The 57671-nt window shown below is 46.3% G+C and carries 48 protein-coding genes, 1 tRNA gene and 1 pseudogene (2 of these 50 cut by a window edge); 25 read left to right on the plus strand and 25 right to left on the minus strand.

Translation table 11 applies throughout. The features are described from left to right. A protein-coding gene (gene dsdC / locus QJR74_RS09020; protein WP_304374008.1) for a DNA-binding transcriptional regulator DsdC crosses the window boundary here: on the minus strand, positions 1–330 show its 5' end (the start). Its footprint begins 531 nt before the window's first position; 330 of the gene's 861 nt are visible here — the first part of the coding sequence; its start codon is at positions 328–330; its stop codon lies off the left edge, out of view. Between the two features lie 265 nt (positions 331–595). On the opposite strand from dsdC, the gene QJR74_RS09025 reads away from it, so the two are divergent. Both QJR74_RS09025 and idnO read left to right on the plus strand, forming a co-directional pair. After that, positions 596–1894 carry a D-serine ammonia-lyase gene (locus QJR74_RS09025; RefSeq protein WP_441007658.1) on the plus strand — a complete coding sequence of 433 codons (1299 nt, stop codon included), beginning with the start codon at positions 596–598 and terminating at the stop codon, positions 1892–1894. 165 nt (positions 1895–2059) lie between these two features. After that, positions 2060–2824 carry a gluconate 5-dehydrogenase gene (gene idnO / locus QJR74_RS09030; RefSeq protein ID WP_304371528.1) on the plus strand — a complete coding sequence of 255 codons (765 nt, stop codon included), beginning with the start codon at positions 2060–2062 and terminating at the stop codon, positions 2822–2824. Between the two features lie 4 nt (positions 2825–2828). Here the strand turns inward: idnO and QJR74_RS09035 are convergent, their stop codons facing one another. The 4 genes from QJR74_RS09035 to apbC form a co-directional block, all read right to left on the minus strand. Beyond that, positions 2829–3974, minus strand: a complete 1146-nt coding sequence (locus QJR74_RS09035; protein ID WP_304371529.1) for a DUF4056 domain-containing protein — start codon at positions 3972–3974, stop codon at positions 2829–2831. 115 nt (positions 3975–4089) lie between these two features. Continuing rightward, positions 4090–5655, minus strand: coding sequence for an alkyl hydroperoxide reductase subunit F (ahpF, locus tag QJR74_RS09040; protein WP_304371530.1), 1566 nt, complete (start codon positions 5653–5655; stop codon positions 4090–4092). Between the two features lie 64 nt (positions 5656–5719). Continuing rightward, a complete protein-coding gene (gene ahpC, locus QJR74_RS09045) occupies positions 5720–6283 on the minus strand; it encodes an alkyl hydroperoxide reductase subunit C (protein WP_304371531.1) in 564 nt (187 codons plus the stop codon). A 93-nt stretch (positions 6284–6376) separates the two neighbouring features. Next, positions 6377–7486 (minus strand): iron-sulfur cluster carrier protein ApbC, encoded by a 1110-nt coding sequence (gene apbC / locus QJR74_RS09050; RefSeq protein ID WP_304371532.1) that lies wholly within the window; start codon positions 7484–7486, stop codon positions 6377–6379. 171 nt (positions 7487–7657) lie between these two features. Between apbC and metG the strand changes: the two genes are divergently transcribed. After that, positions 7658–9730, plus strand: a complete 2073-nt coding sequence (metG, locus tag QJR74_RS09055; RefSeq protein ID WP_304374009.1) for a methionine--tRNA ligase — start codon at positions 7658–7660, stop codon at positions 9728–9730. An 89-nt stretch (positions 9731–9819) separates the two neighbouring features. Here metG and QJR74_RS09060 read toward each other — a convergent pair whose 3' ends face one another. Continuing rightward, positions 9820–10773, minus strand: coding sequence for a YncE family protein (locus QJR74_RS09060; protein WP_304371533.1), 954 nt, complete (start codon positions 10771–10773; stop codon positions 9820–9822). A gap of 311 nt (positions 10774–11084) precedes the next feature. On the opposite strand from QJR74_RS09060, the gene cdd reads away from it, so the two are divergent. The 3 genes from cdd (at position 11085) to sanA (ending at position 14755) form a co-directional block, all read left to right on the plus strand. Further along, a complete protein-coding gene (cdd, locus tag QJR74_RS09065; RefSeq protein ID WP_304371534.1) occupies positions 11085–11975 on the plus strand; it encodes a cytidine deaminase in 891 nt (296 codons plus the stop codon). A gap of 113 nt (positions 11976–12088) precedes the next feature. Next, complete coding sequence (locus QJR74_RS09070; protein ID WP_304371535.1) at positions 12089–13786, plus strand: NAD-dependent malic enzyme; 1698 nt, start codon at positions 12089–12091, stop codon at positions 13784–13786. Positions 13787–13891: 105 nt separating this feature from the next. Then, positions 13892–14755: an outer membrane permeability protein SanA gene (sanA, locus tag QJR74_RS09075; protein WP_441007605.1), complete on the plus strand. Its 864-nt coding sequence runs from the start codon at positions 13892–13894 to the stop codon at positions 14753–14755. Here sanA and yeiB read toward each other — a convergent pair. Both yeiB and folE read right to left on the minus strand, forming a co-directional pair. Further along, positions 14679–15740 (minus strand): annotated as a pseudogene (yeiB, locus tag QJR74_RS09080) (DUF418 domain-containing protein YeiB); the annotation flags it as partial. The gene sanA and the pseudogene yeiB sit on opposite strands and share 77 nt — an antisense overlap. Before the next feature lie 48 nt (positions 15741–15788). Beyond that, a complete protein-coding gene (gene folE, locus QJR74_RS09085; RefSeq protein WP_304371537.1) occupies positions 15789–16454 on the minus strand; it encodes a GTP cyclohydrolase I FolE in 666 nt (221 codons plus the stop codon). 183 nt (positions 16455–16637) lie between these two features. Here folE and ptrR point away from each other — a divergent pair, with 183 nt between their 5' ends. Further along, positions 16638–17513, plus strand: a complete 876-nt coding sequence (ptrR, locus tag QJR74_RS09090) for a putrescine utilization regulator PtrR (RefSeq protein ID WP_304371538.1) — start codon at positions 16638–16640, stop codon at positions 17511–17513. 29 nt (positions 17514–17542) lie between these two features. Here the strand turns inward: ptrR and QJR74_RS09095 are convergent, their stop codons facing one another. Together QJR74_RS09095 and yieE are read right to left on the minus strand one after the other, a co-directional pair. Then, positions 17543–19027 (minus strand): amino acid permease, encoded by a 1485-nt coding sequence (locus QJR74_RS09095; protein WP_304371539.1) that lies wholly within the window; start codon positions 19025–19027, stop codon positions 17543–17545. A 120-nt stretch (positions 19028–19147) separates the two neighbouring features. Then, entirely contained in the window at positions 19148–20023 is an 876-nt protein-coding gene (gene yieE / locus QJR74_RS09100; RefSeq protein WP_304371540.1) for a DNA-binding transcriptional regulator YeiE, read from the minus strand. Positions 20024–20173: 150 nt separating this feature from the next. On the opposite strand from yieE, the gene nfo reads away from it, so the two are divergent. Further along, entirely contained in the window at positions 20174–21013 is an 840-nt protein-coding gene (gene nfo, locus QJR74_RS09105; protein ID WP_304371541.1) for a deoxyribonuclease IV, read from the plus strand. A gap of 65 nt (positions 21014–21078) precedes the next feature. Here the strand turns inward: nfo and fruA are convergent, their stop codons facing one another. From fruA to QJR74_RS09125, 4 genes are all read right to left on the minus strand, one after another. Continuing rightward, positions 21079–22773, minus strand: coding sequence for a PTS fructose transporter subunit IIBC (fruA, locus tag QJR74_RS09110; RefSeq protein ID WP_304371542.1), 1695 nt, complete (start codon positions 22771–22773; stop codon positions 21079–21081). Positions 22774–22785: 12 nt separating this feature from the next. Then, positions 22786–23733, minus strand: a complete 948-nt coding sequence (gene fruK / locus QJR74_RS09115; protein WP_304371543.1) for a 1-phosphofructokinase — start codon at positions 23731–23733, stop codon at positions 22786–22788. Next, positions 23730–24863, minus strand: coding sequence for a fused PTS fructose transporter subunit IIA/HPr protein (fruB, locus tag QJR74_RS09120; RefSeq protein WP_304371544.1), 1134 nt, complete (start codon positions 24861–24863; stop codon positions 23730–23732). Before fruB ends, fruK begins: the two co-directional genes overlap by 4 nt. A 139-nt stretch (positions 24864–25002) precedes the next feature. Then, positions 25003–25257: a YkgJ family cysteine cluster protein gene (locus tag QJR74_RS09125; protein ID WP_304371545.1), complete on the minus strand. Its 255-nt coding sequence runs from the start codon at positions 25255–25257 to the stop codon at positions 25003–25005. Between the two features lie 196 nt (positions 25258–25453). Here QJR74_RS09125 and yeiP point away from each other — a divergent pair, with 196 nt between their 5' ends. The 3 genes from yeiP to mepS all read left to right on the plus strand — a co-directional run bounded on the left by yeiP (position 25454) and on the right by mepS (position 27636). After that, a complete protein-coding gene (yeiP, locus tag QJR74_RS09130; protein ID WP_304371546.1) occupies positions 25454–26026 on the plus strand; it encodes an elongation factor P-like protein YeiP in 573 nt (190 codons plus the stop codon). Positions 26027–26045: 19 nt separating this feature from the next. Next, positions 26046–26741, plus strand: a complete 696-nt coding sequence (locus QJR74_RS09135; protein WP_304371547.1) for a phosphatase PAP2 family protein — start codon at positions 26046–26048, stop codon at positions 26739–26741. 322 nt (positions 26742–27063) lie between these two features. Continuing rightward, positions 27064–27636, plus strand: coding sequence for a bifunctional murein DD-endopeptidase/murein LD-carboxypeptidase (gene mepS, locus QJR74_RS09140; protein ID WP_241646665.1), 573 nt, complete (start codon positions 27064–27066; stop codon positions 27634–27636). Positions 27637–27707: 71 nt separating this feature from the next. Here mepS and rsuA read toward each other — a convergent pair whose 3' ends face one another. Continuing rightward, positions 27708–28433, minus strand: a complete 726-nt coding sequence (rsuA, locus tag QJR74_RS09145; RefSeq protein ID WP_304371548.1) for a 16S rRNA pseudouridine(516) synthase RsuA — start codon at positions 28431–28433, stop codon at positions 27708–27710. A gap of 107 nt (positions 28434–28540) precedes the next feature. Here rsuA and QJR74_RS09150 point away from each other — a divergent pair, with 107 nt between their 5' ends. Both QJR74_RS09150 and rplY read left to right on the plus strand, forming a co-directional pair. After that, the gene (locus QJR74_RS09150; protein ID WP_304371549.1) at positions 28541–30292 is read left to right on the plus strand and encodes a DEAD/DEAH box helicase; all 1752 of its coding nucleotides are present in this window, start codon (positions 28541–28543) and stop codon (positions 30290–30292) included. A gap of 121 nt (positions 30293–30413) precedes the next feature. Next, positions 30414–30698: a 50S ribosomal protein L25 gene (gene rplY / locus QJR74_RS09155; protein WP_048912283.1), complete on the plus strand. Its 285-nt coding sequence runs from the start codon at positions 30414–30416 to the stop codon at positions 30696–30698. A 45-nt stretch (positions 30699–30743) separates the two neighbouring features. Here rplY and yejK read toward each other — a convergent pair whose 3' ends face one another. Continuing rightward, entirely contained in the window at positions 30744–31748 is a 1005-nt protein-coding gene (gene yejK, locus QJR74_RS09160; protein WP_304371550.1) for a nucleoid-associated protein YejK, read from the minus strand. 224 nt (positions 31749–31972) lie between these two features. On the opposite strand from yejK, the gene QJR74_RS09165 reads away from it, so the two are divergent. The 3 genes from QJR74_RS09165 (at position 31973) to QJR74_RS09175 (ending at position 34121) form a co-directional block, all read left to right on the plus strand. Next, positions 31973–32200, plus strand: coding sequence for a YejL family protein (locus QJR74_RS09165; protein WP_048912285.1), 228 nt, complete (start codon positions 31973–31975; stop codon positions 32198–32200). 17 nt (positions 32201–32217) lie between these two features. Further along, positions 32218–33972 carry an LPS biosynthesis-modulating metalloenzyme YejM gene (gene yejM, locus QJR74_RS09170; protein WP_304371551.1) on the plus strand — a complete coding sequence of 585 codons (1755 nt, stop codon included), beginning with the start codon at positions 32218–32220 and terminating at the stop codon, positions 33970–33972. Between the two features lie 72 nt (positions 33973–34044). Continuing rightward, positions 34045–34121: transfer RNA gene (locus QJR74_RS09175), tRNA-Pro, on the plus strand. 313 nt (positions 34122–34434) lie between these two features. On the opposite strand, the gene QJR74_RS09180 is transcribed toward QJR74_RS09175, so the two are convergent. Further along, on the minus strand, positions 34435–35397 hold the full coding sequence (locus QJR74_RS09180) for a DUF535 family protein (protein WP_304371552.1): 963 nt from the start codon (positions 35395–35397) through the stop codon (positions 34435–34437). 177 nt (positions 35398–35574) lie between these two features. Next, positions 35575–35835 carry a hypothetical protein gene (locus QJR74_RS09185; protein ID WP_048912288.1) on the minus strand — a complete coding sequence of 87 codons (261 nt, stop codon included), beginning with the start codon at positions 35833–35835 and terminating at the stop codon, positions 35575–35577. A 149-nt stretch (positions 35836–35984) separates the two neighbouring features. Between QJR74_RS09185 and QJR74_RS09190 the strand changes: the two genes are divergently transcribed. Then, positions 35985–36734, plus strand: a complete 750-nt coding sequence (locus QJR74_RS09190) for a 4'-phosphopantetheinyl transferase family protein (protein WP_304371553.1) — start codon at positions 35985–35987, stop codon at positions 36732–36734. On the opposite strand, the gene alkB is transcribed toward QJR74_RS09190, so the two are convergent. Both alkB and apbE read right to left on the minus strand, forming a co-directional pair. Beyond that, positions 36729–37349, minus strand: a complete 621-nt coding sequence (gene alkB, locus QJR74_RS09195) for a DNA oxidative demethylase AlkB (protein WP_304371554.1) — start codon at positions 37347–37349, stop codon at positions 36729–36731. The two genes, QJR74_RS09190 and alkB, sit on opposite strands and share 6 nt — an antisense overlap. Positions 37350–37360: 11 nt before the next feature. Beyond that, positions 37361–38401, minus strand: a complete 1041-nt coding sequence (gene apbE / locus QJR74_RS09200; protein ID WP_304371555.1) for an FAD:protein FMN transferase ApbE — start codon at positions 38399–38401, stop codon at positions 37361–37363. Between the two features lie 177 nt (positions 38402–38578). Here apbE and QJR74_RS09205 point away from each other — a divergent pair, with 177 nt between their 5' ends. Continuing rightward, positions 38579–38743, plus strand: coding sequence for a hypothetical protein (locus QJR74_RS09205; protein ID WP_304371556.1), 165 nt, complete (start codon positions 38579–38581; stop codon positions 38741–38743). 56 nt (positions 38744–38799) lie between these two features. Here QJR74_RS09205 and ompC read toward each other — a convergent pair whose 3' ends face one another. Continuing rightward, positions 38800–39915 carry a porin OmpC gene (gene ompC / locus QJR74_RS09210; RefSeq protein WP_304371557.1) on the minus strand — a complete coding sequence of 372 codons (1116 nt, stop codon included), beginning with the start codon at positions 39913–39915 and terminating at the stop codon, positions 38800–38802. 506 nt (positions 39916–40421) lie between these two features. Here ompC and rcsD point away from each other — a divergent pair. Together rcsD and rcsB are read left to right on the plus strand one after the other, a co-directional pair. After that, positions 40422–43076 (plus strand): phosphotransferase RcsD, encoded by a 2655-nt coding sequence (gene rcsD, locus QJR74_RS09215; RefSeq protein WP_304371558.1) that lies wholly within the window; start codon positions 40422–40424, stop codon positions 43074–43076. Next, on the plus strand, positions 43069–43716 hold the full coding sequence (gene rcsB / locus QJR74_RS09220) for a response regulator transcription factor RcsB (protein WP_304371559.1): 648 nt from the start codon (positions 43069–43071) through the stop codon (positions 43714–43716). The genes rcsD and rcsB overlap by 8 nt, the downstream gene beginning before the upstream one ends. Positions 43717–43746: 30 nt before the next feature. Here the strand turns inward: rcsB and rcsC are convergent, their stop codons facing one another. Both rcsC and gyrA read right to left on the minus strand, forming a co-directional pair. Next, a complete protein-coding gene (rcsC, locus tag QJR74_RS09225; RefSeq protein ID WP_304371560.1) occupies positions 43747–46596 on the minus strand; it encodes a two-component system sensor histidine kinase RcsC in 2850 nt (949 codons plus the stop codon). 87 nt (positions 46597–46683) lie between these two features. After that, a complete protein-coding gene (gene gyrA / locus QJR74_RS09230; RefSeq protein ID WP_304371561.1) occupies positions 46684–49317 on the minus strand; it encodes a DNA topoisomerase (ATP-hydrolyzing) subunit A in 2634 nt (877 codons plus the stop codon). 170 nt (positions 49318–49487) lie between these two features. On the opposite strand from gyrA, the gene ubiG reads away from it, so the two are divergent. From ubiG to yfaE, 4 genes are all read left to right on the plus strand, one after another. Then, on the plus strand, positions 49488–50219 hold the full coding sequence (gene ubiG / locus QJR74_RS09235; RefSeq protein WP_304371562.1) for a bifunctional 2-polyprenyl-6-hydroxyphenol methylase/3-demethylubiquinol 3-O-methyltransferase UbiG: 732 nt from the start codon (positions 49488–49490) through the stop codon (positions 50217–50219). A 343-nt stretch (positions 50220–50562) separates the two neighbouring features. Continuing rightward, positions 50563–52848: a class 1a ribonucleoside-diphosphate reductase subunit alpha gene (nrdA, locus tag QJR74_RS09240; protein WP_304371563.1), complete on the plus strand. Its 2286-nt coding sequence runs from the start codon at positions 50563–50565 to the stop codon at positions 52846–52848. Positions 52849–52929: 81 nt separating this feature from the next. Further along, positions 52930–54060 (plus strand): class Ia ribonucleoside-diphosphate reductase subunit beta, encoded by a 1131-nt coding sequence (gene nrdB, locus QJR74_RS09245; protein ID WP_304371564.1) that lies wholly within the window; start codon positions 52930–52932, stop codon positions 54058–54060. Between the two features lie 47 nt (positions 54061–54107). Next, positions 54108–54329: a class I ribonucleotide reductase maintenance protein YfaE gene (gene yfaE, locus QJR74_RS09250; protein WP_304374010.1), complete on the plus strand. Its 222-nt coding sequence runs from the start codon at positions 54108–54110 to the stop codon at positions 54327–54329. Between the two features lie 15 nt (positions 54330–54344). Here the strand turns inward: yfaE and QJR74_RS09255 are convergent, their stop codons facing one another. Together QJR74_RS09255 and QJR74_RS09260 are read right to left on the minus strand one after the other, a co-directional pair. Continuing rightward, positions 54345–55532, minus strand: coding sequence for a CinA family nicotinamide mononucleotide deamidase-related protein (locus QJR74_RS09255; protein ID WP_304371565.1), 1188 nt, complete (start codon positions 55530–55532; stop codon positions 54345–54347). A 19-nt stretch (positions 55533–55551) separates the two neighbouring features. Next, entirely contained in the window at positions 55552–55857 is a 306-nt protein-coding gene (locus tag QJR74_RS09260; RefSeq protein WP_304371566.1) for a hypothetical protein, read from the minus strand. Between the two features lie 252 nt (positions 55858–56109). On the opposite strand from QJR74_RS09260, the gene QJR74_RS09265 reads away from it, so the two are divergent. Further along, positions 56110–57671 carry the 5' portion of a glucan biosynthesis protein D gene (locus QJR74_RS09265; RefSeq protein ID WP_304371567.1) on the plus strand. Its footprint extends 97 nt past the window's final position, so the window shows 1562 of its 1659 coding nt (coding positions 1–1562); the start codon lies at positions 56110–56112; its stop codon lies beyond the right edge, outside the window.

The raw sequence follows: 57671 nt of genomic DNA on the forward strand, positions 1-57671 counted from the left end.
GCAAACTTCGATACCAGGATATCGGTCTAAAAAATCACTCAGCCGGGGAACGAGCCATGCCTGCGCAAAAGAGGGGCGAGTATAGAGACTCAAGCGCCCTTCTACTCCTTGGTGTTTTAGAGAAAGCAGCTCTTTATTCAGTAAATCGAAAGAATGCGTTATTTTCTGGAAAAGGCGAGCCCCCTCAGTTGTTAAGGTAATTTTGCGGTGCGAGCGAGTAAAAAGCGGCAAGTTGAGCTCATGCTCCAAATGACGAATACGGTGACTGACGGCGCTGGGCGTTAAGCAGAGTATTCTTGCGGCTACAGCAATAGAGCCTTTTTCCGCCACCAAGGCGAAGGTTTGTAAGCGGTTAAGCTGACCTGCTTGAAAACTGTTCAGAATAGTAGCCTCATGATCAACGCCTAGGTTTTATGTGACCTAGGCACTAGGCGGCCATAATGCAATAAATTCATAATAGGTTCACATGATTTGTCCTCACCCTAGGCTGAAAAGCGATCACTTGTCAGCTTACCGGTTACAACAGTATGCTGCCTCTCAAAGGTAAGTCACCACGCCCCGACTAACGCTAGGTGTAGAATAAGTGAATAAAACGATGACGGATAAATACCCCGCTCTGAATAACAATAAGGTTGTTCAGCAGCTCTCAACCCAGACCCCTTTATTTTGGCATAACCCGCAACGACTGCCTGCCAGCGAGGGGTTGAAACGCGTAGGCTTTACCTTAGCGGATGTTCAGGATGCGGCCGAGCGACTGCAACGCTTTGCCCCCTTGATTGCCGAGGCCTTCCCAGAAAGCCGGGCGCGTGGGGGAATTATTGAGTCGGATATTGTTGGCATCCCCGTCATGCAGCAGGCCTTAGCACAACAAGGTCACTTACCCGGTAAGCTCTGGCTTAAAAAGGATAGTCACCTGCCGATCTCCGGATCGATTAAAGCCCGAGGGGGCATTTACGAAGTATTAGTCTTGGCAGAAAAACTGGCGCTGGAATCAGGGGAATTTAGCGAACAGGACGATTACCGTCGACTACTCACCCCCCAATTTCGACAATTATTGGGTCGCTATAAAATAGCGGTAGGATCGACCGGAAATCTCGGCTTATCCATCGGGATTATGGGGGCAACCTTAGGCTTTCAAGTGATCGTGCATATGTCATCCGATGCCCGCGAGTGGAAAAAACAGCGACTCAGGGCGCACCACGTTACGGTTGTCGAACACCAGAACGATTATAGCGTTGCGGTTGAACAGGGCCGACAAACGGCGGCAGAGGATCCTTACTGTTTCTTTATTGATGATGAGCATTCTTCTACCCTATTTCTCGGTTATGCCGTCGCCGGATTACGCTTACCCGCGCAGTTAGCGGCACTAGGGGTCACTGTCGATGAGACTCATCCCCTTTGCGTGTATTTACCTTGTGGTGTGGGAGGCGGGCCGGGCGGCGTAGCATTTGGGCTGAAGTTAGCCTTTGGCGATGCCGTTCGCTGTTATTTTGCTGAGCCGACACACTCACCCTGTATGCTGCTAGGGCTAAGTACTGGCTACCACGAGGCAATCTCGGTACAAGATATTGGCCTCGACAACCACACCATTGCCGATGGCTTGGCTGTCGGCCGCGCATCGGGATTCGTTGGGCGGGCAATGGCGTCGCTAATTGATGGCTGTTATACACTGAGCGATCAACGACTCTCTGACTTACAACGGCTGCTCGATCATAGCGAAAGCGTTCAACTCGAACCTTCAGCCTTAGCCGGTATGCAAGGCCCATTATGGATCGGTAAGGATCCCTCGACGTTAAATACTACGACGCATCTGGTTTGGGCCACCGGTGGCAGTATGGTACCAGAGGAAGAAATGCAACGTTATCTCGCCTTGGGTAACCTGCCCTATTCTTAACACCTCGCGCTAGCGTATAGGGAGAAAGCTTACCTAGCGCACGCTTTACGTATCATCAATTTGTAAAATAAGAAAAGAGTGATATAGATCACATTAACAGCGGGGTTAATTTCGCTAAATAAGCCTCAATTAATTTTTACTTAATGATGAATAAGGAAAACTTGCATGAGCCAACTCTTCTCGCTAACAACTAAACGCGCACTGATCACCGGTTCAGGACGTGGAATTGGCTTCCTTATGGCAAAAGGGTTAGCGGAAGCGGGTGCGGAGGTCATTATTAACGCCACGCAGCAGGCAGGGGCCGAAAGTGCAGCAGCCAAACTCCGTGCACTCGGTTATAGCGCTCATGCAGTGGCCTTCGATGTGACTGACTCCCAAAAAGTAGCTGAGGCCATTGAGCACATTGAATCGACTTTAGGGCAAATCGATATCCTGATTAACAACGCTGGGATTCAACGCCGTCGTCCTTTTCTAGAATTTGCCGAACAGGATTGGAACGATGTCATTGCGGTTAACCAAACTGCCGTCTTTTTGGTATCACAAACCGTTGCTCGCTATATGGCAAAGCGTAAAGCCGGTAAAATTATTAATATTGGCTCGATGCAGAGCGAATTAGGGCGCGACACCATTACCCCCTACGCCGCCTCAAAGGGTGCAGTCACCATGCTGACACGGGGAATGTGTGTGGAGCTCGCGCGCTATAATATTCAGGTTAACGGCATCGCTCCCGGCTATTTCGCTACAGAGATGACTCAGGCCTTAGTCGATGATCAAGCCTTTACCGATTGGTTAACCAAACGTACCCCAGCCGCCCGCTGGGGTAACCCTGAAGAGTTGATTGGTGCCGCGGTATTCCTCTCCTCAAAAGCCTCCGACTTCGTCAATGGTCATCTGCTGTTTGTTGATGGCGGTATGCGCGTCGCGGTGTAACTCTTCATTCGCCGTTAAGAGCAGGTCGTTGTTGAGCGTCTTCGGCTTCAGCCTGCTCCGCTAAGCGCTGGAAATCTTCACGGGTAAGCTTCCCGCTCACAGCAGGCAGCCGTTTAGAAGCCTTAATCGGTACCAATTCCAGTGCGGCGACTTTGTCTAAAGTGATCCCGGCCACCTGCTCAGGTAAGGCTAATGCGTGGTTCGCTTCAGGTTCCTCAGGAACCTCACTAGGGCGTCGTGCATTGCTCGTTAGGTAATTTCGATGCCGCACTAACCATTTATTCGGTACCCGACGTTGGCTATCCCACCATTGTCCGTCCAATCGGTCAAAGTGTTGTGCCGTGGCCTGTTTCGAGACTGCCCCCAATTGATCAAGGGCTTGCGTGATAATCGCGGTCGCTCCAGAATTATAATGGTTAATATCGCTCCCCTCCCCCTGCAGCAGTAACGAAGCAGCTAAACGAACCCCTAGAAGGTTGGAATAGAGATCTTCTGGAGAGAACGCGGAGACACCCTCTGGGAAGCCAGGCACCGATTCGAACCCGTACCACTGCGCGATCTCATGCCACGCGGCGAGATCGAATGCCACTCGAGCAGCGGTCCATACCACGACGCTGAAGGCTTGCTGTGGATCGCTTGGCACTTGATAAGGTCGAATAACGATTTCTCGGCGAGCGAGTTCATTACTTAAGCTGACACGAAAAGCAGTTCCTTGATGCTGCAATAATTGACTGGCTATCCAGTACGTCATATCCATACTGTCTCGCACATGCGCCGTATCGATAAACCCGCCCTGCGTGGTGTAGACAATGCCATTCTTTTCACTGCCACCCCCCACCATACTGGTCAATCCTCGTATGACGCTGTCATTGTAGCGATGAGTGCCTAACTGATGACTTTCAACGATGTTATCGAGCCGATAGAAAGGAACCGGTGCGCCTTTCAGTTCAGCGCGCAAGTCATGGCCGAATGCACAGCAAGGTCGAAGTCCTTCGGGCTTTTGTAATACAGGTAATTGACTGGCTGCCGAGGTAGTTTGCTCAGATTGAGTCGCCAAATCGAGGGGCATTTCGACGGCCCATGCACCGGGAAGCAAGGAGAGAGTGATCGCGATAAACAAGGAAAAACGGTGGCGCCAGAGAGGATTCATTCTATTTTCCATTAACTAAATTCTGGTAGTTAACGCGAAAAGTGGGAAGTTGTCATGCTGGTCAATTCTGAAAAGATTGCTTAAGCCAAATGGCTTAAGCAATGAGGGATTTCATTTACACAGGTTGAGTACGGATAAGGTAGTCGAATGCACTTAATGCCGCTTTCGCACCTTCGCCACTGGCAATGATAATTTGCTTGTACGGGACGGTGGTACAATCCCCGGCGGCGAAAATACCTGGTTGGTTAGTCTCACCACGCGAATCGACAATAATCTCGCCCATTGGGTTACGATCAACGATCCCTTCTAACCATGCCGTATTCGGTAATAAACCAATTTGCACGAAGATACCCGCAAGGGCTAGGGTATTAAGTTGACCCGTTTCGCGGTCTTTCCAGACTAAGCCCGTTACTTGTTGACCATCCCCTAACACTTCTTGGGTGTGGGCATTAACGATAATGTCAACATTCGGCAAGCTGCGCAGTTTAGTTTGTAGCACCTGATCAGCCTTCAGCGAATCCGCAAATTCTAGCAAGGTAACATGCTCGACCAATCCTGCCAGATCGATGGCCGCCTCGACACCAGAATTGCCGCCCCCAACAACGGCAACACGTTTACCTTTAAATAACGGGCCATCACAATGCGGACAATAGGTTACCCCGCGCGTACGGTAAGTGTCCTCGCCAGGAACCCCCATATTCCGCCAGCGTGCGCCGGTCGCGACAATAATACTTTTAGCGAGTAGCGTCGCACCGCTAGCGGTGGTCAGTTGGTGAAGGCCACCCTGCTCGCGGGCAGGAATAAGCTGGCTAGCTTGTTGGGCTTCAATAATATCAACCTGATAATCTTCGACATGGGTGCGTAACGCGGTCGCCAAGCGACTGCCTTCAGTTTTTGGTACGGAGATATAGTTTTCGATATCGACCGTATCCAGCACCTGCCCCCCGAAACGCTCGCCCATCAGTCCGGTCCGAATCCCTTTTCGCGCGGTATAGATTGCGGCAGCAGCCCCCGCAGGCCCACTCCCGACAATTAATACCTCGTAAGGGGCCTGTCCCGATAAGGTGGCGGCTTGACGTGCGGCGGCACCGCTGTCCACTTTATTAACGATTTCGGCTAATGTCATACGGCCATGACCGAAGCTTTCGCCATTCAGCAATACTGCTGGTACGCCCATGATATTGCGGTCAGCAATCTCTTGTTGAAATTGCCCGCCATCGATGGCGGTATGGTGAATACGAGGATTCAGAATCGACAATAAATTGAGTGCTTGGACGACGTCAGGACAGTTGTGGCAGGACAGCGAATAGTAGGTCTCGAAATGTAACTCATCGGGTAAAGCTTTAATTTGGTCCAGCAGTGCCTGACTTTCTTTCGACGGGTGTCCACCGGTTTGTAACAGTGCCAGCACTAACGAGGTGAATTCATGCCCTAATGGCGAACCGGCAAAGCGCGGGCCGTGTCGTTGGCCTTGTGGGGTAATTAAAAAAGAGGGCTGACGGACGTCAGTGCGATTTTCTTCAATGAAGTTCACTTTGTCCGATAATCCCGCGATCTGGGTCAGTAGCTGGCGAATATCCGCCGAGGCGGCGGAGTGGTCAAGGGAGGCCACTAAATCGACAGGTTGAATAAGTTTTTCTAAATAGATTTTTAATTGTGCTTGTAACTGAGTCTCTAACATAATGCTCTCCCCCGGATATCAAAACGGGCGCAATCGCGCCCGTAAAAAAACTGCTTAGCGATGCTTAGATTTTACCGACTAGGTCAAGAGAAGGGGCTAGAGTCGCTTCGCCTTCTTTCCATTTAGCAGGGCACACTTCACCTGGGTGAGTCGCAACATATTGCGCAGCTTTTACTTTACGCAGTAGGTCTGACGCGTCACGGCCGATCCCTTCTGCAGTGATCTCCACGGCTTGGATAATCCCTTCAGGGTCGACGATAAAGGTTCCACGATCCGCAAGACCTTGCGCTTCGCGCATGATGTCGAAGTTGCGTGTTAGGGTACCGGTTGGGTCACCAATCATCGCATAGTTGATTTTACCGATGGTCTCGGAGCTCCCGTGCCAAGCTTTGTGCGTAAAGTGGGTATCAGTGGAGACAGAGTAGATATCCACACCAAGCTTTTGGAACTCATCGTAATGGTCCGCGACGTCGCCTAATTCGGTCGGGCATACGAAGGTAAAGTCAGCAGGATAGAAGAAGAAGACACTCCATTTACCTTCAACATCTTTTTCGGTCAGTTCAATAAATCGGCCTGCTTTAAAAGCCGTGTTGCTAAAGGGTTTAATTTTGGTATTGATAATGGACATGATTGGCCTCCGCTAGAATGTTATGGCTACCTTAAAGTACCCTCCTTGCTAAGGCCAATCACTCTTATATATCGGTCTAATCAGTAATACCTATTAAAGGGTTCTAATCGATATATCTTCTGGAATAACAGCACCTTGCCAGAAAAGCTGGGTTGCAATATTCTCAGCAATCTCACGATATAGTTCGCTAAAATGCCCCGCTGGGTCCCTGATTACGGTCGGCACACCCGCATCCAGATCTTCTCTTAATTGAATATGCAGAGGGACTTTTCCAAGTACCGGTACATGGTAGTCATCACTGAGCGATTGAGCCCCTTCATGACCGAAGATCGCCTCTTGATGGCCGCAGGCTTGACAGATATGCACACTCATATTTTCGACAATGCCTAGAACCGGTACCTCGACCTTGTTGAACATTACCACCCCTTTGCGTGCATCGAGTAAGGCGACATCTTGCGGTGTGGTGACCACTACCGCACCGGTAACCGGAATATTCTGCGCCAAGGTGAGCTGGATATCGCCGGTACCCGGTGGCATATCCACCACTAAATAGTCCAAATCGGGCCACAGCGTCTCGTTCAGTAGCTGTAACAATGCCTTACTGGCCATAGGGCCTCGCCAGATCATCGCATTATCATCAGTGACCAAATAGCCAATAGAGTTGGTCGCAAGTCCATAACTCATGATGGGTGCCATATGCTTGCCATCCGGCGATGAAGGACGTTGATCTGCTGTTCCAAGCATTTGGGGAATTGAGGGGCCATAGATATCGGCATCGAGTACCCCAACCTTAATCCCTTGATCGGCTAGGGCTAACGCGACATTCAGCGCGGTACTGGATTTACCAACGCCACCTTTGCCTGAACTGACAGCAATGATATTTTTTACGCCTTTCGCGCCAGGTAGTTGCTTAACGCGCTTTAGCGTGGCGATGTGATAGTCGAGATGCCAATCTACTTCGCTGGCGCCTGTAGCCTCTTTTAGCAACGGGGTAGCCCAAGACTGCAATGCTTTAAAACCTTGTGGCCAGGCAAAAGGGAGTTGTAATTCAATATGCAGAGTCTGATCCAGCAGCACGGCATGCTGTAGAGCATGAAGGTCGGCCAGCGATTGCCGTAGGGTCGGGTACGAAAACTGAGCGAGAAGCGGATTCACTATGTCACGCAAATCAGAGGACGGCGTGGATGAGGGGGCAAAAGACATGGCATCGCTCCTAGAAGACAGCAGTTAGGCAAATAAGATAGTAACGCATTGGCTAATCTTATCAGATTCTTATCGTCCATGCTGTTAGTTGATGTTAACCGTTTACCTTGTCGGGGCCTTCAGTTACCATTCATTATTCCTTTTGTTCATCTACAGAAAGCTACGCAAATTATGACTCAAGCCACAAAAAAATTACTGGTCACCTGTGCCCTGCCTTACGCCAACGGCTCAATTCACCTTGGGCATATGCTAGAGCATATCCAAGCGGATATATGGGTTAGGTATCAGCGAATGCGTGGCAACACTGCTTGGTTTATCTGTGCCGACGATGCGCATGGCACCCCTATTATGTTGAAAGCTCAACAACTCGGTGTGACACCCGAAGCGATGATTGCGGAAATGAGTGCCGAGCATCAGCGCGATTTCGCCGGTTTCAATATTAGCTACGATAACTATCATTCGACACATTGCGAAGAGAATCGCCAGCTCTCTGAACTGATCTATGGTCGCCTCAAGAGCAACGGTTTAATTAAAAACCGCACCATCTCTCAGCTTTATGATCCTGAAAAAGGGATGTTTTTACCGGATCGCTTTGTAAAAGGTACCTGTCCTAAATGTAAAGCGGCCGATCAGTATGGCGATAATTGTGAAGTCTGTAGTGCGACCTATAGCCCTACCGAGCTGATCGATCCAACATCCGTCGTCTCCGGGGCGACACCGGTAATGCGCGACTCTGAACATTTCTTCTTCGACTTACCTTCTTTCTCAGAAATGTTAAAAGCGTGGACTCGCTCAGGAGCCCTGCAGGAGCAAGTCGCCAATAAAATGCAAGAGTGGTTCGAGACGGGGTTACAGCAATGGGATATCTCTCGCGATGCGCCGTACTTCGGTTTCGAAATTCCGGATGCGCCTGGTAAATATTTCTATGTGTGGTTGGATGCCCCGATTGGTTACATGGGCTCATTCCGCAACCTCTGTAATAAGCGTTCCGATATTGATTTTGATGAGTATTGGAAAAAAGACTCAACCACCGAGCTTTATCACTTTATCGGTAAAGATATCGTCTATTTCCATAGCTTATTCTGGCCAGCTATGCTCGAAGGTAGCGACCATCGTAAACCGACCAACCTGTTCGTCCACGGTTACGTCACGGTGAACGGTGCGAAAATGTCTAAATCACGCGGCACCTTTATCAAGGCGAGCACGTGGTTAGAACATCTGGATGCAGACAGCCTACGTTACTACTACGCGGCCAAGCTCTCCTCGCGTATCGATGATATCGATCTGAATTTAGAAGATTACGTTCAGCGGGTTAACGCCGATGTGGTGAATAAAGTGGTGAACCTTGCGTCTCGTAATGCCGGCTTCATTACAAAACGTTTCGACGGTCAATTAGCCGCAGAGCTCGATGACCCTGCGCTTTACCAACGCTTCGTGGAGGCTTCAACGTCAATTGGTGAAGCATGGGAAAGCCGTGAATTCAGCCGTGCTATCCGCGAAATCATGGCATTGGCTGATGAAGCAAACCGCTATGTCGATGAGCAAGCGCCTTGGATTGTGGCCAAACAAGAAGATAGCAATGCGAAATTACAAGCCATCTGCTCGATGGGTATCCATCTGTTCCGGGTGTTAATGACCTGGTTAAAGCCGGTACTGCCTGCATTAAGCGAACGTGCTGAGGTATTTTTACAAAGCACATTAACCTGGGATTCAATTGCTCAGCCACTATTAGGCCAACGCGTTGCACCGTTCAAAGCGCTATATCAACGCATTGAAATGGCAAAGGTCGAAGCATTGATTAATGCTTCAAAACAGGATGCCGACGCAGCAGCTCCTGCCCCGCAGCCAGCAAAAAAAGCTGAGAAATCTGAGAAGAAATCTACGGCACCGGTGGTGACCGAGGAAGCGACCTCCGGTCCCATTACGATTGACGATTTCGCTAAGGTTGATATGCGCGTCGCGCTAATCGAAGTGGCTGAACTGGTCGAGGGTTCCGATAAATTACTGCGTTTGGTGCTGGATGTAGGTGGGGAAAAACGTCAGATCTTCTCTGGGATCCGCGCCGCTTATCCAGACCCGTCAGTACTTGTCGGGCGCTTGACCATTATTGTCGCCAACCTCGCACCGCGTAAAATGCGTTTTGGTGTGTCGGAAGGGATGGTACTGTCTGCCGGTAATGGCGGCGCTGATCTCTTTATTCTATCGGCCGACAGTGGTGCGACGCCAGGTATGCCGGTACGATAAGCGTTATTGAATAAAAGCCGGGCGATGCCCGGTTTTTTTATCCTACCATCAACGAGTTATCATCAGTAAACGCCCTCTCAAAGCGTCGACTAGGAGTGGCTAACGAAATAACTGAGTGTCTCGCAGCCTTTACCTATTGGGGGTTGAGCGATAACGTGGTAGGTTGTTAATTCAATTACCGACCAATTACCCGCGCTTTCGTTGGCGACAATTAATAAATTACCGTCTGGACTAAATGCCGCATCCATCGGTTTTTCACCGACCGTTACGCTGGCAAGTGGCGTTAGCTGCTCATCGAATAACGTAATGACAGGTTCCTGATCGCCAATCGCAACCAATACCTTACCATCGTCACGATAGCGCACGACTTGGCATGGACGTTGATGTGCGTTGAGCGGGATGGGGGCCAACCACTGGTGTGTCTCAAGATCCAGTACGAAAAGTTGCGGCGTCTCGCCTGATGAAAGAATTAATCGTGATCCATTGGGTGCGATAGTAATGCCATTACTGGGTTCAGTGAGTGGCAAGGTATGAAGTAATTTACCTTGCCCCTCGTTCAGTGCTACCACACAGAGGCTGTTATCTTCTTCATTTTCGGTATAGAGCTTTTCACCTGAGGGAGCGATGGCTAACCGGTGACAATTTGTGGTCGGTAGCGTTATCTTACGAATGAGTTGGTCAGTGGTAGGATCAATCACTGCAAGGGCGGCACTGTTTTCACAACAGAGATAGACCAAACCATCACTGCCGAGCTGTCCGGTATGGGGAGATTCCAACGGTGCTAATTCAATAAAACCAATGAGTGCCTGTTGGGATAGTGAAAATACGGCCACCTTATGTTGCGGATGGGGATTATCACCATGGATACCATCACCGTAGATGGGGACATATGCCTTGTCGTATTCCTGCAAAAGAATTAACTCATGCGGAGCGGACGGAAGCTGTGTGATAGTTTCCAGTACACGGTAGTCAACAGGATCGACAAAGAGAACATTTTCGCCTTGTTTATCGACAGCAATAATCGATAACTTCTGTGCGGACATAAGTAACTCCTGTTTAGCAGAAACGATTGTTTGAGCTTAGTTCAAGAAGTCAGCATCCGCGAGAGATCGAAAAGGTTATCACTGCTAAAGATCACACAACTTTCGACGAATATTCTCCCCTATCGTCGTGATTCAACACATAAAAGTTAACGCATTAATAAGGTTATGCGGGAATTGGACAGTAAATAGTTTACTATCCCTTTACGCGGCCAAAGTAGAGGTTTTTGCTCAATCAAACTTTGCTACCGTATAAATTAAGAGTCGCTATTATGGAGAGGACTTTTTCTTCATTGCGCAATGAGAAAACTAATATGAAAACTCGCTTAGAAGATGCCCTTCAGCATTGCCCGCCTCAACTCGCCGCAGCATTACGTCCTTATATTATGGCGGATACCTTTAAGGCCAGTTTCAGTGCAGAAGAGGTGAGCGTGCTGAAACACGCTAGCGGCCTGTCAACGACGGATCTATCCCTAGCCTTATTGCCGCTAGCCGCAAGTTATGCCATCACACCGCTCTCTCATTTTAATGTTGGCGCGATAGCACAAGGAATAAGTGGACGCTGGTATCTTGGCGCTAATATGGAGTTCGCCTCAGCGCCTATCCAACAAACTGTCCATGCCGAGCAGAGTGCTATTAACCATGCTTGGATGTGTAATGAACCTCGATTAACCGCCATAACCGTCAACTACACTCCTTGCGGTCATTGCCGTCAATTTATGAATGAGCTAAATAGCGCACAACAGCTCACGATTTATTTACCGGATTGTGCCCCACAACGCTTGCATGATTATCTCCCTAACGCTTTTGGACCAAAAGACTTAGGCATTATCGATACTCTGTTCGACCCGCAGGTTCATGCATTCGCTGTACAATCGGACCCATTGGTAGAGGCTGCGGCGCAAGCGGCTAGCCTAAGCTATGCCCCTTACACGCATGCCTACAGTGGAATAGCATTACAGATAGCTAATGACCACTGGGTCACTGGCCGCTATGCCGAAAATGCCGCTTTCAATCCAAGCCTTCCGCCGTTACAGAGCGCACTCATTATGTTGCAATTACAGGGTTACTCGGTGAACGACATTACCCGAGCCGTACTGGTTGAAGTCAACAATGCAGTCCTATCTCAACAGTCAGCCAGCACTGCCATTTTAACCGCCTTAGGAGGCTATTCGTTAGAAACGCTGAGGATCGACCTAAAGTGATAACGATCGGTTAAATTTGGTAAGAAAGTGACTCAATGCGCGGAAAACCTCAAGCGAGGGGACTATAGTTAGACGACATCACGCCACACACTCATCCCCTAATGGAGTAAAGCATGGAATTGGAGTATGAAAGCGAACGTCCCCTCTATATCCCCTACGCGGGCCCTATTTTATTAGAGTTTCCGTTGCTGAATAAAGGCAGTGCCTTTAGTCAAGAGGAGCGCACCGCTTTTAACCTTAATGGTTTATTGCCGGATAATGTTGAAACCATTGATGAACAAGCCGAGCGTGCATGGCAACAGTTTAATGATTTTCGAAATGATAACGACAAGCACGTATTCTTACGTAATATCCAAGATACCAACGAAACACTGTTCTATCGCTTAATCGATGACCACCTTGAGGAGATGATGCCCATCATCTACACCCCAACCGTGGGGAGTGCTTGTGAACATTTCTCTGAAATTTATCGCCGGGCCCGTGGTGTATTCATTTCCTACCCGCAACGCGATCATATTGAAGACATGTTGCAAAATGCCACTAAACAGAATGTTAAAGTTATCGTCGTCACCGATGGGGAGCGCATCCTGGGGCTGGGTGACTTAGGGATCGGTGGAATGGGAATACCTATTGGTAAACTCTCTCTTTATACAGCTTGTGGTGGTATCAGCCCCGCCTATACGCTACCCATTGTTCTCGATGTCGGCACCAACAATCAGCAACTTCTAAATGACCCATTATACATGGGATGGCGTCACCCGCGGATTACCGGCGAAGAGTATGAGAGTTTTGTTGCTGACTTTATTTCTGCGGTGAAGCGGCGCTGGCCTAATGTTCTCCTACAGTTTGAAGATTTTGCCCAAAAGAATGCCATGCCATTGTTAGAGCGCTATCAAGATGAGCTATGCTGCTTCAACGATGATATTCAAGGTACAGCAGCTGTCGCCGTGGGGACGTTAGTGGCCGCCAGCCGTGCCGCTGGGACTAAGCTTTCTGATCAGCGCGTCGCATTTCTGGGGGCCGGATCTGCTGGATGTGGCATCGCCGAACAAATTGTCAAAGAGATGCAACACGAAGGGCTGTCTGAAAAAGAAGCACGAGCTCGGGTGTTTATGGTCGATCGCTATGGCTTACTGACCGACAAGCTGACCAATCTCCTCGACTTTCAACAACGCTTAAGCCAATCTTCCTCGGCCTTAAGTGACTGGAAGAGTGATAACGACGACTACTCCTTATTCGATGTCGTCCACAATGCTCACCCTTCAATCTTAATCGGCGTATCAGGGCAACCAGGCTTATTCACTGAAGAGATTATTCGTGAAATGGTCAAACATTGTGACACCCCAATTGTTATGCCACTGTCAAACCCGACGTCGCGAGCGGAAGCTACCCCCACCGATATTTTAACCTGGACGGAGGGCAAAGCCTTAGTTGCGACAGGAAGTCCCTTTGGTACGGTAACCTGGCAAGATAAGAAAATTGCTATAGCTCAATGTAATAATGCTTATATCTTCCCCGGTATTGGCCTAGGTGTCGTGGCCAGTGGCGCGAAGCGCGTGACAGAAAACATGTTGCTCAGTGCTTGCAGAGCCTTGGCCGATTGCTCACCAAAAGCTAAACAGGGTGAAGGGCCTATCTTACCGCCGATTACCGAGATCCAATCGGTGTCTAAGCATATTGCCCTAAAAGTCGCTTTAGCTGCGCAGCAAGATGGAGTAGCCCCACAAAGTAGCGAAGAACAGATTAAGGAAGTCGTTGACGCTAACTTCTGGAAACCGCACTATCGCCAATATCGTCGCGCATCAATCTAGTCGCCCTCAGGGTAAGCTGTCATAGTGGCTTACCCTGTTCTCCTTGCCTGATCCAGTTCACTCAAGTACCCTACAGCAAGTGATATTTAAAGGATTTTGTACGGAATGATAAAGCGACTGCTTATCGGTCTACTCGCGCTAATAATGCTACTTGGCATAACCGCAATTGGACTTGATCAGTGGATCAGTTGGAAAACTGCCCCCTACATTTATGATACCGTTTCACAGCTTCCTAAGCGTCAAGTTGGCGTCGTGCTAGGCACGTCAAAATATTATCGTGGTGGCGAGCCAAACCAGTATTATCTTTATCGAATCCAAGGCGCTTTGAATGCTTATAACAGCGGTAAAGTCTCTTATTTGTTGCTTAGCGGCGATAATGCCTTACAAAGCTATAATGAACCTCGTACTATGCGTCGAGACCTAATTAAAAATGGCGTGCGGCCGACGGATATCGTGTTGGATTACGCCGGCTTTAGGACGTTAGATTCTATCGTAAGAACTCGGAAAGTTTTCGATACCAACGATTTTATAATCATCACCCAGCGATTCCACTGCGAACGGGCGCTATTTATTGCCTTACAACAGGGGATCCAAGCCCAATGTTTCGCCGTCCCCTCTCCAAAGAATATTTTGAGCATTCGCATTCGTGAAGTCGGTGCTCGCTTGGCGGCATTGGCCGACCTCTATTTGTTCAATAGCGAGCCCCATTTTCTGGGGCCAATGATCCCAATTCCAAGCCAAGCGCAGTTACCTAAGCATGGGCCGACTTACCCAGCTGTTACGCCAGAGCAGATGGTCGAACTTGAACGGCAACAGGCTAAACACCAGACGTCCAGCGAGTCAGGCGACGCCAACACCACTCCAGCGGCCCTTGGCGAAAGTAACGGAGCCAGTAATAAGAAAATGCCAGATTCAACGCCCAAATCAGAGGCACTACCGCCAACAGCTGACCACGCGTCAATGCCATAAAGTAACCCAATACCGAAAATAATAGGGTGCAAAGTAAGGTTTGAAGGAGATAATTACTCAAGGCCATGCGACCCACCTGTATTAGGAGTGATGTTAATCGCCATCCAGAAATACGCGGCCAATGGGCATGAAATAAGGCAATGTAACCTAAAGCAATAAATGGGCTCCCCAATTCAAGAGGGATCTGTAACCAAAATCCACTCCAACGGAATGACCAACCTGTCGCATATTGTAAATACGTACTTATCCCTGTTAGTACCAGCCCAATAGGCAGTAAAAATCGGTAACAGCGTTGATAATGGTGAATAGACCGCTGACCGAGTAACCATCCTTGACGTGTCAATGCCGCGCCGATCAGCATCAGACCCGCTAACTCCCAACCATACTGGGTCACTAACGCAATTAAACGGCCATCGAATTGCTCGAGACGGTCATGGATGGCTAACCACCCCCCCTTAATCGCAAGAGTGCGTTCAGCAGCGATATCGGCAGGTTGAGGAAGCCAATCACTGCCGGGGTTATGCCCTGAGAGTAGCCCGTATGCGGCTAACAACCCCACACCAAAAAGATAAAAAACCGCGCCAGTACGGAGTAAGTTTCCACTTCGATCGCTGTACGCAATGATGCGATACACCGCAAGTCCGGTCAGTCCCCACGATAACAGAATATCGCCCTGCCACAATAAGATGCCGTGTAACGCACCAAGGACCACCAACCAAATCAATCGATGTGTCATCCACGACATACCACGCGGCAGCTGGAAGATAATACCGGCACCGAATAATAAACCGAGTAGTGAGAGAAATTTCATCTCAGCAAAGAGTTCCAGTACCGCCCACAGCAAGGTATCTATATGGGAAGGAGGACCTTGCCATGCCGGGTTTAAATAGGCGGCTGCGGGAAGTGCAAAACTCACGATATTCAATAGCAGAATACCGAGTATCGCGAGACCGCGTAGACAATCGATTTGGGGATAACGAGGCATGTAAGTAGCGTCTCATTTAGGCCAGGTAGGTTCCTGGCCTCGGTAGGATTAGTTATTACGAATGGTGCGCAGGAACTCTTGACGCGTATTTTGGCTTGATTTGAAGAGTCCACCTAACGACGTTGTAGTGGTGGCGCTAGTGGCATCTTTTACGCCACGTGCCTTCACGCAATAATGGACTGCATCAATACATACCGCCACATTGTTGGTCCCTAATAAAGTTTGCAGGGCCACTAATACCTGTTGTGTTAAACGTTCTTGCACTTGCGGACGCTCCGCGAAGAATTGCACGATACGGTTAATTTTAGAAAGACCAATAACTTTATCTTTCGGAATGTAGGCGACCGTCGCTTTACCATCAATGGTCACAAAATGATGTTCACAGGTACTGGTCAGCGTGATGTCGCGTACAGTGACCATTTCATCAACATTCATTTTATTTTCAATAACCGTGATCTTGGGAAAGTTTGCATAATCTAAGCCAGAGAAAATCTCATCGACGTACATTTTCGCCAAACGATTAGGGGTTTCCATTAAACTGTCATCGGTCAGGTCAAGATTCAGTAATAGCATGACTTCGCGCATATGTTGCGCGATTTTTTGCTTACGTTGTTGGCTATCTTGGCTGTTTACCGGCGCATTGAGCGGGGTTTCAAGCCCACGAGCCAGCAATGCGTCATGGACCAGCATCGCTTCTTGACTTAATTCGGACATCGTCATCATTCTCCAGCAGGTGTTACACCCGCCACTATTAGGGCGGGTAATCTTTTGCCGTATTGTGAAGCAGTCTGCGCGGTTAATCCAGCCCTTACATCAATTGTTATCATTTACCTATAGCTTGAGTCCCAGGTTAACAACTCCTACACTAGGTTATTACTCGCGACGCAAGGCGCCCTAATGGATCTGGTACAATTAAAAATGTTTTGTGCGGTGGCGGAATACGGCTCAATTGTTAAGGCAGCTGAGCAGTTACATCGCGTGCCCTCCAATTTAACAACACGCCTTAAGCAGCTTGAAGAGGAAGTCGGTAATGCACTGTTTATTCGTGAAAAACAGCGATTACGACTCTCGCCAATTGGCCACGATTTTTTACACTATGCTCGTAAAATTCTACAACTCAGTGAAGAAGCTCTGCAGCTGTCGCACTCAGCAGAACCTTCCGGCACTTTAACACTGGGTAGTCTAGAAAGTGTGGCAGCAACCCGTTTACCCGCCCTACTCTCGGCGTATCACCAGCGCTACCCTGCCGTACAGCTCTCTTTAGTGACGGGAACTTCTGGCGAGATCCTTGATAAGGTCGTAAAAGGTGAACTGGCTGTCGCCTTGACCGATCAACCCTCACCCCGTCCCGATATTATTTGTGGCCATCATTATCGCGATCACTTAGTCCTGATCACCAGTCCCAGCCATCCGCCGGTTACTGTGGCACAAGAGGTGATAGGTGAGACTTTTTTTGCCTTTAGAAGTAGCTGCTCTTATCGTCATCGCTTGGAGCATTGGTTCGCGCAAGCTGGTGTAACGCCTGGCCCGATCATGGAAATACAGTCTTACCATGCAATGTTAGCCTGCGTAGCGGGAGGAGCGGGTCTTGCGGTTATCCCCCACTCATTATTGAGTAAACTGACCGACCATACACGGGTAGCTGTTCATCAGTTACCTGAGAACATTAGCCATTTACACACAGGATTGATCTGGCGTCACGAAGGGGAGTCACCCAATGTTAGGGCATTGAGTACATTGATGGCAGAAATCTATCCAGACCAAAAAGGCTAAGGCACCTTGCATGCCTTAGCCGCTTTCCATTAATTATCGAGACGTTTGCCCGCTTTAAACCGTGGGAAATGCATTTCTTGATAACGAATAATATGTCCACCGCGCACTAAGCGGAAACCTAACCAGATCAATAAGAACAATGGAATGCCGATATAAGTCGCGGCAACACCATACCAGTCAATCTTATCGGCAAGAAACGCCTGATAGTTTTGACCGAGGGTGATAATAAGACAAAGTCCAAACGCAAACATCGGTCCAAGCGGGAAAAAGCCAGAACGATAAGGTAAATCGTTTAGATCATAACCTTGGGCAATGTAGCCTTTACGAAAACGATAATGGCTAATCGCAATCCCCAACCACGCGATAAACCCAGTCATCCCAGAAGTATTGAGTAACCATAAATACACGGTTTGGTTACCAAAGCGAGAAGAAAGGAAACATAAGGCCGCAATAACCGTGGTCGCAATTAACGCGTTACGCGGTACACCGTTCTTAGTCAATGTCGCAAAGATTTTAGGTGCTTTACCTTCAGTGGCCAAGGTGTAAAGCATACGTGTGGAGGCGTACATCCCTGAGTTTCCTGCCGATAATACTGCCGTCAAAATGACCGCATTCATAACGGCTGCTGCGGATAATAGCCCCGCATTTTGGAAGACCAAGGTGAAAGGACTCACACTGATGTCCCCCACATCATTACGTAATAACCGTGGATCGGTATAAGGCAAAATCAAGCTAATGACTAAAATCGCGAAGACATAAAAGAGTAGAATACGCCAAAAGACCTGACGTACAGCGCGTGGAATATTCTTTTCTGGTTCTTCTGACTCACCGGCAGCAATACCAATAAGTTCAGTACCTTGGAAAGAAAATCCAACGATCATTGCCACACCGATCATGGCAGGGAATCCTCCCACAAATGGCGCATCGCCCATCTTCCAGTTCTGTATCCCGCCATGTTCTGCGCCGTGTAAAATCCCAACTATCATTAATACGCCAACCGCAATAAAAATGACGACAGTGACGACCTTGATCAGAGAAAACCAGTACTCGGCTTCGCCAAACCCTTTCACTGAGATAACATTTAATAGAAAGATCACCGCGAGGAAGGAGGCGCTCCAGATCCATCCTGGTACATCGGGAAACCAATAGCCCATCACTAATTGTGCCGCGACCAAGTCTACCGCAATAGTAACCGCCCAGTTGTACCAATAATTCCAGCCCAGAGCGAAACCAAAGCCTTCATCAACATATTGCGAGCCGTAGGTTGAAAAAGAACCTGATACCGGCATATAAGCGGCAAGCTCGCCTAAAGAGGTCATTAAGAAGTAAACCATCAAACCAATTACTGCATATGACAATAATGCGCCACCGGGGCCAGCTTGTGAAATACTGGCACCTGATGCAACAAATAGTCCGGTTCCAATCGAACCGCCAATCGCAATCATTGTCAGGTGACGAGCTTTGAGTGAGCGTTTTAAGCCCGACGCGCCCGTTTGGGAAGAACTAGAATTCATAGGATGAAACTCACCTGGCTAAAATTGTGCGCGATTGTAACAAGAGGAGTGCAGAGGCGTTGCACTATCTTCACTGTTATAAGTTACCTTCATAATCGTGCAGCGATCATTAGCCGAACGCTAATCAACCACTTGATGGCAATAGGTGAGAAATCGCTCTATCGCACGTGACCGCTGTTTTTGTTGATGTTGAATAAGGTAAAGTGTCCGCGTCATGGTAGGCAAAGGGGCATGAACTTCACGTAACAATCCACTATCGAGAAGATCCGCAATCACCCGGCGTGAGAGACAACTTAGCCCCATTCCATAACGTACCGCATGTTTGATCGCTTCGGAATTGCCCAACTCCATCGTAACCTGATAATGGCTGAGTTTACTCAGGAGGAGATGATCAACAAGTTGCCGCGTTCCCGAACCTTGCTCACGTAAGATCCAAGGTGCATCTGCTAGCGATTCTAAAGTAATTGGCTGTTTGAAAATCTCCGCACAAGGAGCGGCAAAGATGACCAGCTCATCTTGTAACCACGGCTGGCTCACGATATCGTGCTGATGACAAGGCCCTTCAATCAGTCCTATGTCTGCATTGAAGTGAGAAACCGCGTCGATAACTTCTTGGCTATTACCTACGGTAAGCTCTAATCGCGCATCAGGGAGGTCACGACGATAATTAGCGATAACGGCGGGAAGGAGATAGTTACCGATGGTGCTACTCGCGGCGAGTGACAGTGCCCCATGTCCCTGTTTGAATAGGAGTTCAATATCGTTGGCATGGTCTAATAATGCCATTGCTCGAGGATAGAGTAATCTGCCATGCTCATTGATGACCAAACGCTTTCCGGCACGATCAAATAATTGTACGCCCAGTTGCCCTTCTAAATCAGTTAATGAAGCGCTGACTGCAGATTGAGAAAGTGCCAGGACTTGCGCTGCGTGAGTCGTGGAACCACTCTTAAGAACCTCTGTAAAAACAGCAAGTTGGCGTAGCGTGATATGCATAGGGTAAGTCCCTGACCTTGACTAATGAGATAAGCCTTTACAGAACCAATTAAAGTAACAGTTTACCAGTTTTACCGATTAATAATAGAATCATGAACGAATTTATGATTTATGCAATTACCACTCGGCACATAATGTCAGGGACAAACCATGAAATATATTGGAGCACATGTCAGTGCTGCGGGCGGCGTATTCAATGCAGTGACGCGCGCACATGAGATTGGCGCAACTGCTTTTGCTTTATTTACTAAAAATCAGCGTCAGTGGAAAGCCCCCCCTCTACCGCAATCGACAATTGATTTATTCCGCCAAGCTTGTAGTGACTATGGCTATGGACCACAGCAGATTTTGCCCCACGATAGTTATTTGATAAATCTTGGTCACCCCGTTGCAGAAGCGCTGGAGAAGTCTCGCGTAGCCTTCATTGATGAGTTAGAGAGAGCGGCTGCTTTAGGAATTGCTTTACTGAATTTTCATCCTGGTAGCCATCTCCAGCAAATATCGACTGAAGAGTGTCTAAAGCGTATCGCCGAATCCATTAATATTGCCTTAGATAACACCTCAGGCGTGACGGCGGTGATTGAGAATACTGCCGGTCAAGGTAGCAATCTTGGCTTCGAATTCGAACATTTAGCAGAAATCATTCACCATGTAGAAGATAAATCACGGGTTGGGGTTTGTATCGATACTTGCCACGCCTTCGCGGCTGGCTACGATCTACGCACCGTCGAACAATGTGAAAAGACCTTCAGCGCATTTGAACGTATCGTCGGTTTTCAGTATCTACGTGGGATGCATTTAAATGATGCAAAGAGCCAGTTTAATAGCCGAGTCGACCGACACGACAGCCTAGGTGAAGGCAATATTGGCCACACTCCTTTTAAATGGCTAATGCAAGATCCTCGGTTTGATAATATTCCGCTTATTCTAGAAACGATTAACCCAGATATCTGGGCTGAAGAGATCGCTTGGCTAAAAGCCCAGCAATAATGTTGAGTGTAATAAAAAAGGCCGTACCCTACAGGGTACGGCCTTTTACTTTCCAACCGTAGCCCTTAGGCCGCAACAGGCTCAGGACGTTTGATGATCGCGTAAGTAATACCCGCTACCACCGCACCTGCGATAATCGCGCCAAGGTAACCAATTACCGGAGTCACTGCACCCGGAATCAATAAAACGAAAATACCGCCATGAGGTGCCATCAGTTTTGAACCAATTGCCATCGCAATTGCACCAGTTAATGCGCCGCCCGCAATACAGCAAGGTAGCACACGAAGTGGGTCACGTGCCGCGAAGGGAATGGCACCTTCAGTGATAAAACATAATCCCAGCACGATCGCGGCTTTACCACCCTCTTGTTGCGCTTTAGCAAACTTACGACGCGCAACCAAGGTCGCTAATCCCATCGCGAGAGGAGGCACCATACCAGCGGCCATGATGGCAGCCATTGGACCATAAGTGGACGAACTTAGCAGACCGACACCGAACGCGTAAGCCACCTTATTAATCGGGCCGCCCATATCACTACATTGCATTGCCCCAAGAATCGCACCCAATAGAATAGCGTTGGCTGTGCCCATGGTCCCTAACCAATGAGTTAAGGATTCCATAATAAAGGCAACTGGCTTACCTACTACATAAATCATCAGCAGACCAGTCACTAAACTTGCCACTAATGGAATGATTAAGATAGGTTTCAGCGCTTCCATACTTTGTGGCAGCTTCAACTTACCGCTAATCAACTTCGCCGCATAGCCCGCGATAAACCCAGCAATGATGCCACCTAAAAATCCTGCGCTTAAGGTTGATGCTAACATTCCGCCAATTAACCCTGGGGTTAAACCTGGGCGGTCAGCGATTGAGAAGGCAATATAACCGGCTAACACAGGAACCATTAATGCAAACGCGGTGGTACCACCAATTTGCATAAGTGCTGCAGCTAATGTGCCCTGCTCTTTGAACGCATTGATCCCAAAGGCAAAGGACAACGCGATACATAGGCCCCCTGCGACAACCATCGGCAGCATATAAGAAACGCCGGTAAGTAGGTGGCGATAGGCTCCCGATTTTTCTTTCTTATCAGCCGTATTACCTGAAGCGGTCTGAGCTGAGCTATTGGCCGATTGATAAGGTTTTGCCTCGTTCAGTGCTTTATCAAACTCTTGTGCCGTTTTCTTCAAAGCAAGACCTGTTGAAGTACGATACATCGGCTTTCCAGCAAATTTTGCTAAATCTACTTCAATATCGGCGGCGATAAACACAATATCAGCATCAGCCACTTCTTCAGGAGTTATCGGATTACCCGCACCGACGGAACCACGAGTTTCCACTCGCACTGGCCAGCCGCGTTTTTTCGCTTCTGCTTCTATCGCTTCTGCAGCCATAAAAGTGTGTGCGACGCCCGTTGGACAGGCTGTCACTGCAACAATTTTCTTAACCGTAGACGCAGGGGCGCTTGCGGCGATGGGTGCAACCACTGGTGCTTGCCAAGCTGTAGCCTGGGAGACGGCTTGTTCAATTGAAGCCTTAGCATCGGTTAACAGCGCTTGGCTTTCAACGGCAGCAACTTGTTTTCCTGCTAAAGGCTCTGTTACTAGGGCTGGATCCCCCGCAACGATGACCGTTTCTGCCTCAGTTACCGGAGCAAGTACGTAGTCTGATTGTTCACTAATCGCTTTCTCAAAGGCTTGTTTAATTAATTGTGCCGACGCTAAGCCCAACGAGGCATCGGTGATTAATGCTATTTTCATCTTTACTTTCCTCTACTGCTGTTCGGTAACGGAGTGTAATTCGACGCGAGCCATCATTGCCGCGAGGGCTGAACGGTCCGTAATCCCAACGTTGCTTTGACTGACTGCTAGCGCCGCAACAGCTGTCGCTAACCTCAGCGTATGTTCGCTAGTTTCTCCCATAAGCAAGCCGTAAATCAGGCCGCCTACCATGGAGTCCCCCGCTCCCACCGTACTCACAATTTCACATGCCGGAGGTTTGGCCAACCACTCGCCAGAAGCATTTACCCATAACGCGCCTTCCGCGCCTAAAGAGATCACTACGTGACTGATTCCTTGCTCACGCAGTTGATGCGCGGCAGCAATAACATCGCTGAGTTCCGGCAGCGCACGACCCGCCCACATTTCGAGTTCCCGGCGATTCGGTTTCACTAACCATGGCCCAGCCAATAGCCCTGCATCCAATGCCGCGCGGCTACTATCAAAAACTAAGCACGGGCAGACTTGGCGAAGCGCTTTCATCCAATCAGTAAATTCTTCTAAGGCAATGCCTTGTGGCAGACTTCCGCTCACACACACCATATCGAAGTCGCCGAGCCAACTCAGCGAGTCTTGCTTGAAATGCTGCCAATTCTCTTCGCTAACCGTGAAGCCGGAAAAGTTGAGATCAGTGACGTCACCGCCCGTTTCAGTGACTTTAATATTGATACGCGTTCTGCCATCAATAACCTGAAAACGATTATGTAATCCTATTTCAGCGAATAATTGCTCAAAACCCTCTTTATTTTCATTCCCTAGCAGTCCACCGACCGTGACGTCTACACCAAGATCTTTTAATACTTTAGCAACGTTGATCCCTTTACCCGCAGCATGAAGTCCAGTCGTTTCAACTAAATTGACTTCACCACGTTCAATTTCTGGCGTAAATCCCACCAAGTCATAAGCTGGGTTTAAGCTTATAGTAGCTACACGGCGACTCATTCAGCCCCCTCCCCCAGTCCGCTAGCAATAGCCTCACCAATCGCTTTCATCGCTTCAGCGGCTTGAGGTCCACTGGTTGTAAAGCGTAAACGATGACCTTTTTTCACCCCTAAGGCCACCACTTTCATTAGACTGCGACCATTGGCCGGCTTTCCACTGCCATCAAGATTTATAACGCTCACATCACAGTCGAACTGTTTAATTACCGTGACTAATGCAGTACCTGGACGAGCATGCAGGCCATGTTCATTCTTAATCACAAACTCTTCGGTAACCGTATCGTCGCCTAAACTTACTTCGCTGGTTAATAGCGCTAACACACCTGCAGCATCGGCACTAAATAGTGCAGAGGCTTGATTGTTATTGATGAGGTGCGTGAGGTAATGCATCACTGTGAGAGGCTGCGCGTCTGCTGTTGAACAAGTGATAAGTAAAGAGACGGATTCACCAGATTCCAAGCTAACAGCGGTGGACGGACGGCTAACGGCAACAGCGCTAAAAAGGTTACCCTCAGCGCAGTCTTGTAACCAAACACCTTGTCCCACATGCAATGGTTTTTGCGCTAAGGTTTTCGCGACAAAATTTGGTGATACTGCCTGGATAGTTTGTAATCTTCCAGCATTCAATGCTTGTAGGGTGATGAGATCAGCAGTATTGACATTCAATGAAATCAACGAGGTATCAAACCGAAATTCAGCAGGCTGCTTTTCACCCATCAGGATAGCGCGAAGGTCCTCAGCAGAAGCGGTTTTAATCGTCTCAGCAATACTGTCATCACTCAGCACATGCGTCAGTTGACGAAGTAAGGCGAGGTGTTCATCTGATTTAGCGGCGATACCAATCACAACATAGGCAGTTTGATCAGCACCCCATGCGATACCCTGCGGGAATTGGAAAACCTGCACACCAGTATTGAGCACTAAATCGCGGGTATCAGTGGTACCGTGAGGGATAGCAATGCCGTTGCCGAGATAAGTGGAAGTTTGCTGCTCACGTGCTAGCATTCCACTCACATAGCCCTCACCCACATTGCCCGCCGTGGCGAGTGCCGCCGCGACTTGGCGAATCGCATCTTCTTTATCGGTGGCTGAGGCGCCAGTATGAATCGCCTGAACTTCTAGCTGGAACATAATTTTCCTCACAGTGATTGAATCGTTTCAGCAACTAAATTAGCGCATTTTATATCAAAAAATGAAGTCAATAATTTTGAATCAACGCACAGTTTTCAAAAATTTCAATCAGCGCTTACTTAATCTGTATCGCTGATACCTACGGCGCAGTCGCCGCATCAAGATCGAGAAGATAAACTAACGCCTCTTCACGCGAATCTGCACACATTTCAGGGTGGGGTTGTAATCCTGCACAAACGGCTGGACGCAGGGGCGAGGTAAATATTAGGCAAAGATTATCGTCATCTAATTGCACGCAGCGTACGCCCGCTGGCTTACCATTCGGCATACCCGGAATCGGCGAAGATATTGAAGGAGCAATACAGCAGGCTCCACAGTGGCTACGGCATTCCATGAACACTCTAAGAATTAATAAAATTAATGGCCATGAGTATCTGAGTGCCATCTTTATTATGCAATATAAATTTCAACTAAATGAAGATGAAAAAAATTAGCGAAAATACCCTACACAGCACTATTTAGCTTGTGTACACAGAGGCGGGCGAGTATTTTCCCCGCATTCTTATAAATATCCTATTTCGAGGTGTTCAATGCCTAAAGCAAATGAAATTAAACGTGGTATGGCAGTAAGCTGGAACGGCAAATTACTTCTAGTCAAAGATATCGATGTTCAAAGTCCGAGTGCTCGAGGAGCCGCGACATTATATAAAATGCGTTTTACCGATATTCGTAGCGGAATGAAAGTTGAAGAGCGTTTTAAAGGTGATGACATCATCGACAGTATTCAGCTTAATCGTCGAGCGGTGAGTTTTTCATATACCGATGGTAATGAATATGTATTCATGGATGATGAAGACTATACGCCTTACAGCTTCAATCGTGAACAAATTGAAGAAGAGCTTCTTTTTATCCCTGAAGCAGGTTTGGCGGGGATGCAAGTCTTATTAATGGATGATCAAGTTTTAGCGTTAGAACTACCGCAAACCGTAGACCTAGTAATAGTCGATACTGTACCCGGTATCAAAGGCGCTTCAGCCAGTGCCCGTACCAAGGCAGCCCAGCTCTCTACAGGATTAACTGTCCAAGTCCCTGAATATTTGAGTAATGGCGATAAAATCCGTGTACATATCCCTGAGCGTCGTTATATGAGCCGCGCTGATTAATTTTATAGGGAGATAACCTATGCGCCAGTCTAATTTTCCAGCAATAATAATATTGAATTTACTGGGATTTTGCCTGTTTTTCTCTTGGTATCTACCGACCAATCATGGTTTATGGTTCGCCTTGGATAAGTCGATTTTTTACTATTTTAACCACGAGATGGTGAAATCGCATGCCTTTGCCGTATTTGTAGCAATCACGAATTATCGTGGATTTGATATTGTTTCATTCCTCGCGATGGCAGCTTACTTCTATTCTTTTTGGCGACAAAAAGATCACAAAGGTCGGATGTGGATGCTCGCATTAGGGATCACTATGCTCATCACGGCAGTCGTTCTCAATCAACTCGGCCACCTCATCCCCGTTAGCCACCGTAGCCCTTCTCTCTTTTTTTCTGATGCTCAGCGTGCAGGACTTCTCACGGGTATCCCGACCAAAGACGGTTCCGCGGACAGCTTTCCAGGGGATCACGGTATGATGCTAATGATTTATGGCTGCTTTATGGGACGCTACTTTGGTCGTAAAGCCTTTATTGTAGGGCTCATAATTCTCGGGGTATTTGCTTTACCGCGTGTTATGGCGGGTGCTCACTGGTTCACCGATATATCAATAGGATCATTATCCGTCGTTTTAGTAGGCATGAGCTGGTGCTTATTAACACCTCTCACCGATATACTCATCAATAAGATCTACCAGAAATTACCTGGCACGCATTAGTCTTATGCGCCATTTCTACCTTTTCCGGGGGATTATCTCCCGGTTATTTCTCAAGAATTCCCTTTAAAATAGCCTTATCAGACATTTTTCCTATTAAGATCAAAAAAAATCTTAAAAACTCTCGCCAGTTTACATTTTCTACGGTAATCTCAAATAACGCTTAGCCCTTGTTATCTGGGGCCTCAGCTTAGAAGAGTGTCAAAGATATTTACATCTAGATATAATTCATAAATTGTCTTCTTGATAATCTCTGATAATCTCTTAATCTGTTCATTGGCGAACGACGTATTTGTCGTAAGGACATCGAAGGAAACTGCTTAATATGGTCAAATCTCAACCACTTGTGAGATACTTGTGGCGGGCTGTTCCAGCAATTGCCTTAGCAACACTGCTAAGTGCATGTAGTAGCCACCCAACTACCACAGCGAATTTAGAGAAACATGACGTTAACAACCGGAATGGTTTTTTACTTCAAGCTTCTCAGGATCAATTTGAAGAACTGGTTCATAATGTCGATATTAAATCGAAAATTATGAATCAATATGCGAGTTGGAAAGGTGTTCGTTATCGAATGGGCGGTGAATCACGCCGTGGTATCGATTGTTCAGCCTTCGTACAGCGTACTTTCCGTGAACAGTTTGGCTTATCGCTTCCTCGTTCTACCGCAGATCAGCAAGATACCGGACGTTTTATTAATAAAAGTAAGCTGCGCCCCGGTGATTTAGTACTATTTCGATCGGGATCTACCGGACGCCACGTAGGTATTTATCTAGGTAATAACGATTTTGTTCATGCTTCAACAAGCAGTGGAGTCATGATTTCAAACCTTAATGACAATTATTGGAAAGCTCGCTATCGCGAAGCACGTCGAGTCCTGAGTAACTCGCACAGTTAATTTTCATAAGGTCTGATAAACGTTCGTCAAAAAAAACGCTGTCCTTCGCAGCGTTTTTTTATTTTTATTAGTTAGCTCAGTGGCTGCTGCAACTCCGGCGGTAAGTTAATACTCAATATTTCTTCTTGCGTTAACTCGCGATACTCCCCCGCAGCTAAATCTTCATCAAGTAAAATTTCGCCAATTCGTTCACGATGTAAATCCGTCACGTGGTTACCACATGCGGCAAACATTCTTTTGACTTGATGATAACGACCTTCGCTTAACGTAACCCTGGCCTGATGAGAGTCCACAATCTCTAGCGTTGCTGGCTTAGTTGGGGCGGCCTCACCTTGTAACATAATACCTTCGGCAAAGTGCGTGATAAGTGCTGGGTCGAGTACTTCAGCCAAAGTCACCAGGTACGTTTTTTCACAATGGTGGCGCGGTGACGTAATGCGATGTGACCATTGGCCGTCATCTGTTAATAGTACCAAGCCTGTCGTGTCAATATCGAGTCGTCCGGCTGCATGTAACTTCCATGCCATAGGTTCTTCTATAAAATAGAGAATGGTGGGATGCTGTTCATCTTCCGTAGCACAAACATAGCCTACTGGCTTGTTCAGCATATAATAACGCGGACCATGCTGTTGATGAAGCACATTGCCATCATAGGCCACTTCATGCTCAGGTAATACTTTAAAAGCCGCTTCACGTACCACCTCTCCATCGACTGTGACATTACGTGCTCGAATCTCACGACCTGCAATGGCACGGCTAATTTCGAGTTGTTGAGAAATAAATTTATCGAGTCGCATGGATCTGTAAGCCTATTGGGGAGTTTATAAAGAGAATTATGTTAGTATACCTTGAAGCGACACCGACTGTCAGTGTGTAACCCTGCCGTTAATCGAGTTCATGACCGATGAGTTTTACTCTACGCCCCTATCAACAAGAAGCCGTTGACGCTGCGGTACAGTATTTCCGCAAAGAGCACCGCCCAGCAGTTATCGTTTTACCTACCGGTGCCGGGAAAAGCTTAGTGATCGCCGAACTCGCCCGCATCGCGCGAGGGCGAGTCCTCGTACTCGCTCACGTTAAAGAGTTAGTCAGGCAAAACCATGCGAAATACCAGGCATTAGGCTTGAATGCCGATATTTTCTCTGCAGGATTAGCGCAAAAAAAGAGTGGCAGTAAAGTTGTTTTTGGTAGCGTACAATCAGTCGCTCGCCATCTTGAGCAATTTGATGCCGAATTTTCCTTAGTCATTGTCGATGAGTGTCACCGGATTGGTGATAGCGATCAAAGCCAGTACCAACAAATATTGGATTATCTGACTCAACGCAATCAGCATCTGCGGCTGTTGGGGTTGACCGCGACTCCCTTTCGTCTAGGAAAAGGATGGATATACCATTTTCATTATCACGGAATGGTACGGGGAACTGAGGATGCCTTATTTTATCAGTGCATTTATGAACTGCCACTGCGCTATATGATTAAGCATGGCTATCTTGTTGAGCCTAAACGGTTGGATATGCCAATTTTACGTTATGACTTTTCATCACTGGTCGCTAATCAACAGGGGCTCTTTCCCGAAAAAGCTTTGAACTTGAGTTTATCTCAGCAAAAACGTGTCACGCCATCCATTGTTGCCGAAATTATTCAACATGCTGCCGGCTGTCGTGGCGTCATGATTTTCGCTGCGACAGTACGCCATGCAGAAGAGATCCTCAGTTACCTGCCTGCTGAGAGTGCATTAGTTTCCGGGATGACCCCCAGTGGCGAACGAGACGATATTTTACAGCGTTTTACATCGCAAAAAATCACCTACTTAGTAAATGTTGCGGTATTAACCACTGGATTTGATGCGCCTCATGTTGATTTAATCGCTATTCTTAGACCGACGGAATCGGTCAGCCTTTATCAACAGATTATTGGTCGAGGGCTACGTCTTTATCCAGGTAAAACCACCTGTGCCATCCTCGATTATGCAGGGAATGACTATGACCTTTATCTGCCAGAAATTGGTAGCCCTAAGGGTGAGAGTGAAAATCAACCAGTACAAGTTTTTTGCCCACAGTGTCAGTTTGCGAATATCTTTTGGGGAAAAGCCCTCGACGATGGCACCGTTATCGAGCACTTTGGCCGTCGTTGCCAAGGGATCATCGAAATCGGCACCCAGCTTCAACAGTGTGATTTCCGCTTTCGCTTTAAATCCTGTCCTCACTGTAATGCGGAAAACGATATTGCAGCGAAAGTCTGTCAACAGTGTGACACCGTTCTGGTCGATCCTGATGACATGTTAAAAGCAGCGCTTAAACTACGTGACGCCACGGTGCTACGTTGCTCAGGCATGCTACTGCAAACAGGACAGGATGCGAAAGGTGAATGGTTACGAATTACCTATATCGATGAGGATGGTGCTGACGTACCTGAAACCTTCCGACTGCACTCCCCTGCCCAGCGTCATCTTTTTGAACAACAGTTCCTTCGTTTGCACAGCCGTGCGCCAGGTATCCCTTTCTCTTGGCAGTCAGCAAGCGATATCATTGCCCAACAAGCGCTTTTACGGCACCCCGATTTTGTCGTGGCACATCGTCAAAAAGCCTTTTGGAAAATTCGTCACAAAGTCTTCGATTACCAAGGGCGTTTTAGGCGTGCCGATTCAGCCAGCTAATTATTTGCCCTGCCCCCCTTTACCCGCTATAATGCCGCGCGCTTTATCTCAAATAAAGCGTCATTGAATAATCCTTCCGTTGCTGGGTCGCCTGTAGCGGAATTACTCTAAGAGAAAAATTATGTTCACTATCGAAGCACAAGTCCGTACAGAGCAGGGTAAGGGTGCGAGCCGCCGTCTGCGTTTAGCTAATAAATTCCCAGCCATCGTTTATGGCGGAAATGAAGCTGCAACATCTGTAGTTTTAGATCACGATTTCGTTAACAACCTGCAAACTAAGCCAGAATTCTACACTGACGTTCTGACTCTGGTTATCGACGGTAAAGAAACTAAAGTTAAAGTTCAGGCTGTTCAACGTCACCCGTTCAAGCCAAAACTGCACCACATCGACTTCGTTCGCGCGTAATCGCGGAAGCCGAGAAAAAAAAACGCCGCTTTCGCGGCGTTTTTTTTATTGCTCTTTTAACCGACGCTGTAACTGGTCGCGCAGATTAGGGGGAGTTCCTTTAATTGTTAACGTATCTGTCGTGGGATCCCAGAAAATACGCTCGTTTAGCAGCAACGCATCAAAATTGATCGTCAGCCCACCACCGCTACCCGCAAACTTCGTCAATTGACGTAAGGTTGAACGATCGGCAGGAAAACTCTCTTCAAACTCGTAGCCTTGTTGCGCGGTAAAACCTTCAAAACTTTGTTCGTTCACTTCGGGCAACTGATGAGATAGCTCGGTAATAGTGATTTCGTCGCCAGCCTTTAACTGGTCACTGCAATACTGATGTACCTGCTGACGATATTCCTGCCGAGACTGTTTATCTAAACTCACTTCTTCGCAATAATCGTCAACGGCTTGCAGCAACGTTCTATTTTGTGCCTTAGCGTCTAAGCCTTGACTAGCCCCTAAAAAATCCATGAAAAAGTCGGCCACCTTACGCCCTACTCGACCACGTAAAAAGGTCAAATACCGCGTAGAGTCGGGCTGAGTTTCCCACTCGGTTAGATCTATTCGAGCCACAATATCAGCATGATTGATATCGAGATAATGCGTAGTACTAATCTCTAACGCTTCATTAACCCGCATGCTTGATTGACTGTTTAATACCGAAATAAGTAAATATTCGACCGCAAGATAACGATATTGAGCAAAGAGGACTATACCTCCTTCGGCAAAAGGATATTTCGCTAATTCATCCCGCAGGCGGCCGGTTGCGGCACGGGTAAATGAAAGGAAGTCTTGTTGCCCGCTGCGACACTCTTGTAACGTATCGCGTAACTCGCTTTCTTCATTAAACAAGCCATAAGCTTTATTCTTCGCGCTGTAAACACGGTGTAACTCTTCCAACATCACTTCAACTTCGTGTGTTGGAGACAGTAATGAATCACGTAAAATCAGTGATAATTCATCCTCATCACGCTTAATTAGCTGATGAACCACAATCTGGTCAATATCCAGACTCATAGATAACTCCCTAAACGAATGATGTGCTATTGAATCATGCAGGTCTCGACCTGACAATGAGATTTGCTAAGCTTAAGAAGGTAATTTCGAGCATGAGTAGATTATGAACGGATTTATAGACTCAGTTTTCAACAATTGCTGAGCAAATCTTGATGAAAAATTGCAGATATAAACCCTGTTTTACAGTAGAATAGCTACTTTTTACAATGATATTAGTTGATACTATGCCACAGTTATCTCGTTACAGTGATTCACGCGTTGAGAAACTTCTCGACGAGCTTTCCAAGGTCCTAGAAATGGACAAGGCACCGACCGATCTTTCCTTAATGGTGCTCGGTAATATGGTGACGAATTTAATTAATTCCAGTGTTTCACCTGCTCAGCGCCATGCGTTGGCTCGCTCCTTCGCTGCGGCTCTTGAAGCCTCAGTCAGCGAAGATTCGGCTCACTAACTACTAAAACGACGTTTATGGCCAATCACCAACCACAGTATCGAGAAAAAGTCTCCAGCATGATTAGCTGGGGTCACTGGTTTGCTCTATTTAATATTTTGTTGGCCTTGGTGCTTGGCAGTCGTTATTTATTAATCAACGATTGGCCAGCGTCACTCGCTGGTCGTATTTATGCCTACTGTAGTTGGTTAGGCCATTTCAGTTTTATCGTTTTCGCGCTGTACCTACTGGTACTTTTCCCCATTACGTTCTTTATTCGATCGCAAAGGCTTTTGCGCGTTATTGGCTCGATTATTGCCACGTGTGGACTGACTCTGCTGTTGGTCGATGGTGCCGTCTTCCAACGTTTCCATCTGCATTTAAACCCTATTGTTTGGCAATTGGTAGTCAACCCAGAACAGAGTGAACTAACCCGAGATTGGCAATTAATGTTTATTGCCGCGCCGATAATTTTCTTGGCCGAATTATTGTTTGCAACCTGGAGCTGGCAAAAACTGCGCAGCCTCAACCGGCGCCATTATGCACGCCCTTTTGTGATCTTATTTATCACAACCTTTTTTGCTAGCCACATAATGTATATTTGGGCCGATGCAAACTTTTATCGCCCTATCACCATGCAGAAAAGTAATCTTCCACTTTCTTATCCTATGACTGCCCGTCGTTTCTTGGAAAAGCACGGCTTGCTCGATTCGGTAGATTACCAGCGTCGTTTGATTCAACAGGGGGAACCAGATGCCCTATCGTTGGCGTATCCTCTCAGTGATATTACCGTTGCGCCACAAGCACCCGGCTACAATCTTCTCGTTATCACGATCGATAATCTGAGTAGTACAGCTGTGGATAAAGCTTACCCTACGCTGACACATTTCGCGCAGCAGAATGTAAACTTTACCCAACACTTTAGCTCTGGGCCTAGTAGCGAGAATGGGTTATTTGGGCTGTTTTATGGAATTTCATCTACCTATTTAGAGGGGGTCCTCGCGTCGAGAACTCCTTCAAGCTTACTGACTACGCTTGCCAATCGCCACTATCAATTCGGTTTATTTTCAACCGATGGATTTAAACAACCGTTCTATCGCCAAGCGCTTTTAACTGACTATACGATTCCGGTTCAACATCGCCAAACTGATAGTCAAACGGTCGAACAATGGCATAATTGGTATAGCCAACAACTAAACTCGACACAACCGTGGTTCTCATGGATAGCTCTACAAGGTGCTGTCACAAGTAGTGGAAATGAGCGCCAACGAAGCCAACTTTATCAGCAAGGCTCTGCCACCACTGACGAGCAACTCGCCGCGATTATTGATGAGCTCAACCACTCACAAGCATTAAAAAATACCATTGTTGTAGTGACCGGTACGCATGGTGTATCGCTTAACTCTGATACTGATTCTGAGAGTCGTCGCAATGCACTGCACGTCCCTCTGGTAATCCACTGGCCAAATACCCCTGCTCAGTCGATTAATTATCTTACTGACCATCAAGATATCATGGCGACGATTATGCAACGTTTGTTAAAGGTCACGACACCAAGTTACGACTACACTCAGGGTCGAGATCTTTTCACTGACCAAGGCAGAAATAACTGGGTCACTAGCAGTGAAGATAATCATCTTATTATTACAACGCCGACACGTTCCATCGTACTAAACACTAACGGCCACTACAGCAGCTATGATGTGAAAGGTCGTAGATTACATGATGAAACGCCGGAGTTAGGATTACTTCTGCAGGTCTTAACCGAAGAGAAGCGTTTCATTGCAAATTGATTATTAATAAACCAGTTAGATCAGTGACATATTGATTTTTCGTGAAACTAAGATACTATTCTTTGTAGTCGTCGGCACGTAGCGCAGCCTGGTAGCGCACTGTCATGGGGTGTCAGGGGTCGGAGGTTCAAATCCTCTCGTGCCGACCAAAAATCCCAAAGAAAAGCAGCCACTTGTGGCTGCTTTTTTTGTGGCTGTAGCTTATTGCGCCTTGGGTAATACTCGGCGAATTGATAGGCACTGACCTCGTGAAGACACTCAGCGTATTAGAATGTTCTCTTTATCAGTATATGACTATCAGCTAAAGGCCCTCTATGGCCAATCACTTAAGCCCCCCAATTAGGAATAAGCTTGAAGAAAAGCATCAAGAGCAGGTTCATAAGGTAAAAATTGGATAATCGTCTGGGCTTACGCTAAGCAATAAAAAAGCCACACGAGGTGGCTTGAGTATTTTGCTTACTATTACCCTATTAAACTGTCCTGCAACTCGGCCTTGGGTACTTGTCGTGTGTAAGGAACTTCTTGAGGTTGAGAATGGTCAGCCAGACGCTGGAGTTGATAGACGACTTCCTCCACCATATGTTGACGTAAAGCTTCTCTTTTACGAAATGCTGAACGGTGTTTACTTTCTACTTGCTCAACATCACGCTTTGCTTCATGGCGAGGTAATTGATACCAACCCTCTTTAGCAACCTCTGTGGTGACTTCGGCCCAAAAGCTATCATAACTCGACTTGAGGTGATGAGATTTGATGTGATGACTGTCAGCTATTCCACAGATTTTCTCAACTTTATAGCTATCGGCCAATGCATAAGCTGCCGACAACAACAAGTTCTTGGGACGTAAACCAAACATCCCTTTAGTTATCGCTCTAACCTGATCTTGCCCTTCACCCGGCTTCGGGCCTTGTAGCCCACATAGATAAAGAATTTTACCTGTAGAATCGAAGGAATAGGTTAAGCTGTACAGTGGCGAATCACTATCAGGCGCAAACAGGTATAATCCCATCTCCCCTTCTCGTACAAACCGAGAATGCATGAGTTTAAGGGTAGCCTGTTCATCATTTTTCAAGTCTAAGGTAGCAACTGTCAATCCCGTTGAGTTAACACCAAATAATGCTGGAATAAATCGTGGGTCAATACTCTTTTCCAGCCGTTGCAGTGTGGTGGACATGGCAGCCAGCTTTTGTTTGATAGTCCAACGTTTATTTAAATACTTATGAAATGGTCGTGCATAAAGGCTCACGACATCCGTACGTTGTGAAACTTGCTGAGCAATCAGTGAACCTTGGCACACGCGAAAATAGCGAAAATAAAGCCATGGGTGACTCAGGAGGGTCCGGCAAGCACGTTTATAAAAGTTAAATTTTCTTAACGCATCATTCCACTTTGGATTATTTTCCCGCCAAGTTCTATAAGGTCCCATAGAAATATCCTAATTCTGTGCAGATTGGCGCATGGTCGCGCAGTATTGGCACAGAGTAATAAGATTATTCTCAACGTATTCTCAACAGGAATGGAGTTTGCTTACGGAATCTTAACGAAGAATAAACGATACGAAGATAGGGAAGAATTGGAGCAGCCGTAGCTGCTCTCGAGGTCGTTAGCTTTCTTGTTCTTGATGGTTGATTTCAATCTCAATGTTTTGAATAGTCGCATCAATGTTGTCGAGCAATTTACCTTGCTCGTTAAGCAATGTATTAATCTGATCCGCAAATTCTTTGTGCTTATACTCACCCGCATCAAAAGCTAACCACTGTGCTGAAAGCGTCTCTGTGTTATTTTGCGCATAGTGTCGCATCTCTTTTAATTGCGAGGTGACATCACGAAAATAATCCAGTTGTGTTTTTTCTACTTCGCTCATTACGATAACTCCTCTATCGTTGATTTTGGGTATCTCTTAAGCTTGGCAAAAATTTTTCAGTTCGCCTTCAGATTATTCCGCAATAGTACATTGAGCACTTTCACTCGCCGTAAGCGTATTTTATCGGTATCCTTAAAACGAGATCTCTCATGATGATAGGAAATATGCCTCAACTCCTCCCCCCGACTTTCCAAAGCGGAGAATTAGCGCCCTGCGAACCTTTTATTTCCCAGGCCGAAATGAGTATCGATACGCTCCACGTAGCCTGCTGCCAGTTTGATCCTCGCGCCTACACGCCGCAGCTGGCTGACCAATTGGGCGTTGTACTCCCTGAGGCATTACGACACGCCGTAACAAAACGTCAAGCAGAGTATGTGGCTAGCCGTTGGCTTGTGTCGAAGCTGTTTGAAACTGTCGGCATCCATAATTTTCAACTTTTAAATAGGCCTGACCGTTCACCCATATGGCCGACGGGTATTATCGGTTCACTTTCGCATCATGATCATAAAGTATTTGCCGTTATTGATAAAAGACCAAAATGGGTTGGCAATGACATTGAGCGTATATTAAGTGATCAAAAAGCAGCAGAACTTAGAACCATGATAATGACCTTGGAAGAGCTAACCTTACTCACCACATCAGGGCTATCATTATCTCAGGCAACCACGCTAGTTTTCTCAATAAAAGAAACGGTTTATAAAGCGGTCTACCCTGAAGTCCAAACGCTATTTGGATTCGAACAGGTCACTATTACTGCAATCGAGCCGACTCTTGGACTAATGACGGCACGGTTATCTGCCGTCGCACAACCTAAACCAAATTTGGAGCCTGAATGGAACATTCATTATTGGTTCAACGATACGGAAGTGATGAGTTGGGTAGCCTTAGCGCCATTATAATGCTTTACGAAAGGTAATGTTAAAACGATACGGACCGGTGAGTGGATGAACGCCTGCTTTTAGGGGAGAGATCCCGTGAAAACAAAGACGAGATTCCTTGCCCCACACTACAACATCGCCGTGCTCTAAAAGTACTTTGTGAGTCTTATCACTACGCTGTAGACCGCCGAAAAGAAATACCGCCGGTAACCCCAGGGACACTGAAACAATGGGGTGATTAAGGTCACGTTCATTTTTATCTTGGTGTAAAGTCATCTTACTGTCTACGGCATAGCGATTAATGAGACAGCTATCGGGAATGAAGTCCCGATAGCCAGCTGCAGTCGCCGCACTTCTGGCAAAAACCTGGAGTCTATCACTGAGTGGTAAGTGCTCAGTATTTGCCAAATAGCCTTCACGGCCTGAGATCCACTGGGCTGCACCACAGCCAGTCATCGCAACCGACATTTTGAAACCACCAGGGGTGATACGATGCACAAAGGGACTGTGCGCGGCGATACGCCCTATCTCTTGTAGAAGATGGTGATCCTCCCCTTGCACAAATCGTCTCAAGATCACTGCCCCAGAGGCGAGTGGCTCTTGCCAAGGTGCTTCGTTTTCGAAAAAATCGAACATTCTTGCTCCTGTTACTTCTCAGGTTCATTGACTAAAAACGTTTTAAATGTAGGAGATGCCCACCCGACAAAGTTATCGCCCTGTTTGGTAATAAGATATACCGCAAGATGTAGTTTATTCGCTAAGGCTTTCGCTTTTTCGGTTCCCAGTACCATTAGTCCGGTATCCCATGCATCCGCCTCTAATGCGGTTGTCGCAATGACTGTCGCCGAGACCAAATGGTGCTCAATAGGTTGTCCAGTGCTGGGATCAATAATATGCGAAATCCGCTTACCCTCTAATTCGTAGTAATTACGGTAGTCTCCAGAAGTGCTTATACCATGTCCCTGTAAATCAACTATCACCTGAGCTTGGTTAAATTTATCGGTTGGCTTCTGCACGGCTACTCGCCATGGCTGCCCCTGCTGATGCTGGCCACGAGAAATAAGCGCGCCCCCCACCGACACCAAATAATTACGTACGCCTTGCTCCTCCATGAGTCTGGCTAAGTGATCCGCGGCGAATCCTTCTCCTACCGTCGATAGGTCCACATAAAGGTCGGGGATATCTTTACGTAATGTACTACCACTAACCGTATCGCTGAGCGTTAAATGTTGTAAACCCACTTTATTTCTTGCCGCGGAAATTTGAGAAACTGAAGGTGTATGGGTCGGTATAGCACGGGGGCCAAAGCCCCAAAGGTTAACGAGCGGGCCAACCGTAATATCCATTGCTCCCTCTGTCATCCTGCCAACATAGAGTGCACTGCTAATAATCGTCGCAACGTTATCACTGATGGGCTGAGGTTCTAAACTGGGATTGTGGTTAAAGCGCGTGAGCCAAGAATCCTTTTTCCACGTCGATAATTCTTGGTCATCTGCATCAAGACGCTGTTGGATTAAACGAGGTAACTGCTTTGCTTGCTCTGGGGTTAAACCACTTGCGGTGACACGCCATACCGTCCCCATCGTTTTACCTTGAAAGACCTGGTCCGACGGAGGTGCTCCCTCGCAGCCGACTAACACAGCGCAAAGAAGTAATAATAGCGAATAGCGAAAAGTGAATAATTGCATAGCAACTCTCTAGTCATTGAGCGATCTTAGCGCAACTCATCCTGAACCTGCACCGAAATTGGGCTTCTATTTTACGAATAATGCGTAAGTGTGCGTGTCGAGCAATGCTAAGGTTGGCACTGTCTTTGCAGATTTGATGATGAGATGTGTAATCACCCCTGGATGCGGAGATAGCTTATGCAAAAATTTCAGCAATTATTTACCCAATGTCGTGCACTTTACGATCAATGGCTTATTGCGGGCGGATTCAGTGCTAATGGGATGTTTATGGAAGGACATTACTGTTTACGAGAATCTGCCTCCGAAGCAAAAATCGATTCACAATCCCCCACCCAAAATTAAAATACCGTGAAAAAAAAGGATGCTTAAGCATCCTTTTTTTATAGCTTGAGGCAAGATTAGAACTGATAAACAAGTCCTAACGCGACAGTATCGTCGGTTGTAATGCCTGAAGCTTCTGTGAAGTCGTTGTTCTTCATTAAGTTGATTTGATAATCAACATAAGTGGACATATTTTTGTTGAAGTAATAAGTCGCGCCGACATCCACATATTTTTTAAGATTCTGCGAACCATATTGGCCCAGATCAGATCCGCGTGAATTCACGTAAGCTAAAGATGGACGTAGACCAAAGTCGAATTGGTACTGAGCCACTAATTCCCAGTTATCCGCCTTGTTAGCATAACCGTAAGCTTTAGAGTCACTGCTACCAAATTTCGTCGCATTATATGAACGGGTATACATTGCAGCAAGGTAAACCCCGTTAGCATCGTATTTCAAGCCACCGGAATAAGCTGTCGCTTTATCACCACTTCCTTGGATGCTGCTATAAGTACCACGACCATTCTGGTCGTTAGTCCGATCGGAAGAGAAGAGTGCACCACCCAGTGACAGCCCATTACCTAAGTCATAAGTAGAGCTAAGTCCCCATCCATCGCCATTTTGGCCGAGGACATCGCGTCCGTTAGGTGACTCAGTTGCATTACCATTTTTACCTTGGTATTGGAGCGCAAAGTTTAGTCCGTCTACTAAACCAAAGAAATTATTGTTACGGTAAGTGGCTAACCCATTACTACGTTGGAATAAAAAGTTGTCCGCGCCGTAGGTATCACCACCAAACTCAGGTAACACATCGGTCCAGCCAGCGATATCATACATCACGCCATAGCTACGACCGTAGTCGATTGAACCTGCGTCACCAAAACGTAAACCTGCATAACCAATACGAGTGTAGTTGTTTGAGGTCCCTTCAGACTCAGCATTATTTAAGGCAACTTGGTATTCCCACTGACCATAACCTGTCAGTTGATCGGTAACTTGCGTTTCTCCTTGGAAACCAAAACGCATATAAGATTGATCACCGTCATTACCATCATCTTTAGAAAAATAATGTAAGCCGTCGACCTTACCGAACAAATCTAATTTATTACCATTCTTATTGTAGATTTCTGCAGCACTTGCGGAACCTGCCATAATAAGTGCTGGTACGAGCAAAGAAAGAGCGCGGATTTTCATCTATATTTTCCTCGAAAACCATTAATCCTGAAAAAAAATCATCTAATTATGCAAAAGGCGCATTGATGACTATAATAAAATATTGAACCGGAAAATTCTCAATGCAGAAGTTACTAAAGCACAGAAAATATTTCAATGTGTTTCGTGTTTATGTCTAAATGTAAATTTAGTAGTATATTTTTTTTGAATACCTAAATCCGAAGACAATAAATAAGAATAATTGACAATTTCATTGGTGATTTCTTTCTATCATTCCGCTTTCGCACTGAATGTTCAAACGATTAGCTTTCTAAGTATTATTATTGTGACGCTATCATCATTTATATTCATTATTGTTTTTTAACTCATTTATGAGTTTTACCTTCTTAATACCGAGCTTCAGCTCGGTATTTTTTTATCTGCTATTTCTATCTTACTTCAACGCTTGTAGTTCTCGAACAGTTACACATACGAAGAGATCTGGCATAATTCAACAAACCTCTTTGTATTACCAAATTGAGATTACTATGCTGTTTAAAATCCCTGAAATGACACCGAGAAACCTTCGTAAGCTATTAATTGTATTGCTTTCTCTATTGATTATCTCGTTTGTCAGCTTGGTTTACAGTAACAGTTCGGTAATCATTGAACAGCATGGTTCAGCACTGAGTAGTTTTACACATTCATTACAAAATCGTATCGACAAATATCGTTATATCTCTTGGCAAATTTTCGATTCCGCCACGCAGGGAACATCGGCCACCTCCCCTGGCCCAGTAAACCAGTCGACGATTCAGCCGGGGATTGTTGCGGTCAATACGTCATCTCCTAAAATCGAAACGTTGATCTTCGGTGAGCATGACCTTGCCACGCAGAATCTTGCTGCGCAAGTATCACAATATACAGAAACCCTCTGGGCTTCAGCTAAGTTAACGTGGGCGTTATATTACCTAAATGGCGAAGATAATAGCTTATCAGTAATTACTAATGGTCACTTGATCAATACACTGAACCGCTACGAAGGACGAAATATTGTTTCGTCAATTGCTGGACGCCGCAATGAAATGTTACAGCAGGCCAATACTCTGGATGAAAAAGAGAGCTTTTCAGCCTTACGTCGTAATCATCAATTTTCCAGTGGTGCATTCATCACATTACGTACAACGTTTAATCAGCCAGGACACCTAGCAACCATTCTCGCCTTCGACTTACCCTTAGACGACCTGAATAACAATTCACTAAACCTATCAGCGCTACAAATTCATAATGATGAAATGGTTTCGAAAAGGGGTAATAAAGGGAGCTATTCGCTGAATTTATCATCATTGAGTATTGATTTAAGCCGTCCGGTTGCCGGCGCGCCATTGACATTGAGTTATCGTCTACCTCTGGTAACGGTCTTCAAGGCCATGATAGATGAGATGCTTCCCGTCTACATAATATTACTATCACTGATTAGTTTAATTGCTAGCGCGTTAATTTTCGTTCGTGAAAATAAAGCTCCCGTCACGGACAAAATCGATCCTTGGGTTGAGAAACTTCAGCAATTTACTCAAGAATTAGTTCGTAATTTTCCAATGGGCTATTTGATCTATGACGCCAATCAAGAAAAAATCCTTCTTTCTAATGAAATGTCAGACCACCTTGTGCCACATTTAAACTTCAAAAAAATGGTGGATATGTCGGCTAACCCCTTTGAGCTGTTACAGGTCACCGTCAACAACGAAATCTATCAAGTCCGCCACCACACCAGTCAAGTGATAAGTCACTACCATATATTTACTTTCCGCGAGCAAAACAGAGAACAGCTGGTTAGTCAGCAATTACAAAATGCTCAAGCGGTACTTCAAAAGAACCATACCTTACGCCGTCGTTTTTTTGAACAGATTAGTAATAGCTTTAGCCACTCTATGCAGCAAGTTGATGAGGCACTTACCACGTTGACAACCTCTCACTCCTCAATGTTATCAGCTGATCTACTAAAAGGTTTAGGTACATTAAGGGGATTGATCCGAAATATTGAAACACTCAATTTAGTAGAGTCAGGTGAGTACTTCATAGAGAAAAAAAGAATCGATCTACAGCAAATTCTTGACGATGTCGTGACCGAAAACCAAGCTATCGTCACCAATAAAGCGATACTTTTAGTGGTAGATAACAGTGAGTTAATTCAACCGTTGAGGTTGGGAGATTCAACGCTCATCTTCCAGATAATTACAACAATACTGCGTTACTCAATTGAAAATACAGTATGGGGCAAAATTAAATTAAAGATTTCGCAAAGTACGGAATATGCTGATCGACTTTTGCTTGAAATTGTTGATACTGGGCCGGGGCTCACTGCACTTGAACAGGAAAATCTCGACTTTCCCTTCATTAGCGCAGTGAGTGCTGAAGTTAAAGACTATTCAACAAGCCTCGATCTTTTTTTATGTAAAAAGCTCTTAGCTTTATTTGATAGTACACTGACCATCGAATCTAAAAATCATATGGGCACGCGCTATCAACTACAATTTGTTCTACCGCAAGAAAACGATGTTGTAGAAGGTGGGGAAAAGATTCTTGACGAAGTGAGCGTGCTGGTCAGTATCGTGGCGGATGATATTCGTCATATTATTTGTCGGCAATTACTGCGCTGGGGGGCTAAGTATGAATTCCCTGAGGATCGTTATTCAGGTCAACAATGCGATCTAACAATTACCGATGACGTTGAACAACTGAGTGATTGGGGAGTCTTAGTTTCAACCAGTAGCGAATCATTGGTCAGTCATCCTCATCACCGACAAGCTAATGTCAATGTTAGCCAATCGATTCTTGATGCCATTTTGGCATTAATTGAACAACAAATTGAAGAGGATGTATCATCACAGGGAGAGGAATCTGTATCGACATCATTGTGGGAAAATGCAGAGTATTACACTATCTTTGAACAAACCGTCAAAGAAGATTTGGACAGGCTGCGCAGCGAATTGATGCAAGAGGATTATTCTGCACTGGCGCTGACAGCACATCGACTCAAAGGTGTTTTTGCCATGCTTAATCTGCAACCTGGGAAGACAACCTGTGAAGAGATTGAAATAGAAATTGAGCAACACCAAAAATTGAACATTACAAATAGTATTAGTGAATTACAAAATTATGTCGATTCACTGTTACAGCAAGGTAGCCAAAAAAATGAATAATATGAACGTAATTATCGCCGACGACCACCCTATTGTCCTCTTTGGAATCCGTAAATCTTTGGAGCAAATTGAGTGGGTGAATGTTGTAGGAGAGTTTGAAGACTCAACGACCCTTATTAACAACTTAGGCAAACTTGATGCACACGTTCTGATCACTGATCTCTCAATGCCTGGCGATAAATATGGTGACGGGATTACGTTGATAAAATACATCAAGCGCCATTACCCTGATTTATCGATCATTGTCTTAACGATGAATAATAATCCAGCAATTTTAGGGTCTGTACTGGATCTTGATATCGAGGGGATTGTTCTTAAGCAGGGAGCTCCAACCGATCTTCCTAAGGCACTGGCTGCTTTACAAAAAGGCAAAAAGTACACGCCTGACTCTGTCGCCCGTCTCTTAGAGAAAATCAGCGCAGGCGGTTACGGTGATAAACGTCTTTCACCAAAAGAAAGTGAAGTGTTGCGTCTGTTTGCAGAGGGCTTCTTAGTTACCGAGATCGCACGGAAACTTAATCGCAGTATTAAAACGATTAGCAGCCAAAAGAAATCAGCAATGATGAAGTTAGGGGTTGATAATGATATCGCGTTACTCAACTACCTCTCTTCCGTCAGTAATTCCAGTATAGAAGAGTAATTTTATAGAGAGTAGAGGCAAGCTAGTCCTCTACTCTTTATTCGCTTTAGACAAGTACCTTCCAAGAGCCTGATGCAACTCTTCAAGAGTAATAGGCTTAGAAAGACAATCGTCCATCCCCGCCTCCTTACACTGCTGTTGCTCTTTTACTAAAGCGTTGGCCGTCAACCCTATAATTGGATAGTTCTTTCCTTCATTACGTAATTGACGTGCCAGACCATAGCCATCCAAATTAGGCATATTGATATCCGTAAGGACGAGATCAATATCGCCGACTTTAAGCACCTCAATTGCATCGAGCCCATCCTTGGCAGTCCGCGTTCGATATCCCAGCGTTGTCAATTGTTCACTTAGCAATAATCGGTTAATGGGGTGATCATCGACGACCAACACCAGATAACCGGACTGATCGTCGAGCGGTGGTAATATTCCCTGCGATGTAATGTGAACCGGTTGTGGGATACTTTCTAAAATGGTTGTTAAGAGCATTGGTAGTTCATAAGCTTTTGCGGTCGAAGTGAGCCAATACCCCTCCTTAGTTCGGAGTGGTTTATCATTGTGTAATGCAGAGAATACTACCCATTCTTGATTTTTTTGCCGATAGGACAATGATTTCAGATTATCTGCAATGACTATATCTGCATTTTGCTCCGCTGCCGGGAGTTGATGCAATACCTCGAGCCCCAAGGAACGTAACCGACGAGCGACATAGGCAGAGAAATAGTGATTATCGACTAATACTACTGCCGTTCTGCCACATAACTGTTCCGGAATTTCTTGAAAACTTGCCTGCCAAATAGGGAGCCTTAAGGTAAATTCACTACCGATATCCAGTTCAGATAGTACGGAAATGTCACCATCCATCATATTGATCAATTTTTCACAAATCGCAAGGCCCAGACCTGTTCCTTGGAAACTACGCTGTGCTTTCCCTTCGACTTGGAAAAAGGGATCAAACAATTGTTGGACATCACGTTGCCGAATACCAATACCGGTATCTCTTATCCTGATATGTAAATAACCTTGCTCACACCAAAGGTGCAGTAAAATACCACCGGTATGAGTGAATTTGATGGCGTTACTTAGTATATTAGAGATAACTTGCTGTAAGCGAATTGGATCTCCAAACATCGTCTGCGGGACGTCTGCTTCAATCATACACCAAAGCGTTAATCGTTTACGGACAACCAAAGGTAGATAATTCATCTGCACATGAGAGAGCACTTCACTTGGTGAGAAGCTTACCGGCGTAATTTTAAGTTGCTCAGACTCAATCTTAGAAAAATCTAAAATATCATTAATAATTTTTAGTAAGAGTCCGGAAGAGTTATTCATACCCCGTACTAAACTGCTAATACTTTCCGGTAGTTCACGGGTTTGTAATAAGTCTAAATTACCAATTATGCCGTAAAGTGGCGTGCGTAATTCGTGACTCACGGTTGCCAAGAACATAGACTTGGATTGGCTCGCCTGCTCTGCACTATCAGCAATTTCTTGTAACGACTTTTCCATTAGTACCCGTGCACTCACATCGATAAGTACACAAATGGCCACATCTTCATTACGATAACGGCTATGGACAAAACTTAATTGTAGATTCGTTTTCGAGGCGGTTAGCACATCCATGAAGTTCACTTCTTGGCCTCTGATAATCTCGCCGATTCTCACCCTATCTTCAGGAGTTAAGACGTTCAAATAGTTATGCGCAAGCTCATTACTTAATATATTACTGCCATCGCTAGTACGCAAAATGCAGATGCCTACCGGGGCAGAGGCTACAATTTTACGGTTGAACTGTTCATGCTCTTCAAGGCGTAGTGCATTGTTGAAAGCTGGTACAAACATTCGCTTTTCAAACATCAACGTCAAACAGATTAAAAATAACCCTGTAAATAAATTCAATAACAGAGTATTGAGTAACATGAGTCGCATCTGATCAAAAATAATGCTGGTAGGAACCAGATAGACCATGTTGAAAGGTCCTGGGCTTAGACTATTTTTCAATGCGAGATAGCGGTAGTTATCGACATACCCGAACCACTGTTTACTACTCGGTAACGACGCGATAACGGGTTGTAATGACCAATCATTGTTGGCGAGCAATAATCGATTATTGCGGTCCGTAACGAAAGACTCCACCGGAATATTGCCTATCAATAGCCCATCGTCAAGCCGCAGATTTTGTTCAACGACGATCTCCGCAATTCGTTGATTTCCAGAATAGATGGGCATACTCATAAAAGTGCTACCAGTGGCCCGCGCGGACCCACTCGCTATCCAGTAGAGTGGATTACGTAAGGCTTCGTCGTTAGCACTTTGAAAGACGAGTTGGTGATCTCGTAAAATGGTTTTACTCCCCGCTTGACCCAAACTGCTCTCGTTAAAGGTAAAGTTACCGGCGCAACTGCTCTGCTGGTCAACGAGATAAATATTACTGAGTTCATAGGTCGAAGCATACTGAGTATTCAGTACATGCAAGTATTGACTGAGTGTAGTCAGTACATTTTGCCAAGGGGAAAATACCTGCTGGCAGTTTGCACCGGCTGAAAGAGCGAAAACCTCGGCAGTATTGGTAGCGGGTGCGGGAGTTGCTACCGTCGATAACGCTTGCTCATCCTCTGGGAGAATTGGCCTATTAAGTTGGTTTTCAGCAACATATTTGAGTCCGCGCGTCGCTTCAGCAAGGTGCGAGATATGCGATTGTATAGACGAGAATGAACCAAATAACTGTTCCCGAAGGCGGTTCTCTTTTTGGTGCAATACCTGTGTCAGGGTAAAAAGAGAGACTAAAATGCCTACTAGCCAGATAGTCACGGCTAGCCCGCGAAAAAGATAACGTGAAACGCGTAATGCGGTTCTAAATGAGACTAAATATTTCACGTTTAAGCGCTCTCATTGACATAATAGGCCATGGCAGGATTAAAAAAGGCATCTTACGATGCCTTTTTTATTTATGGGGCGAGTTTATCACTCATCATCGATAACTTCATCGTCCTCGTTATCGACTTCAGGGGGTAAACTGTCTTCGCCTTCAGGAACAGAACCATCAATTGCGTCGAGTTCCTCTTCTGCAACAGGTTCAGCGACACGTTGTAACCCAACGACTTTCTCATCGTCGGCAGTGCGAATCAGGATAACACCTTGGGTGTTACGACCCACAATACTGACTTCCGAGACACGGGTTCTGACTAAAGTTCCTGCATCGGTGATCATCATGATCTGGTCACTATCAACAACTTGTACCGCACCAATCACCGGACCATTACGCTCAGTCACTTTAATCGAAATAACCCCTTGGGTTGCCCGCGACTTTGTTGGATATTCTTGCGTTGCGGTACGCTTACCAAAACCGTTTTCCGTCACGGTCATGATCGCTCCTTCTGCATCAGGAATAATCAATGAAACGACTTGATCTTCTGGTGCTAATTTAATACCACGAACACCTGCTGCGGTACGGCCCATCGTTCTAACTGCTTGCTCAGAGAAACGAACGACTTTACCGGCAGCCGAGAATAACATCGCCTCATCTTCGCCTTTAGTTAAGGCAACGCCGATCAACGAGTCATCATCACGCAGGTTAATCGCAATGATCCCCGCACTTCTTGGACGGCTAAAGTCAGTCAGTGCCGTTTTCTTCACGGTACCGCTCGCCGTTGCCATAAAGACGTTGACCCCTTCTGCGTACTCTTTTACCGGCAGAATCGCGGTGATCCGCTCGTTAGCCTCAAGTGGCAGTAGGTTGACGATCGGACGGCCCCGTGCGCCACGACTTGCCTCAGGTAACTGATAAACCTTCATCCAGTAAAGGCGTCCTCGTGAAGAGAAGCAGAGGATCGTATCGTGAGTGTTAGCCACCAGCAATCGATCAATAAAGTCTTCGTCTTTAATACGTGCTGCCGACTTACCTTTACCACCACGGCGTTGCGCTTCGTAGTCTGATAACGGTTGATATTTGACATAACCTTGATGCGATAAGGTGACCACGACATCTTCTTGGTTAATCAAATCTTCGATATTAATATCAGCGCTGTTTGCGGTAATTTCAGTACGACGTTCGTCACCAAACTGTTCGCGTACGGCTTCCAGCTCTTCACGAATCACTTCCATTAGTCGCTCACCGCTACCGAGGATATGCAGAAGCTCGGCAATCTCTTCAAGTAACGCTTTGTACTCATCCAGCAGTTTTTCGTGCTCAAGACCAGTCAGCTTTTGTAGGCGCAAGTCAAGGATAGCTTGAGCTTGTTGCTCGGTGAGGAAATAAGTATCTCCACGAATACCGTACTGCTCTTCTAACCACTCCGGACGCGCTGCATCGTTGCCTGCTTTTTCAAGCATTGCGGCAACGTTACCTAATGCCCAGCCTTGCGCGATAAGGCCTGCTTTTGCTTCAGCAGGTGTTGGCGCACGACGGATTAGCTCGATGATCGGATCGATATTCGCTAGCGCTATCGCTAAGCCTTCTAAGATGTGCGCACGGTCACGCGCTTTACGCAGTTCAAAAATGGTTCTGCGGGTCACCACTTCACGGCGGTGACGGACGAAGGCTTCGAGAATATCCTTCAGCGGCATGATTTTAGGTTGGCCTTGGTGCAAGGCAACCATATTGATACCGAACGAGGTCTGTAATTGCGTCAGCGAGTAAAGGTTATTTAAAACCACTTCACCTACGGCATCGCGTTTGATCTCGATAACGATACGCATACCGTCTTTATCAGATTCGTCACGCAGTGCGCTAATCCCTTCGATCCGCTTGTCTTTAACTAACTCCGCGATTTTCTCAATTAAACGCGCTTTGTTAACTTGATAAGGGATCTCGTGGATAACAATCGTTTCGCGGCCAGTTTTGGCATCAGCCTGCACTTCACCCCGGGCACGAATGTAAATTTTACCACGACCAGTGCGGTAAGCTTCTTCAATACCACGACGTCCATTAATAATCGCAGCGGTCGGGAAGTCAGGTCCTGGAATATGTTCCATTAAGGCTTCTAAGGAGATGTCGTTATCATCAATATAAGCCAAGGTACCGTTAATCACTTCCGTCATGTTATGGGGCGGAATATTGGTCGCCATACCGACAGCGATACCCGATGACCCATTCACTAATAGGTTAGGGACACGTGTAGGTAAAACATCAGGGATTTGTTCATTCCCATCATAGTTAGGAACAAAGTCTACGGTCTCTTTTTCGAGATCGGCGAGTAATTCATGGGTAATTTTCGCCATGCGCACTTCGGTATAACGCATCGCAGCAGCAGAGTCACCATCGATTGACCCAAAGTTACCTTGGCCATCGACCAACATATAACGTAGGGAGAATGGTTGCGCCATACGAACTATCGCATCATAGACTGCAGAATCACCGTGTGGATGATATTTACCGATAACGTCACCGACGACACGGGCAGATTTTTTGTATGGTTTATTCCAGTCGTTACTTAATTCGTTCATCGCGAATAGCACGCGACGGTGAACAGGCTTCAATCCATCACGGACATCAGGTAACGCGCGGCCAACAATGACCGACATGGCATAATCAAGGTAAGAGGTTTTTAGCTCTTCCTCGATATTAACCGGTGTGATTTCTCTTGCAAGGTCGCTCATGGAGCCGCTATCCCTCTAGAATATTACCTAATATAAAGAACGGAATCATAACACATTTCACCCGTCAGGTGCACCTCTCAACAGCACTTACTCCACTTATCGTAATCCTTAGGTGATGAAGTGCGTTGAAGCGTTTATACTGAGCTGACATATCTTAGGAGTAAGTGTCGATGAGTGACCAATTTGAAGTCGAAAAACAGAACGTTGACCAACAAGAAATTGCCAAATTTGAAGCGGTTGCGAGTCGTTGGTGGGACCTAGAAGGTGAGTTTAAGCCACTTCATCGTATTAACCCTTTACGTCTGGGATACATTTCCCAGCAATGCCAAGGATTGTACGGTAAGAAAGTCTTAGATGTTGGCTGCGGTGGCGGCATCTTAGCCGAAAGTATGGCAAAAGAAGGCGCTGACGTAGTAGGCCTTGATATGGGGGCTGAACCCCTCGCTGTGGCAAGGCTGCACGCTTTAGAAAGTCAAGTCACTATCGACTATGTTCAACAGACCGTAGAGGCACATGCCGATCAGTACGCCGGGCACTACGATGTGGTCACTTGTATGGAGATGCTTGAGCACGTTCCAGATCCGCGTTCTGTCGTTCTAGCTTGTGCCCGATTAGTTAAACCAGGCGGTGAAGTCTTTTTCTCAACGATCAACCGTAACCCTAAAGCATGGCTCATGGCAATTTTCGGTGCGGAATATGTCTTACGTATGGTCCCTAAAGGTACCCATGACATCAAAAAATGCATTCGTCCATCCGAATTATTAGGCTGGGTAGATGAAACCCCACTAAAAGAGCGCGATATGACTGGTTTACATTATAACCCTTTCACAAACCGTTTCTCATTAGGCGGTAATGTTGATGTTAACTATATGATCCATACGCACTTCCCACTTCCTCGCTAAATGTCCTTTCCCTTCCTTTGATAGGAAGGGAAATCGTCGCGCGAATAATCAATTTGACTGAATTACAATCATACGAATAAAGCATGAAAAAAAAGCCTGAGTTTATTGACAAGGCGCACTCCCTTTACCCACGCGGTTTTCGAAAAAAACAAGCTATTCTTAGTATAAATTTATACTTGTATAGTGATTAATTCTCACTACAATAAAACACTATATTGTTACCTCATCAGCAGCAAGACACTACATGTAGTGTTTATCCACAGTCTTATTCACAAATACGACTGTGCATAACTTTGTTGATAGGTAGCGTCCTAAGCCTTCCGTAACAATAGGAAAATCCTGCATGAATCAGAGTCTGCTCGTGACTAAACGCAATGGCCAGCAAGAACGTATCAACTTGGATAAGATACATCGAGTACTTGATTGGGCTGCTGAGGGATTAAACAATGTCTCCGTTTCACAAGTTGAACTACGCTCTCATATCCAGTTTTATGATGGCATCAAGACCTCTGATATTCATGAAACTATCATCAAAGCGGCAGCGGATCTGATTTCGCGTGATGCACCAGACTATCAATACTTAGCCGCCCGCCTGGCTATTTTCCATCTGCGTAAAAAAGCCTACGGTCAATTTGAACCCCCGGTTTTACTCGACCATGTCAAAAAGATGGTTGGGCTAGGTAAATACGATGCTCACCTGCTGAACGATTACACTGAAGAAGAGTTCGCTGAACTCGACAGCTACATTGATCACTGGCGTGATATGAATTTCTCTTATGCCGCAGTGAAGCAGTTGGAAGGGAAATATTTAGTTCAAAACCGTGTCACTGGTGATATCTACGAGAGTGCACAGTTTTTATATATCTTGGTCGCAGCCTGCCTGTTCTCTGCTTATCCGAAAGAGACTCGACTGGATTATATCCGCCGTTTCTATGACGCCGTATCGACCTTTAAAATTTCCTTACCTACGCCAATTATGGCTGGGGTACGTACGCCGACTCGCCAGTTCAGCTCCTGTGTGCTTATCGAGTGTGGCGATAGCTTGGACTCTATTAATGCAACCTCTAGCGCTATCGTTAAGTACGTCTCACAACGTGCAGGGATCGGTATCAACGCGGGCAGAATTCGTGCATTAGGTAGCCCTATCCGCGGTGGCGAAGCATTCCATACCGGTTGCATCCCTTTCTACAAACATTTCCAAACAGCCGTAAAATCCTGTTCACAAGGTGGAGTACGTGGCGGTGCCGCAACGCTCTTCTACCCAATGTGGCATTTGGAAATCGAAAGCTTATTAGTACTTAAGAACAACCGTGGTGTTGAAGGTAACCGTGTACGCCATCTTGATTACGGTGTACAGATCAATAAATTGATGTACCAACGCCTAGTAAAAGGCGGGGATATTACCCTATTCAGCCCATCGGACGTTCCAGGTTTATACGACGCCTTCTTCGCTGACCAAGCTGAATTCGAACGTCTTTATACTCAATACGAAGCAGACGAGACCATTCGTAAACAAAAAATCAAAGCCGTCGATCTATTTGCTTTGATGATGCAAGAACGTGCTTCAACCGGCCGTATCTATATTCAAAACGTTGACCATTGCAATACCCATAGCCCATTTGATCCGGCGGTGGCCCCTGTACGTCAGTCGAATCTCTGTTTAGAGATCGCACTGCCTACTAAGCCGTTAAACGATATCAATGATGAGAATGGCGAAATTGCGTTGTGTACGCTATCTGCTTTCAACTTAGGTGCGATTAACGATCTGAGTGAACTGGAAGAATTAGCCACCCTCGCCGTGCGTGCACTGGATGCCCTACTCGATTACCAAGATTACCCGCTGATTGCTGCAGAACGCGGCGCGATGGGTCGTCGTACACTGGGTATCGGCGTGATTAACTTTGCTTACTACTTAGCGAAACACGGTAAGCGCTATTCTGATGGTTCTGCTAATAACTTGACGCATAAAACCTTTGAAGCCATTCAATATTACCTTTTGAAAGCCTCAAACCAATTAGCGAAAGAAGCAGGTGCTTGCCCGTGGTTCAACGATACCACCTATGCTGCAGGAATCTTACCGATCGATACCTATAAAAAGGATTTGGACGCGATCAGTAACGAGCCTCTGCATTTAGATTGGGAAAGCTTGCGTGAAGAGATTAAGACGCATGGCTTACGTAACTCAACGCTCTCCGCATTGATGCCATCAGAAACCTCCTCGCAGATTTCTAATGCAACCAATGGTATTGAGCCTCCACGCGGCTATGTCAGTATCAAGGCGTCGAAAGACGGTATCCTACGCCAAGTCGTTCCAGAGTATGAACGTTTACAAGACCAGTATGAGCTGCTGTGGGAAATGCCTTCTAACGATGGTTATTTACAACTAGTTGGGATTATGCAGAAGTTTGTCGATCAAGCAATCTCATCCAATACTAACTACGACCCAACTCGTTATACCGGTGGGAAAGTCCCGATGCAGCAGCTGTTAAAAGATTTGCTAACTGCGTACAAATTTGGGGTTAAGACACTTTACTATCAAAACACCCGTGACGGTGCCGAAGACTCCCAAGAAGATCTGTTACCTGAAGCGGAAGACGATGGCTGTGCAGGCGGAGCATGTAAGATCTAATTACTGAACCGACTTTAGGTAAGCAGGCAACGTCCTGCTTACCTTCAACATTTTCTTATTTGCTAAAATTGGGATACCTCGATGGCTTACACCACTTTCTCACAAAACAAAAATGATCAACTCAAAGAACCTATGTTCTTTGGTCAACCCGTCAACGTTGCACGCTATGACCAACAAAAATATGAAATTTTTGAAAAACTGATCGAAAAACAACTCTCCTTCTTTTGGCGTCCAGAAGAAGTTGATGTTTCACGCGATCGGATCGATTTTCAAAAACTTCCTGAACACGAACGTCATATATTTCTCAGCAACTTAAAATATCAAACATTGTTAGATTCGATTCAAGGACGTAGTCCGAACGTCGCGTTATTACCGTTAATCTCTATTCCTGAACTGGAAACTTGGGTTGAAACTTGGGCATTCTCTGAGACGATTCACTCGCGCTCTTACACCCACATTATTCGTAATATCGTCAACGATCCGGCACTCGTCTTCGATGATATCGTGACCAATGACCAGATCCTACGTCGTGCTGAAGATATTTCTAAGTACTACGACGACCTGATTGAAATGACCAACTATTGGCATTTATTAGGTGAAGGAAGCCATCAAGTCGAGGGCAAAACTGTTACCGTTTCACTACGTGAGCTGAAGAAACAACTCTACCTTTGCTTAATGAGTGTAAATGCCCTCGAGGCGATTCGCTTCTACGTAAGCTTTGCGTGTTCGTTCGCGTTTGCCGAGCGTGAACTGATGGAAGGGAACGCGAAAATTATCCGTCTCATTGCTCGAGATGAAGCCCTGCACCTAACGGGGACGCAACATATGCTGAATCTTCTTCGCAGCGGTGAAGATGATCCGGAAATGAAAGAGATCGCTGCTGAGTGTGAGCAAGAGTGTTTTGAACTGTTTAAGAAAGCTGCTGAGCAAGAGAAGGAGTGGGCAGAATACCTATTCCGTGATGGTTCCATGATCGGTATGAATAAAGATATTCTCTGCCAGTACATCGAATATATTACCAACATTCGTATGCATGCAGTGGGTCTTGAATTACCGTTCAAAACGCGCTCTAACCCAATTCCTTGGATTAACTCTTGGTTAGTCTCCGATAACGTGCAAGTGGCTCCACAAGAAGTTGAAGTAAGTTCTTATCTTGTCGGCCAGATTGATAGCGTTGTCGATACTGATGGTTTCAACGACTTCGAACTGTAATTATGGCGACTAAACCCGCGCGCATAACATTAAGTCATTCTGGAAAGATGGTGGAGCCAGAGCTCCATCACTCCAGCCTGCTGCAAACCTTAGAGCATCATCAACTGAACGTCGAATATCAGTGCCGCGAGGGTTACTGCGGATCTTGTCGGGTGAAGTTATGTAAGGGGCAAGTTTGTTATGCAAACCAGCCCTTAGCATTTATTCAGCAGGGGGAAATTTTACCCTGCTGTTGCCAACCCGATGGCGATATTGAGATCGAACTTTAGGTTATCGACGACGATTTACTTCAGAACAGGATCCAACCCTTGATAGATCAGGGTTACAGGTTGTGATGTTAACCAGCGATGGAGTAAATACATGGCCTGCAAGACTAAGACCTCTTGTAAACGTTGAGGTACGTTCAGTAAGGCTTCAGAAATTATCGCGTGAAAAGAGTAGGATTGCTGGGGAGTAACGAGTAACAAACCTACTTCACGGTCCTTTATCATAGGGCTTATCGCCAAGAATAGCGCCTGGTCCGCCAGCTTAGCAGTCATTTGTGTCGCCCAACTCTGAAAATCAACTTTTTCATTATTCGCCTGAATACTTGCCCCGATGAGTGGAACGCCCCCCTTCGCTAATGTCCAATTCAGTAATCCGGCTGAGATCCCTTCACTTAATTGCAACGGGTAATAGTGTGGGCCCATCAATGTTGCGATTTCTGCCGCGAAGCCTCCCTTACCTTCGAAGAGGACAAAGTCCTTAACTCTTAACTTAATCTCTTGCCAACAATTTTCCATTTCGACTTGTTGACGCTGATTACCGCTAAGTTTTATTTCCACAATAGGAGCGGCTGCACGATAGCCTAAGGTTGTGTTGGCGGGCAAGGTGATATCATTGAGCATGGCGGCAATAGCGCTTTCACCACGACCAAAAGTGGTCAATCGTAAGCAGGTTAATTTTCTAGGCGTAGGGAAGTAGTGAAGAAGTCTTGGTAATACCTGTTCGGTGATCATTAATTTAAATTCAGCAGGTGGCCCAGGAGTGAAAAAGATTTGGCAATCATTTAACTCGAGGCGAAAGCCGCAGGCAGTCCCGTTACCATTCGGTAGCATTTCCGCTGATTCAGGGATATCAGCTTGCTTAAGATTGATCGCCGCCATCTCCCGTCCCCTACGGGCAAAGAAGGTCTCTATTTCTTGCAACCATTGCGGGTTACGCACTAGTTCGACACCAGCCGCTTGCGCGGCCGCTTGTGCGGTAAAATCATCGCTGGTCGGTCCTAGCCCGCCGTTCACGATCAACACATCGGCAACTTGGCTACGTTGCTGAAGCGTTTCCACCAACGTTGCTAAGCAATCTCCAGAGGTTGTACGAAACGTCATCGCATAACCCGCCTCGTAAAACGTACTGGCAAGCCAGACGGCGTTGGTATCGACAATTTCACCATGTAGTACTTCGTCGCCCGTGGACAACATTTCGACCTTCATTGATCCAACCCCATATTATCTAACGTTTGGCTGAAACAATACCGCAAATCATGCCAGCTGCCCATCCTAATGCGAGTGAACGCCATGGACATTCGGTGACGAATTGATTGATGCCTTTCACTCTTCGGCGACTTTTTGCAATAAGCCCTTCTTTACTGGACTCGAGAGACTCACGCGCTTGGTCGAGCGCCTGCTCTGCTTTAGCTTTTAAACCAAGATAGTAGGTATCCGTTAGGTCAACTTCCGCTGCCAATAACGCCTCAACACTTTCAGCTAGCGCAGATAATTGCTGTTGTAGATGTTCCTGTTGATGCTTCTTAGACATAGAATCTCCTCATCAGATTAAGTAAGTGAATGACCGACAACGAATTGCACGCTTTTTATTTATCGGTGCTACGCTTTATTAATCTTAGCACACGCTGCTTATCCCTTAATTTTATGCAAGAATATCGATTAACAGGATTACTCTTAAAAGCAGTAGTAAAACGAATTTTAAGCACGTTATAGTATCTGAAATACTCTATCGCGGAGGATACCTTCCTCCATTCTTTCATAGCGCTAAGGAAATGTTTTTGGCATGAATCGTAGAAAGTTTGTTAAAGCCTCAGTTGCATTATCCACGTTAGGTGGCCTTTCTGGGATCTCAGGATTGTTATCAAATCAGGTGTGGGCAGCGGATGGGATTGCCGATGGCACAGCAAAACAATTTAGCTTTGATAAGTTGAAAGCACATGCTAAACAACTCGCCAGCACTGCTTGGTCCGGCGCGCCCGGCCCACTCCCTGCTACCCTAGCCAATCTCACCCCGCAGGCCTATAACAGTATTCAATATGACGCGAAACATTCGTTATGGGCTAATGTCCCACATCGACAGTTGGACGTGCAATTTTTCCACGTCGGGATGGGATTTAAACGTCGTATTAGAATGTTCTCCATTGATACCGCCAGCCAAGATGCGCGGGAGATCCATTTTCGGCCAGAACTTTTCAATTATCATGACGCCAATGTTGATGTAAAACAGTTACAAGGGAAAACTGATTTAGGTTTTGCTGGATTCCGAGCATTTAAAGCTCCTGAACTAGCCCGTCGAGATATCGTGGCATTTTTAGGCGCCAGTTACTTCCGGGCGGTGGATGATACCTTCCAATATGGACTCTCTGCACGAGGCGTAGCGGTAAATACCCTGACTCAACACGAAGAGTTCCCTGATTTTACCGCATTCTGGTTTGAGACTCCGAAAGCCGATGCTACCACTTTCGTAGTGTACGCTCTATTGGATGGCGCTAGCCTAACCGGCGCTTACAAATTCACCATTGCGTGCGAAGATAAACGTACCGTAATGAAAATTGAAAATAGCCTTTATGCGCGTAAGGATATCGAACAGTTAGGTATCGCTCCGATGACAAGTATGTTTAGTTGCGGCACTAACGAGCGTAGAATGTGTAACACCTATCATCCTCAAATTCATGACTCTGATCGTCTCGCAATGTGGACAGGTAAAGGCGAGTGGATTTGCCGGCCGCTAAATAATCCACGCCAGTTATCTTTTAACGACTTCACAGACGAAAATCCCAAAGGTTTTGGGTTATTACAGCTCAATCATGACTTTAACGATTATCAAGATGTTATCGGCTGGTATGACAAACGACCGAGTCTGTGGGTAGAACCGATTGGTAGTTGGGGTAAAGGTGCCATTAACCTAATGGAGATTCCAACGACCGGAGAAACACTCGACAACGTGGTTTGCTTCTGGCAACCCGCTGCCGCGATTAAAGCGGGAACTGAAGTTGATTTTTCTTATAATCTCTATTGGAGCGCCCTACCACCTGTTGAGAGTCATCTATCCCGTGTGGTCGCTACGCGTACTGGTATGGGTGGATTCCCGGAAGGCTGGGCACCGGGCGAGCACTTCCCTGACACTTGGTGTCGTCGTTTTGCTGTCGACTTTACTGGCGCCGAATTAAAAGACGCTGCACCAAAAGGGATTGAACCGGTGATCACCGTCTCCTCCGGCACCTTTAAGCAGGTTGAAATCCTGTATGTCGAACCTACCAATACTTATCGTATTCTGTTTGATTGGTATCCAAATAGTGATAGCACCACGCCAGTTAACATGCGTATGTTCCTACGGACTAAGGA

This window comes from Tatumella ptyseos (genome assembly GCF_030552895.1).
Classification (GTDB): Bacteria; Pseudomonadota; Gammaproteobacteria; order Enterobacterales; family Enterobacteriaceae; genus Rosenbergiella; species Rosenbergiella ptyseos_A.

What these genes read in the sequence shown, in the direction of transcription:
- QJR74_RS09025 (WP_441007658.1), top strand. Translation starts at nt 596, where the DNA reads ATGACGGATAAATACCCCGCTCTGAATAACAATAAGGTTGTTCAGCAG.
- idnO (WP_304371528.1), top strand. Translation starts at nt 2,060, where the DNA reads ATGAGCCAACTCTTCTCGCTAACAACTAAACGCGCACTGATCACCGGT.
- QJR74_RS09035 (WP_304371529.1), bottom strand. Translation starts at nt 3,974, where the DNA reads ATGAATCCTCTCTGGCGCCACCGTTTTTCCTTGTTTATCGCGATCACT.
- ahpF (WP_304371530.1), bottom strand. Translation starts at nt 5,655, where the DNA reads ATGTTAGAGACTCAGTTACAAGCACAATTAAAAATCTATTTAGAAAAA.
- ahpC (WP_304371531.1), bottom strand. Translation starts at nt 6,283, where the DNA reads ATGTCCATTATCAATACCAAAATTAAACCCTTTAGCAACACGGCTTTT.
- apbC (WP_304371532.1), bottom strand. Translation starts at nt 7,486, where the DNA reads ATGTCTTTTGCCCCCTCATCCACGCCGTCCTCTGATTTGCGTGACATA.
- metG (WP_304374009.1), top strand. Translation starts at nt 7,658, where the DNA reads ATGACTCAAGCCACAAAAAAATTACTGGTCACCTGTGCCCTGCCTTAC.
- QJR74_RS09060 (WP_304371533.1), bottom strand. Translation starts at nt 10,773, where the DNA reads ATGTCCGCACAGAAGTTATCGATTATTGCTGTCGATAAACAAGGCGAA.
- cdd (WP_304371534.1), top strand. Translation starts at nt 11,085, where the DNA reads ATGAAAACTCGCTTAGAAGATGCCCTTCAGCATTGCCCGCCTCAACTC.
- QJR74_RS09070 (WP_304371535.1), top strand. Translation starts at nt 12,089, where the DNA reads ATGGAATTGGAGTATGAAAGCGAACGTCCCCTCTATATCCCCTACGCG.
- sanA (WP_441007605.1), top strand. Translation starts at nt 13,892, where the DNA reads ATGATAAAGCGACTGCTTATCGGTCTACTCGCGCTAATAATGCTACTT.
- folE (WP_304371537.1), bottom strand. Translation starts at nt 16,454, where the DNA reads ATGTCCGAATTAAGTCAAGAAGCGATGCTGGTCCATGACGCATTGCTG.
- ptrR (WP_304371538.1), top strand. Translation starts at nt 16,638, where the DNA reads ATGGATCTGGTACAATTAAAAATGTTTTGTGCGGTGGCGGAATACGGC.
- QJR74_RS09095 (WP_304371539.1), bottom strand. Translation starts at nt 19,027, where the DNA reads ATGAATTCTAGTTCTTCCCAAACGGGCGCGTCGGGCTTAAAACGCTCA.
- yieE (WP_304371540.1), bottom strand. Translation starts at nt 20,023, where the DNA reads ATGCATATCACGCTACGCCAACTTGCTGTTTTTACAGAGGTTCTTAAG.
- nfo (WP_304371541.1), top strand. Translation starts at nt 20,174, where the DNA reads ATGAAATATATTGGAGCACATGTCAGTGCTGCGGGCGGCGTATTCAAT.
- fruA (WP_304371542.1), bottom strand. Translation starts at nt 22,773, where the DNA reads ATGAAAATAGCATTAATCACCGATGCCTCGTTGGGCTTAGCGTCGGCA.
- fruK (WP_304371543.1), bottom strand. Translation starts at nt 23,733, where the DNA reads ATGAGTCGCCGTGTAGCTACTATAAGCTTAAACCCAGCTTATGACTTG.
- fruB (WP_304371544.1), bottom strand. Translation starts at nt 24,863, where the DNA reads ATGTTCCAGCTAGAAGTTCAGGCGATTCATACTGGCGCCTCAGCCACC.
- QJR74_RS09125 (WP_304371545.1), bottom strand. Translation starts at nt 25,257, where the DNA reads ATGGAATGCCGTAGCCACTGTGGAGCCTGCTGTATTGCTCCTTCAATA.
- yeiP (WP_304371546.1), top strand. Translation starts at nt 25,454, where the DNA reads ATGCCTAAAGCAAATGAAATTAAACGTGGTATGGCAGTAAGCTGGAAC.
- QJR74_RS09135 (WP_304371547.1), top strand. Translation starts at nt 26,046, where the DNA reads ATGCGCCAGTCTAATTTTCCAGCAATAATAATATTGAATTTACTGGGA.
- mepS (WP_241646665.1), top strand. Translation starts at nt 27,064, where the DNA reads ATGGTCAAATCTCAACCACTTGTGAGATACTTGTGGCGGGCTGTTCCA.
- rsuA (WP_304371548.1), bottom strand. Translation starts at nt 28,433, where the DNA reads ATGCGACTCGATAAATTTATTTCTCAACAACTCGAAATTAGCCGTGCC.
- QJR74_RS09150 (WP_304371549.1), top strand. Translation starts at nt 28,541, where the DNA reads ATGAGTTTTACTCTACGCCCCTATCAACAAGAAGCCGTTGACGCTGCG.
- rplY (WP_048912283.1), top strand. Translation starts at nt 30,414, where the DNA reads ATGTTCACTATCGAAGCACAAGTCCGTACAGAGCAGGGTAAGGGTGCG.
- yejK (WP_304371550.1), bottom strand. Translation starts at nt 31,748, where the DNA reads ATGAGTCTGGATATTGACCAGATTGTGGTTCATCAGCTAATTAAGCGT.
- QJR74_RS09165 (WP_048912285.1), top strand. Translation starts at nt 31,973, where the DNA reads ATGCCACAGTTATCTCGTTACAGTGATTCACGCGTTGAGAAACTTCTC.
- yejM (WP_304371551.1), top strand. Translation starts at nt 32,218, where the DNA reads ATGGCCAATCACCAACCACAGTATCGAGAAAAAGTCTCCAGCATGATT.
- QJR74_RS09180 (WP_304371552.1), bottom strand. Translation starts at nt 35,397, where the DNA reads ATGGGACCTTATAGAACTTGGCGGGAAAATAATCCAAAGTGGAATGAT.
- QJR74_RS09185 (WP_048912288.1), bottom strand. Translation starts at nt 35,835, where the DNA reads ATGAGCGAAGTAGAAAAAACACAACTGGATTATTTTCGTGATGTCACC.
- QJR74_RS09190 (WP_304371553.1), top strand. Translation starts at nt 35,985, where the DNA reads ATGATGATAGGAAATATGCCTCAACTCCTCCCCCCGACTTTCCAAAGC.
- alkB (WP_304371554.1), bottom strand. Translation starts at nt 37,349, where the DNA reads ATGTTCGATTTTTTCGAAAACGAAGCACCTTGGCAAGAGCCACTCGCC.
- apbE (WP_304371555.1), bottom strand. Translation starts at nt 38,401, where the DNA reads ATGCAATTATTCACTTTTCGCTATTCGCTATTATTACTTCTTTGCGCT.
- QJR74_RS09205 (WP_304371556.1), top strand. Translation starts at nt 38,579, where the DNA reads ATGCAAAAATTTCAGCAATTATTTACCCAATGTCGTGCACTTTACGAT.
- ompC (WP_304371557.1), bottom strand. Translation starts at nt 39,915, where the DNA reads ATGAAAATCCGCGCTCTTTCTTTGCTCGTACCAGCACTTATTATGGCA.
- rcsD (WP_304371558.1), top strand. Translation starts at nt 40,422, where the DNA reads ATGCTGTTTAAAATCCCTGAAATGACACCGAGAAACCTTCGTAAGCTA.
- rcsB (WP_304371559.1), top strand. Translation starts at nt 43,069, where the DNA reads ATGAATAATATGAACGTAATTATCGCCGACGACCACCCTATTGTCCTC.
- gyrA (WP_304371561.1), bottom strand. Translation starts at nt 49,317, where the DNA reads ATGAGCGACCTTGCAAGAGAAATCACACCGGTTAATATCGAGGAAGAG.
- ubiG (WP_304371562.1), top strand. Translation starts at nt 49,488, where the DNA reads ATGAGTGACCAATTTGAAGTCGAAAAACAGAACGTTGACCAACAAGAA.
- nrdA (WP_304371563.1), top strand. Translation starts at nt 50,563, where the DNA reads ATGAATCAGAGTCTGCTCGTGACTAAACGCAATGGCCAGCAAGAACGT.
- nrdB (WP_304371564.1), top strand. Translation starts at nt 52,930, where the DNA reads ATGGCTTACACCACTTTCTCACAAAACAAAAATGATCAACTCAAAGAA.
- yfaE (WP_304374010.1), top strand. Translation starts at nt 54,108, where the DNA reads ATGGTGGAGCCAGAGCTCCATCACTCCAGCCTGCTGCAAACCTTAGAG.
- QJR74_RS09255 (WP_304371565.1), bottom strand. Translation starts at nt 55,532, where the DNA reads ATGAAGGTCGAAATGTTGTCCACGGGCGACGAAGTACTACATGGTGAA.
- QJR74_RS09260 (WP_304371566.1), bottom strand. Translation starts at nt 55,857, where the DNA reads ATGTCTAAGAAGCATCAACAGGAACATCTACAACAGCAATTATCTGCG.